At 67.8% G+C, this 54,492-nt stretch carries 64 protein-coding genes (1 of these 64 cut by a window edge); 26 read left to right on the top strand and 38 right to left on the bottom strand.

The features are described from left to right. The 10 genes in view from AU198_RS25505 to AU198_RS25460 are tightly spaced (at most 22 nt apart) and all read right to left on the bottom strand, a layout consistent with a single transcriptional unit that may run on beyond the window. On the bottom strand, window positions 1-317 hold the 5' end (the start) of the coding sequence (locus AU198_RS25505; RefSeq protein WP_064351370.1) for a mannan-binding family protein. 487 nt of this gene lie to the left of the window's left edge; the window shows 317 of its 804 coding nt (coding positions 1-317); it begins with the start codon at window positions 315-317; the stop codon falls past the left edge of the window. A 19-nt stretch (window positions 318-336) separates the two neighbouring features. Next, entirely contained in the window at window positions 337-1,014 is a 678-nt protein-coding gene (locus tag AU198_RS25500; protein ID WP_064351369.1) for an Rv1363c family protein, read from the bottom strand. A gap of 21 nt (window positions 1,015-1,035) precedes the next feature. Then, on the bottom strand, window positions 1,036-2,286 hold the full coding sequence (locus AU198_RS25495; RefSeq protein ID WP_064351368.1) for an MlaD family protein: 1,251 nt from the start codon (window positions 2,284-2,286) through the stop codon (window positions 1,036-1,038). After that, window positions 2,283-3,587 carry an MCE family protein gene (locus tag AU198_RS25490; protein WP_156431746.1) on the bottom strand — a complete coding sequence of 435 codons (1,305 nt, stop codon included), beginning with the start codon at window positions 3,585-3,587 and terminating at the stop codon, window positions 2,283-2,285. The genes AU198_RS25495 and AU198_RS25490 overlap by 4 nt, the downstream gene beginning before the upstream one ends. Further along, window positions 3,587-4,705 (bottom strand): MCE family protein, encoded by a 1,119-nt coding sequence (locus AU198_RS25485; RefSeq protein ID WP_064351366.1) that lies wholly within the window; start codon window positions 4,703-4,705, stop codon window positions 3,587-3,589. The genes AU198_RS25490 and AU198_RS25485 overlap by 1 nt, the downstream gene beginning before the upstream one ends. Before the next feature lie 22 nt (window positions 4,706-4,727). Then, window positions 4,728-5,774, bottom strand: coding sequence for an MCE family protein (locus AU198_RS25480; protein WP_064351365.1), 1,047 nt, complete (start codon window positions 5,772-5,774; stop codon window positions 4,728-4,730). Continuing rightward, entirely contained in the window at window positions 5,767-6,822 is a 1,056-nt protein-coding gene (locus AU198_RS25475; RefSeq protein WP_064351364.1) for an MCE family protein, read from the bottom strand. The genes AU198_RS25480 and AU198_RS25475 overlap by 8 nt, the downstream gene beginning before the upstream one ends. Further along, a complete protein-coding gene (locus tag AU198_RS25470) occupies window positions 6,819-8,330 on the bottom strand; it encodes an MlaD family protein (RefSeq protein ID WP_064351363.1) in 1,512 nt (503 codons plus the stop codon). Before AU198_RS25470 ends, AU198_RS25475 begins: the two co-directional genes overlap by 4 nt. Continuing rightward, complete coding sequence (locus AU198_RS25465) at window positions 8,331-9,185, bottom strand: MlaE family ABC transporter permease (RefSeq protein WP_064351362.1); 855 nt, start codon at window positions 9,183-9,185, stop codon at window positions 8,331-8,333. A 1-nt stretch (window position 9,186) separates the two neighbouring features. Then, a complete protein-coding gene (locus AU198_RS25460) occupies window positions 9,187-10,026 on the bottom strand; it encodes an MlaE family ABC transporter permease (protein WP_064351361.1) in 840 nt (279 codons plus the stop codon). A gap of 367 nt (window positions 10,027-10,393) precedes the next feature. Between AU198_RS25460 and fadD8 the strand changes: the two genes are divergently transcribed. Then, entirely contained in the window at window positions 10,394-11,992 is a 1,599-nt protein-coding gene (gene fadD8 / locus AU198_RS25455) for a fatty-acid--CoA ligase FadD8 (RefSeq protein WP_064351410.1), read from the top strand. A gap of 83 nt (window positions 11,993-12,075) precedes the next feature. Here the strand turns inward: fadD8 and AU198_RS25450 are convergent, their stop codons facing one another. Further along, complete coding sequence (locus AU198_RS25450) at window positions 12,076-12,672, bottom strand: nucleoside/nucleotide kinase family protein (RefSeq protein ID WP_064351360.1); 597 nt, start codon at window positions 12,670-12,672, stop codon at window positions 12,076-12,078. Then, window positions 12,656-12,865 carry a hypothetical protein gene (locus AU198_RS25445; protein ID WP_064351359.1) on the bottom strand — a complete coding sequence of 70 codons (210 nt, stop codon included), beginning with the start codon at window positions 12,863-12,865 and terminating at the stop codon, window positions 12,656-12,658. The genes AU198_RS25450 and AU198_RS25445 overlap by 17 nt, the downstream gene beginning before the upstream one ends. Before the next feature lie 127 nt (window positions 12,866-12,992). Here AU198_RS25445 and AU198_RS25440 point away from each other — a divergent pair, with 127 nt between their 5' ends. From AU198_RS25440 to AU198_RS25425, 4 genes are all read left to right on the top strand, one after another. After that, a complete protein-coding gene (locus tag AU198_RS25440) occupies window positions 12,993-14,195 on the top strand; it encodes an RNA polymerase sigma factor (RefSeq protein ID WP_064351409.1) in 1,203 nt (400 codons plus the stop codon). A 96-nt stretch (window positions 14,196-14,291) separates the two neighbouring features. Beyond that, window positions 14,292-14,747 (top strand): nitroreductase/quinone reductase family protein, encoded by a 456-nt coding sequence (locus tag AU198_RS25435; protein ID WP_064351358.1) that lies wholly within the window; start codon window positions 14,292-14,294, stop codon window positions 14,745-14,747. 10 nt (window positions 14,748-14,757) lie between these two features. Continuing rightward, a complete protein-coding gene (locus AU198_RS25430) occupies window positions 14,758-15,207 on the top strand; it encodes a nitroreductase family deazaflavin-dependent oxidoreductase (protein WP_064351357.1) in 450 nt (149 codons plus the stop codon). Beyond that, window positions 15,204-16,115, top strand: a complete 912-nt coding sequence (locus tag AU198_RS25425; protein ID WP_064351356.1) for a 1,4-dihydroxy-2-naphthoyl-CoA synthase — start codon at window positions 15,204-15,206, stop codon at window positions 16,113-16,115. The genes AU198_RS25430 and AU198_RS25425 overlap by 4 nt, the downstream gene beginning before the upstream one ends. Here AU198_RS25425 and AU198_RS25420 read toward each other — a convergent pair. Next, window positions 16,106-17,050, bottom strand: coding sequence for an oxygenase MpaB family protein (locus AU198_RS25420; RefSeq protein WP_064351408.1), 945 nt, complete (start codon window positions 17,048-17,050; stop codon window positions 16,106-16,108). The genes AU198_RS25425 and AU198_RS25420 overlap by 10 nt on opposite strands. Window positions 17,051-17,195: 145 nt before the next feature. Between AU198_RS25420 and AU198_RS25415 the strand changes: the two genes are divergently transcribed. The 4 genes from AU198_RS25415 (at window position 17,196) to AU198_RS25400 (ending at window position 20,656) form a co-directional block, all read left to right on the top strand. Beyond that, window positions 17,196-17,777, top strand: a complete 582-nt coding sequence (locus AU198_RS25415; protein WP_064351355.1) for a TetR/AcrR family transcriptional regulator — start codon at window positions 17,196-17,198, stop codon at window positions 17,775-17,777. 61 nt (window positions 17,778-17,838) lie between these two features. Beyond that, window positions 17,839-18,723, top strand: coding sequence for an SDR family oxidoreductase (locus AU198_RS25410; protein ID WP_064351354.1), 885 nt, complete (start codon window positions 17,839-17,841; stop codon window positions 18,721-18,723). After that, window positions 18,724-20,265, top strand: a complete 1,542-nt coding sequence (locus tag AU198_RS25405) for a long-chain-fatty-acid--CoA ligase (RefSeq protein ID WP_064351353.1) — start codon at window positions 18,724-18,726, stop codon at window positions 20,263-20,265. It abuts the gene before it with no gap. A 19-nt stretch (window positions 20,266-20,284) separates the two neighbouring features. Continuing rightward, entirely contained in the window at window positions 20,285-20,656 is a 372-nt protein-coding gene (locus AU198_RS25400) for a VOC family protein (RefSeq protein WP_064351352.1), read from the top strand. Window positions 20,657-20,666: 10 nt separating this feature from the next. On the opposite strand, the gene AU198_RS25395 is transcribed toward AU198_RS25400, so the two are convergent. Genes AU198_RS25395 through AU198_RS25385 form a run of 3 tightly spaced genes read right to left on the bottom strand, consistent with a single transcriptional unit; the run spans window position 20,667 to window position 22,543 of the window. Continuing rightward, the gene (locus AU198_RS25395; RefSeq protein WP_064351407.1) at window positions 20,667-20,969 is read right to left on the bottom strand and encodes a DUF3349 domain-containing protein; all 303 of its coding nucleotides are present in this window, start codon (window positions 20,967-20,969) and stop codon (window positions 20,667-20,669) included. Window positions 20,970-20,982: 13 nt separating this feature from the next. Beyond that, window positions 20,983-21,267, bottom strand: a complete 285-nt coding sequence (locus AU198_RS25390; protein ID WP_064351351.1) for a hypothetical protein — start codon at window positions 21,265-21,267, stop codon at window positions 20,983-20,985. A gap of 13 nt (window positions 21,268-21,280) precedes the next feature. Continuing rightward, window positions 21,281-22,543, bottom strand: a complete 1,263-nt coding sequence (locus AU198_RS25385; RefSeq protein WP_064351350.1) for an inorganic phosphate transporter — start codon at window positions 22,541-22,543, stop codon at window positions 21,281-21,283. Between the two features lie 223 nt (window positions 22,544-22,766). Between AU198_RS25385 and AU198_RS25380 the strand changes: the two genes are divergently transcribed. Both AU198_RS25380 and menE read left to right on the top strand, forming a co-directional pair. After that, window positions 22,767-23,069: a DUF3349 domain-containing protein gene (locus tag AU198_RS25380; protein ID WP_064351349.1), complete on the top strand. Its 303-nt coding sequence runs from the start codon at window positions 22,767-22,769 to the stop codon at window positions 23,067-23,069. Window positions 23,070-23,137: 68 nt separating this feature from the next. Beyond that, window positions 23,138-24,265 (top strand): o-succinylbenzoate--CoA ligase, encoded by a 1,128-nt coding sequence (gene menE / locus AU198_RS25375; protein ID WP_231744778.1) that lies wholly within the window; start codon window positions 23,138-23,140, stop codon window positions 24,263-24,265. On the opposite strand, the gene AU198_RS25370 is transcribed toward menE, so the two are convergent. Then, the gene (locus AU198_RS25370; RefSeq protein ID WP_064351348.1) at window positions 24,262-24,603 is read right to left on the bottom strand and encodes a DUF3140 domain-containing protein; all 342 of its coding nucleotides are present in this window, start codon (window positions 24,601-24,603) and stop codon (window positions 24,262-24,264) included. The genes menE and AU198_RS25370 overlap by 4 nt on opposite strands. 76 nt (window positions 24,604-24,679) lie before the next feature. Between AU198_RS25370 and AU198_RS25365 the strand changes: the two genes are divergently transcribed. Together AU198_RS25365 and AU198_RS25360 are read left to right on the top strand one after the other, a co-directional pair. Continuing rightward, window positions 24,680-25,294 carry a pyridoxamine 5'-phosphate oxidase family protein gene (locus AU198_RS25365; RefSeq protein ID WP_064351347.1) on the top strand — a complete coding sequence of 205 codons (615 nt, stop codon included), beginning with the start codon at window positions 24,680-24,682 and terminating at the stop codon, window positions 25,292-25,294. A gap of 66 nt (window positions 25,295-25,360) precedes the next feature. Then, complete coding sequence (locus AU198_RS25360) at window positions 25,361-26,716, top strand: hypothetical protein (protein WP_064351346.1); 1,356 nt, start codon at window positions 25,361-25,363, stop codon at window positions 26,714-26,716. A 41-nt stretch (window positions 26,717-26,757) separates the two neighbouring features. Here AU198_RS25360 and AU198_RS25355 read toward each other — a convergent pair whose 3' ends face one another. Further along, the gene (locus AU198_RS25355; protein ID WP_156431749.1) at window positions 26,758-27,399 is read right to left on the bottom strand and encodes a TIGR04282 family arsenosugar biosynthesis glycosyltransferase; all 642 of its coding nucleotides are present in this window, start codon (window positions 27,397-27,399) and stop codon (window positions 26,758-26,760) included. Between the two features lie 17 nt (window positions 27,400-27,416). Further along, the gene (locus AU198_RS25350; protein WP_064351345.1) at window positions 27,417-28,073 is read right to left on the bottom strand and encodes a glycosyltransferase family 2 protein; all 657 of its coding nucleotides are present in this window, start codon (window positions 28,071-28,073) and stop codon (window positions 27,417-27,419) included. Window positions 28,074-28,175: 102 nt separating this feature from the next. Between AU198_RS25350 and AU198_RS25345 the strand changes: the two genes are divergently transcribed. The 3 genes from AU198_RS25345 to AU198_RS25335 all read left to right on the top strand — a co-directional run bounded on the left by AU198_RS25345 (window position 28,176) and on the right by AU198_RS25335 (window position 30,483). Next, window positions 28,176-28,877 (top strand): response regulator transcription factor, encoded by a 702-nt coding sequence (locus tag AU198_RS25345; RefSeq protein ID WP_064351344.1) that lies wholly within the window; start codon window positions 28,176-28,178, stop codon window positions 28,875-28,877. After that, window positions 28,877-29,899: a sensor histidine kinase gene (locus AU198_RS25340; RefSeq protein WP_064351343.1), complete on the top strand. Its 1,023-nt coding sequence runs from the start codon at window positions 28,877-28,879 to the stop codon at window positions 29,897-29,899. Before AU198_RS25345 ends, AU198_RS25340 begins: the two co-directional genes overlap by 1 nt. 131 nt (window positions 29,900-30,030) lie before the next feature. Continuing rightward, window positions 30,031-30,483, top strand: a complete 453-nt coding sequence (locus tag AU198_RS25335; RefSeq protein WP_064351342.1) for a nitroreductase/quinone reductase family protein — start codon at window positions 30,031-30,033, stop codon at window positions 30,481-30,483. A gap of 4 nt (window positions 30,484-30,487) precedes the next feature. On the opposite strand, the gene AU198_RS25330 is transcribed toward AU198_RS25335, so the two are convergent. Genes AU198_RS25330 through AU198_RS25310 form a run of 5 tightly spaced genes read right to left on the bottom strand, consistent with a single transcriptional unit; the run spans window position 30,488 to window position 34,470 of the window. Then, window positions 30,488-31,615, bottom strand: a complete 1,128-nt coding sequence (locus AU198_RS25330; protein ID WP_064351341.1) for an NAD(P)H-dependent flavin oxidoreductase — start codon at window positions 31,613-31,615, stop codon at window positions 30,488-30,490. Between the two features lie 23 nt (window positions 31,616-31,638). Further along, window positions 31,639-32,439 carry an alpha/beta hydrolase gene (locus tag AU198_RS25325; protein ID WP_064351340.1) on the bottom strand — a complete coding sequence of 267 codons (801 nt, stop codon included), beginning with the start codon at window positions 32,437-32,439 and terminating at the stop codon, window positions 31,639-31,641. Beyond that, complete coding sequence (locus AU198_RS25320) at window positions 32,439-33,470, bottom strand: NAD-dependent epimerase/dehydratase family protein (protein ID WP_064351339.1); 1,032 nt, start codon at window positions 33,468-33,470, stop codon at window positions 32,439-32,441. The genes AU198_RS25325 and AU198_RS25320 overlap by 1 nt, the downstream gene beginning before the upstream one ends. Then, window positions 33,467-34,243: an S-methyl-5'-thioadenosine phosphorylase gene (locus AU198_RS25315; RefSeq protein WP_064351338.1), complete on the bottom strand. Its 777-nt coding sequence runs from the start codon at window positions 34,241-34,243 to the stop codon at window positions 33,467-33,469. The genes AU198_RS25320 and AU198_RS25315 overlap by 4 nt, the downstream gene beginning before the upstream one ends. 2 nt (window positions 34,244-34,245) lie before the next feature. After that, window positions 34,246-34,470: a hypothetical protein gene (locus AU198_RS25310; RefSeq protein WP_064351337.1), complete on the bottom strand. Its 225-nt coding sequence runs from the start codon at window positions 34,468-34,470 to the stop codon at window positions 34,246-34,248. Window positions 34,471-34,514: 44 nt separating this feature from the next. Here AU198_RS25310 and AU198_RS25305 point away from each other — a divergent pair, with 44 nt between their 5' ends. Continuing rightward, the gene (locus tag AU198_RS25305) at window positions 34,515-35,390 is read left to right on the top strand and encodes a 1,4-dihydroxy-2-naphthoate polyprenyltransferase (protein WP_064351336.1); all 876 of its coding nucleotides are present in this window, start codon (window positions 34,515-34,517) and stop codon (window positions 35,388-35,390) included. Between the two features lie 37 nt (window positions 35,391-35,427). On the opposite strand, the gene AU198_RS25300 is transcribed toward AU198_RS25305, so the two are convergent. Both AU198_RS25300 and AU198_RS25295 read right to left on the bottom strand, forming a co-directional pair. Continuing rightward, on the bottom strand, window positions 35,428-36,621 hold the full coding sequence (locus AU198_RS25300; RefSeq protein WP_231744776.1) for a DUF1214 domain-containing protein: 1,194 nt from the start codon (window positions 36,619-36,621) through the stop codon (window positions 35,428-35,430). Further along, complete coding sequence (locus AU198_RS25295) at window positions 36,618-37,193, bottom strand: TetR/AcrR family transcriptional regulator (protein WP_064351335.1); 576 nt, start codon at window positions 37,191-37,193, stop codon at window positions 36,618-36,620. Before AU198_RS25295 ends, AU198_RS25300 begins: the two co-directional genes overlap by 4 nt. Before the next feature lie 115 nt (window positions 37,194-37,308). Here AU198_RS25295 and AU198_RS25290 point away from each other — a divergent pair, with 115 nt between their 5' ends. The 7 genes from AU198_RS25290 (at window position 37,309) to AU198_RS25260 (ending at window position 43,518) form a co-directional block, all read left to right on the top strand. After that, entirely contained in the window at window positions 37,309-38,472 is a 1,164-nt protein-coding gene (locus tag AU198_RS25290) for a sulfotransferase family protein (protein WP_197416219.1), read from the top strand. A 97-nt stretch (window positions 38,473-38,569) separates the two neighbouring features. Further along, window positions 38,570-39,571: an AAA family ATPase gene (locus tag AU198_RS25285; RefSeq protein WP_064351333.1), complete on the top strand. Its 1,002-nt coding sequence runs from the start codon at window positions 38,570-38,572 to the stop codon at window positions 39,569-39,571. A 7-nt stretch (window positions 39,572-39,578) separates the two neighbouring features. Then, on the top strand, window positions 39,579-40,451 hold the full coding sequence (locus AU198_RS25280; protein WP_064351332.1) for a DUF58 domain-containing protein: 873 nt from the start codon (window positions 39,579-39,581) through the stop codon (window positions 40,449-40,451). Beyond that, complete coding sequence (locus tag AU198_RS25275; RefSeq protein ID WP_064351331.1) at window positions 40,441-40,914, top strand: hypothetical protein; 474 nt, start codon at window positions 40,441-40,443, stop codon at window positions 40,912-40,914. Before AU198_RS25280 ends, AU198_RS25275 begins: the two co-directional genes overlap by 11 nt. After that, on the top strand, window positions 40,905-41,909 hold the full coding sequence (locus AU198_RS25270) for a hypothetical protein (protein WP_064351330.1): 1,005 nt from the start codon (window positions 40,905-40,907) through the stop codon (window positions 41,907-41,909). Before AU198_RS25275 ends, AU198_RS25270 begins: the two co-directional genes overlap by 10 nt. After that, window positions 41,906-42,811, top strand: coding sequence for a vWA domain-containing protein (locus tag AU198_RS25265; protein WP_064351329.1), 906 nt, complete (start codon window positions 41,906-41,908; stop codon window positions 42,809-42,811). Before AU198_RS25270 ends, AU198_RS25265 begins: the two co-directional genes overlap by 4 nt. Then, window positions 42,811-43,518: a hypothetical protein gene (locus AU198_RS25260; protein ID WP_064351328.1), complete on the top strand. Its 708-nt coding sequence runs from the start codon at window positions 42,811-42,813 to the stop codon at window positions 43,516-43,518. Before AU198_RS25265 ends, AU198_RS25260 begins: the two co-directional genes overlap by 1 nt. Here AU198_RS25260 and AU198_RS25255 read toward each other — a convergent pair. Beyond that, window positions 43,515-43,859, bottom strand: coding sequence for an ester cyclase (locus AU198_RS25255; protein ID WP_064351327.1), 345 nt, complete (start codon window positions 43,857-43,859; stop codon window positions 43,515-43,517). The two genes, AU198_RS25260 and AU198_RS25255, sit on opposite strands and share 4 nt — an antisense overlap. Before the next feature lie 100 nt (window positions 43,860-43,959). Continuing rightward, window positions 43,960-44,271, bottom strand: coding sequence for a DUF4229 domain-containing protein (locus tag AU198_RS25250; protein WP_064351326.1), 312 nt, complete (start codon window positions 44,269-44,271; stop codon window positions 43,960-43,962). 52 nt (window positions 44,272-44,323) lie between these two features. Here AU198_RS25250 and AU198_RS26505 point away from each other — a divergent pair, with 52 nt between their 5' ends. Beyond that, window positions 44,324-44,485, top strand: coding sequence for a hypothetical protein (locus tag AU198_RS26505; protein ID WP_165595656.1), 162 nt, complete (start codon window positions 44,324-44,326; stop codon window positions 44,483-44,485). Between the two features lie 10 nt (window positions 44,486-44,495). On the opposite strand, the gene AU198_RS25245 is transcribed toward AU198_RS26505, so the two are convergent. From AU198_RS25245 to hemL, 7 genes are all read right to left on the bottom strand, one after another. Further along, on the bottom strand, window positions 44,496-45,641 hold the full coding sequence (locus tag AU198_RS25245; protein ID WP_082691198.1) for a MinD/ParA family ATP-binding protein: 1,146 nt from the start codon (window positions 45,639-45,641) through the stop codon (window positions 44,496-44,498). A 66-nt stretch (window positions 45,642-45,707) separates the two neighbouring features. Next, window positions 45,708-46,763, bottom strand: coding sequence for a c-type cytochrome biogenesis protein CcsB (gene ccsB, locus AU198_RS25240; protein WP_064351325.1), 1,056 nt, complete (start codon window positions 46,761-46,763; stop codon window positions 45,708-45,710). Continuing rightward, window positions 46,760-48,334, bottom strand: a complete 1,575-nt coding sequence (resB, locus tag AU198_RS25235; RefSeq protein WP_064351324.1) for a cytochrome c biogenesis protein ResB — start codon at window positions 48,332-48,334, stop codon at window positions 46,760-46,762. Before resB ends, ccsB begins: the two co-directional genes overlap by 4 nt. Further along, a complete protein-coding gene (locus AU198_RS25230) occupies window positions 48,331-49,182 on the bottom strand; it encodes a cytochrome c biogenesis CcdA family protein (RefSeq protein ID WP_064351323.1) in 852 nt (283 codons plus the stop codon). Before AU198_RS25230 ends, resB begins: the two co-directional genes overlap by 4 nt. After that, window positions 49,179-49,778, bottom strand: coding sequence for a TlpA disulfide reductase family protein (locus AU198_RS25225; RefSeq protein ID WP_064351402.1), 600 nt, complete (start codon window positions 49,776-49,778; stop codon window positions 49,179-49,181). The genes AU198_RS25230 and AU198_RS25225 overlap by 4 nt, the downstream gene beginning before the upstream one ends. A 44-nt stretch (window positions 49,779-49,822) precedes the next feature. Then, window positions 49,823-50,458 carry a histidine phosphatase family protein gene (locus AU198_RS25220; RefSeq protein ID WP_064351322.1) on the bottom strand — a complete coding sequence of 212 codons (636 nt, stop codon included), beginning with the start codon at window positions 50,456-50,458 and terminating at the stop codon, window positions 49,823-49,825. After that, window positions 50,455-51,771 carry a glutamate-1-semialdehyde 2,1-aminomutase gene (gene hemL, locus AU198_RS25215; RefSeq protein ID WP_064351321.1) on the bottom strand — a complete coding sequence of 439 codons (1,317 nt, stop codon included), beginning with the start codon at window positions 51,769-51,771 and terminating at the stop codon, window positions 50,455-50,457. Before hemL ends, AU198_RS25220 begins: the two co-directional genes overlap by 4 nt. A 94-nt stretch (window positions 51,772-51,865) precedes the next feature. On the opposite strand from hemL, the gene AU198_RS25210 reads away from it, so the two are divergent. Further along, the gene (locus AU198_RS25210) at window positions 51,866-52,246 is read left to right on the top strand and encodes a nitroreductase family deazaflavin-dependent oxidoreductase (RefSeq protein WP_064351320.1); all 381 of its coding nucleotides are present in this window, start codon (window positions 51,866-51,868) and stop codon (window positions 52,244-52,246) included. Here AU198_RS25210 and AU198_RS25205 read toward each other — a convergent pair. From AU198_RS25205 to AU198_RS25195, 3 genes are read right to left on the bottom strand one after another with little or no spacing between them, the layout of a single operon-like run. After that, window positions 52,243-53,601: a cytochrome P450 gene (locus AU198_RS25205; protein ID WP_064351401.1), complete on the bottom strand. Its 1,359-nt coding sequence runs from the start codon at window positions 53,599-53,601 to the stop codon at window positions 52,243-52,245. The genes AU198_RS25210 and AU198_RS25205 overlap by 4 nt on opposite strands. A gap of 49 nt (window positions 53,602-53,650) precedes the next feature. Continuing rightward, complete coding sequence (locus AU198_RS25200) at window positions 53,651-54,133, bottom strand: pyridoxamine 5'-phosphate oxidase family protein (RefSeq protein WP_064351319.1); 483 nt, start codon at window positions 54,131-54,133, stop codon at window positions 53,651-53,653. A gap of 35 nt (window positions 54,134-54,168) precedes the next feature. Beyond that, window positions 54,169-54,489, bottom strand: coding sequence for a hypothetical protein (locus AU198_RS25195; RefSeq protein WP_064351318.1), 321 nt, complete (start codon window positions 54,487-54,489; stop codon window positions 54,169-54,171). Window positions 54,490-54,492 lie beyond the last annotated feature (3 nt).

The following is a 54,492-nucleotide window of genomic DNA, read 5'->3' as shown; positions in this document are numbered from 1 at the left end:
CCGTGCTGGAAGATCTGGAAGTGCTGCTCGCCGAAACTGTCGTGGACCGTCATCTTCGCGGCGTCGCGCCAGTTGTTCATCAGGTTGGTCAGGTACTCCCGGATCGTCGGGTTGTCCACCAGATCGCCGGGCAACGCCATCTTGATGTTGCGCGTCGCTTTGCGCTCCGAAACCACCGACGTGCTGCAGAACTGCCCGTCCCAATGCCCGCCGAGCTCCGCGCAGAAGGAGGGCGCCGACGCGGACGCGGTGGGTGCGACGGCCACCACCGCGGTGATCATGGCCGCCGCGGCCAGTGCCGGGTTCAGCAGGCGCATCTCACGTCTCCCCACGTCCTCACGGCAATTCGACTTTGCTTGCCCGCCAACGCCCGTCGACGCTCTCCATCGTCATCTTGATGCGGCTGCGGTCGATGCGCGGATCGGGCACATTGGTGTTGGTGACGGACTGGTCGACGAACAGCAGCACGACCGCCTTGTCCTTGGTCGCCGACTGGACCGCCGATTCGAGCACCACCCCGTGAGCGGATGCCTTGTTGTCGATCAGCAACTGCCGCAGTTGGCTGCTGGACTGTGAGTACATGTCCTTGAACTCGCCGGTCGCCCCGTCGAGCACCGCATCGAAGTTCTCGTCGACCTTCGCCGAGTCGATGCTCGTCAAGACCTGTGCGTAGGTCACCGCTGCGGCCTGGGCCTGTTCGCCGGCCTGAGCGACCTGACGTTCCTGCCACAGTTGCCAGCCGAGGAACCCGGTTGCGCCGAGCAGCACCACGAACGCCAGGATCAGCGCCCCGCGCAGCACCGGGCGGCGCCAGTTGCGTGCGGCGCCTTCGCCGTTCGAGTCGTTGGAGGCGTCGTCACCGGACTCGGTTTTGGGAGTCTCGGCATCGGATTCGGCGGTGTCGGTTTCGGCGGTGTCGGACGTGGCGGTGTCGGACTCGGCCGCCGTGTCGGCTTGCGGCGCGTCGGGCTTGTCGGTCTCGCGGTCTCGGTCGGTACTCACGGGCATCGTCATCTCCTCACGGATAGGCGTCGGTCAGCGCGGCGGCTCGATCGGGAGCGTCGGGCCGCCGTAGGGCGTCGGAATCGTGTAGCGCCCCTTCGGGGTTGGGTCCATCTGTCGGCCGAGGTCGGCACCCGGGGGCGGCCCGGCGGTGTCGTCTCCGGCAGGTCGTGGTGCGTTCTTGGCTCCGCGCACCAGGACTCCGGGGTGGTCGTCGCGACAGTAGGTGTACATGAACGGTTCGGGATAGTCCGCGTTCGACGGCGGCAGCTTGGGGGTGCCGTAGTCGCATGTGTAGCGGGGATAGATCTCGGCGGTTCCCCACAATCCGCCGCTGTGCATCGCGGCGCCGAGCGCGTCGAGCACCGATGTGCGGTGCTTCGGGAACAGCGCGTTCAGCGCCGGCACCCGCAGGTAGAGCAACCGGGACGTGGTGCTCAGATTGCCAAGCAGCTGCACCATGGTGTCGGAGTTGTCGACGAACAGGTTGTCGACGTGCTTCAGGACGCCGGGTGTCTGGTCGGTGAGCCGGCGATAGCCGTCGCGCATCTTGTTGATCCCGACGAAGCTCTCGCTGAGATTGTCTGAGGCAGCATCGATTCCGGCGTTCTTGTCGGCGACGAGGGTGAACACCACCTGGCTGGTGCGCAACAGCGAACTCGTCTCGGGCAGGACCGAATCGAGGGTCGACAACAGGAAGGTGCCGCCATCGACGATGTCGGCCAGTTTCTGCGGACCGGCTTCGCTCAGACTCAGTTCTCGTCTGATGAGTTCGAGTTTCTCGGTGTCGGCCTGGGCCAGCGCCCCGTCGGCGTTGGCGAGCAGCTCGGCCAGGCTCACCGGAATCGCGGCCCGGCCCTGGCCGACCACTGCGCCGTCCGCAAGGAACGGGCCCGTCTGATCGTCGGGAACGAAGTCGATGTACTGCTCACCGGCCGGGGACAGCCCCGAGACCCGCACGGCAGACGATTTCGGGATCTGCTTCGTCGAGTTGACGGTCACCACCGCGTTGACGCCGCCGGGCGTGAGGTCGAGCCGTTCCACCCGGCCGATCCGCACTCCCCGCAGCGTCACATCCTGATTGGGCAACAACCCGGCCGACGCCGGCAGTTCGACGGTGAGCCGGTACGTCGACGCGAGCGGATTCACCTGTAACGCACCGAACAACAGATACGCGGTCGCCACCACGAGCGTCATGACCAACGCGATCGCCGACAGCCAGGCCCGGCGACGGTAACCGAACCGGACGAGGTCGACGATGCGGTCGGCGGCAGCGCCGATCATCGTGGGGCCTCGGCGGGCAGCGGGGCAGGCGACGGCGGCGACGGCGGCGGAGCGACCGGCGGCGCCTGGGGAGCGGCGGCCGGTCCAGGAGCGGCGGCCGGCGCAGGCCCATGCTGGGGCGCGACGATGATCTCACCGGGCTCCGTCGGGCTGGGGATCACCGGGACTTGCGGTACCCCGGGCCCCCTGCCAACGACCCGCTCCTGCAACCGAAACAGCGTGTACTGCAGCGTGCCGACCAGCTGATGCCAGTCGTGGCGCTTGGGTCCGTGCAGCCCCGGGTCGCCGGCGTATCCGATGTCGGGGATGGACCCCAGGACCAAACGGTCGACGCTGGCGTCCAGCGCGATCGAGCTACTGGTCAACGTCTTGAGGAACGGCGGCATCAACCGGTTGAGCGCGTAGAGCGTGGCGCCGGGAGCCAGCGCGACGTCGTTCCACGCGCGCGCAACGGTATTGGCATCCGCGATGACACTGCGACCGCTGGTGTCGGTGCCCGCGATCGACGGGAACTTGCGCATCTGGTTCGAGACATCGCCGAGCTGTTTGACGAGATCGGCGATCTCGGTGGTGTGGGCCGCCAACGTGTCGGTGGCCGGGCGGGCCTCGGCCATCACGTCGGCTATCACCTGGTTCTTGGCGGCAATCGAGTTGGCCAACCGCGAAGTCTCGGTCATCGCGGTCGAAATCTCGTCCGAGCGCGCGTTGAGCGTGCCGAGCGTGTCGTTGGTCTTGCGGATGAGGGCGCCGAACGCCTGGCCTTCGTCACCGGTCGCCTTGCCCAGACCGTTGATGATGTTGGTGAAGTTGCGCACCGCACCGCCGTTGACCAGGATCGCGGCCGAACCCAACACCGATTCGACCGTGGCCGCGGCCGTCGTCGACTCCAGGGGAATGGTGTCGCCGTCCTTGAGCAGCGGCGTGCCCGGTTCCACCGGGCTCGGCGGCTTGATCGCCACGAACACGTCCCCCAGCGGTGTCGCAGAACGCAATTCGGCCGTGCTGCCCCGCGGCAACTGCACACCGTCCATGATCCGCAACGTGGTGACCGCGGTGTAGTTGCGGGCCACCATCGACTCCATCTGGCCGACATCGGCGCCAGCCAGCTTGACCTTGGCGTTCGCCGGCAGGTTCAACGCGTTGGAGAACACGGCGGTCACCCGGTATCCACCGGAGCCCACACTGGGTGCCGGCAGCGGAAGACTCGACAGACCCTCGGTGGCGCAGCCGGAAACGGCCAGGCACCCGCTCATCGCCAGGGCCGCTGCCAGCCGCCGCCGGCGGTTCCGGACGGTGGCCATCACTTCTGCCCCATCGCCGCGAGCCCTTCGAGCATGTACGTCAACCCGAAATCCGGTCCGAAGTCCTGCAATGTTCCCGTGCTGCAACCCAACTGGCGCAGGCCCATCATGTTGCAGACCTCCTTGATCAGCTGGTTGTCGAACAGCACCTTGTCGGTGACGACCTTCACCCGCAGCGCGCCGTTCTTCTGGTCGGCGACGTTGTAGAGGTTGTCCAGGGTCATCGGCGCGAGGTCGAGAAACTCCATCAGATCGCGTTCGTGGTCGACCGCGGTGTTCAACACGATGTCGCCGTTGGCGACGAGATCCTTGATCGAATCCCGGTGCTTTTCCAACACTTCGCCGGTGTTGGTCAACACCTCGTTGATCTTCTTACCGGTGGTGCCACTGCCGAGGTCCTCGTCGGCCAGGATCTGGCTCAGGGCCCGCACGGACGAACCGAACTCCCGCATCATCGAGTCGTTGCGGGCCGCCGCCTCCGACAACGAACTCACGTTGCGCACGATGGTGGTGAGCTGATCCTTGGTCACAGTGCCGCGATCGGCGCTGAGCCGCAACGCATGCGACAGTTCACCCAGCGCGTCCTTCATCTGCTGGCCGTTGCCGTCGACGATCGCCGCGCTGGCGTCCACCACATCGGCGATCGGGCCGTCTCCCTTCCCGTCACCGCGCAGCGACAGCGCGAGCTTGTCGAGAACGTCGAGCACCCTGGCGAATTCGACCGGTGTCCGGGTGCGGTTCAAACCGATGGTGTCGTGGTTCTGCAAGGTGGGGCCGTCCCGGTAGGGCGGGGTCAACTCGATCTGGCGATCGGTGAGGATCGAGTTCGAGATGGTGGCGGCCTGGACGTCTGCGGGTACCTTGACATCCTTGTCGACGGTGAAATCGACCTCGACGTAGCCACCCTTGGCGGTGATCTTGGTGACCTTGCCCACCGGCATCCCGAGGACCGCGACCACATTGCCTTCGTATAGCCCTGCGGCGCTGTCGAACTGGGCGGTGACGGTGATGGTATCGAGCTGATCCGCTGCGAACTTGACCACCACGACGGCCGCGGCGAATGCTACGGCGAGGCCGACGGCGACGACCGCGATGATCTTGGACCTGGTGCTTTTCACACTCGCTCCTGGGATGGCTGGCTCATTTGCAGTCCTGGTAGTACTCGAGCATGCCGAACTGTTTGGCCCGGCCGCTGATTGCGCACATCCAGGAGTCGACCAGCAGGCCGCTGGAGGCGTTGAAGTCGATCGCGTTGCCGGTGCCGGTGATGTTGGTCATGTTGCGTAGCGCGACTGCCCCGGACTGCAGGATGCTGCGCACCATGCCGTCGTTTCGGCCGAGCAGAGTGGAAAGCTCCCGCAGGTTGTCGAGCAGCTCCTCGAGCTCGGGCCGATCGTCGATCACGATGCTGCTCAACGTCTCCACCAGGTTGGTCAGTCCGTCCATCATCGCGTGGAACGTGGCACGCCGCGCGACGAACTCACCGAGCAACGAGTTGCCCTGATCCATCAGGCTGCCGATGGTGGACTGCTGGCGACGCAGCGTGGAGCTGACCAGTTCCGTCGTCTTGAGTAGCTCGCCCAACTGGTCGCGGCGTTCGGCGATGATCGTCGACAGCGTGTGGGTGTTCTCCAACGCCTGCGGAACGACCGGGGGCAGGGTCTGCAGCTGGCGGCCCAAAATCGCCAGAGTTTCGGCGAACTGATCGGAGTCGACCTGCTCGTAGGTGGTGGTGACGTCGGCCAGCGCCTCCTGCAGGTCGTAGGGCACCTCGGTGTGCGTCAGATCGAAAGTGTCGTCGGGCAACGAACCTGGCCCGTCGGGATACAGCGCGAGGTAGCGCGATCCCAGGATCGTCGTGATCTTGATCGACGCGCGCGAGTCTTCACCGAGCACGACGTCGTTGCGGACTTTCAGACCGGCCTCGACATGGTCGCCCTTGAGTTCCATGCTCGACACCTCACCCACCGGGATGCCGGCCACGGTGATCGGATTGCCCGGTTGCAGTGCCGCGGCTTGCAGAAAACGTGCGGTGTAGTGGCGGTAGCCGAAGTCGGCGACCCGCACCAGCATCAGCACCCCGATGAGAACCGAAACCACCGCGACGGCAACGACTCCCAGCCAGATCTTGCTGTAGCTCTCCAGGGGGCGCCGTCTGCGCCGGGTGTTGAGTGTTCGATCAGCCATTGGCCATATTCCTGCACTTGGGGGTGTACCGGGCTTTGTTGCCGGGGGTGGCCGCGTCGACGACGATCGGGGTCACATCGTTGAGGCCGGGGAAGAACGCGGTGCCGTCGAGGTTGCACGCATAAGCGCTGGCGTAGGTGCCCTCGCCGGTGATGCGCGCGAATCCTTTGAGCATCAACGGCAGATTGGCGCCCACGAAGGCCAGTTGCGGTTCGATCTTGACCATGTGCTGCGCGAAACCCGGTTCGCGCTGAACGAGTTCGTTCAGCGAGGGGTAGACCTCGTCGGAGATCGTCGATAGCTGGCGCACCACTTTGGCGATCGAGCCCATCGAATCCACCAGTTGGGGCCGTCGCGCGTCGAAGGTCGAGACCACCGAGCGTGCTTGGCCGATGACGTGGTCGAGGTCGTCGTTGTGTCGGGCGAGGTTGGCAACGACGAGGTTCAGGTCGGTGATCACCCCGCCGAGTTCCTCGTCGCGGCCGGCGAACGCGTCGGTCAGCTGCGCGGTCTGGTCGATCAATGCGGTGATCGACCCCTCGTCGCCCTGCAGTGACTGGATCACACCCTTGGTGAGGTTGTCGGCATGCCGCGGGTCGAGCACGCTGAACAGCGGTTCGTACCCGTTGAGGAGCCTGCCCACGTCGAACGACGGATCGGTCTGTTCGACCGGGATGACACTGCCGGCGGGTAGCGGATCGGGCGATCCCAGGTTCCCCAGCGACAGGCCGAGGTACCGCTGCCCGACGATGTTCTGGTAAGTCACCGAGGCGACGGTGGTGCCGAGCAACTGCTGGTCGCGCTGCACGACGAACGACACCTTGGCGTGTTTGCCTTGCAGGTCAATGCTTTCCACCCGACCCACCCGGACGCCGGCCATCCGGACGTCGTCACCCTCGCGTAGGCCGAAGACATCGGTGAACACCGCGGCGTAGGGCACCGTCGAGCCGGCGACGTCCCGGCGCAGCGTGACGTAGACGAGCCAGGTCAACGTCAGCGCCACCACCATGAACAGTGACAGCCCGACGAGTGCGGCACGATATTTCATCGGGTCCCCCCGATCACGGCTTCGGCGGGCAGCGGTGGCGCCGGTGCGGGGGCGGCGGGTGGCGGTGCGGGTGCGGCCGGCGGCGGCGCGGGTGCCCGGGGCGAATCCCCCGGTTTGGGTGCAACCGGCGCCACAGGCGACTGGTTCGCCGGCGGTGGGGGTATCGGCACCAGCGCGTCGTTCGCCGTTCCCGGCACCGGCGGCGCGGGCGACATCCACGGTGGTAGTGGTGGATTCGGGTCGGCCAGGCTGGGATTGGGGTTCACCAGCGGCGGACCCACAGCGATCAGATTTCCGTTCTCGCCGAGCACCGTGCCCGGGGGAGGCGCCAGATCCTTGGGCGGCTGATAGTTCTGCGGCAGCAGCACATCGGGCAACTCCGGCCGGGTCACCACCAGGGGCGCGGTGTAACAGCTGGGGCCCTTCAGTTCCCCGTAGCGCGGGCAGTCGGCCCGGGTGTAGGTGTAGCTCGGTGTCAGGGAGAAGTTCATCCGCATGTTGCCGACATCGCGCTCGGGCCGCCAGACCTCGTTGAAGAACTTGTCGGACAAGCCATTCAGCTTGATGAAGGCCGGCAGCCAGTGATGTGAGGTGTCGGCCAGGATCCCCATCACCGGCGTCAGCTCCGAGGTGATCGTGACCAGCCGGTCGGTGTGGTTGTTCAGTGCAGTGTGGGTGGTTCCCATGGTGTGCATACCGCCACTGATCAGCGCGTCGAGTTGAGCGCGCTGCTGAACCAGGGTTTGCATCGGTTCGACAGCCATGTGCAGCGCGTCGATCAGTTCCGGCGCGGTGGCCTGCAGCCCCCGCGTCGCATCGACCAGCGCCGAGACCGTGGTCGGGCCCGGATCGGTGGCGACGATCGCGTTGAGCTGATCGAGCATCCGATTCAGTTGCGCGCCACTGGTGAGCAGTTCGGTGCGGCGATCCTCGGTGGCCTCGTTCACGGCCGCCAGGACGCCCACCGTCTTGTCCTCGCGACCGCGGCCGGTGGCGGCCAGGATGTCGCGCAACTTACTGATCGTGGTCTGAAACAGCACGGTGGGCAGCTCGGTGTCTTCCGGAATGTGCGCCCCCGCACTGATCGCCGGTCCGCGTTGCTTGCTTGGATCATTCGCCGGCCCGCCGGCGGGATCCACCAGTTGCACCGACGACACCGCGAACACGTTGCTGGGCACCACCCGCGCCGTGACGTTCGCCGGTATGGAGCGGGCGTAGTGGGGATCGAGATTGATGTGGACGTAGTTGGGATTTCCGTGCGCTGCCGGGGTGACACTGTCGACGGCTCCGACCAGGACGCCGTGATACTTCACGTCTGAGCGCTGCGGCAGTCCGTCACCGACGTTGACGAGATTCGCCACGACGCGCACGAACGGATCGAGGCGTCCCGTCGCCTTGACCAACAGGGTCACCGAAATCAGCGCCAGCACAACAGCAACGGCGATACCGGCGCCGATCAACTGGCGATCGGTGGGGCCCCGCCCGTCCAGATCAAAGGAATTCGCCACCTACCCCCCAAACCTCGCTCCGGAGTCGACGTTCCACAGCGCCATGGTGAGAAGCATGTTGACGATGATCACCACGGTGATGCTGGCCCGCATGGCATGTCCGGCGGCGACCCCGACGCCCTCGGGCCCGCCGCTGGCATAAAAGCCGTAGTAACACTGGATCGTCGTAGCGATCCAGACGAAGACGATCGCTTTGAGAAGCGAATACAGGATGTCCTCGCCCGACAGCATCAGCGTGAAGTAGTGCAGATACGAGCCGGTCGATCCCCCACTGATGACGTACACGACGACCTGTGTGGTCAGGTAGCTGACCGCCAGGCAGACGACGTAGAGCGGGATCACCGCGATCACCGAGGCCATCAAGCGGGTGGTGACGAGGTACGGGATGGGCCGGATCGCCAGTGAGTCAAGGGCGTCGATCTCTTCGGCGATGCGCATGGAGCCCAGCTGCGCGGTGAACCGGCAGCCGGCCTGGGTGGCGAACGCCAGCGACAACGCGATCGGGGCGAGTTCGCGGGTGTTGACCAGTGAGGAGATGATGCCCGTCGCGGGACCCAGGCCGAGCAGGTCCAAGAAGTTGTAGCCCTCGATGCCGACCAGCGCTCCGACGGTGACGCCTAGGACGATCGCCACTCCGGCGGTTCCGCCTCCGACCACCAAAGAACCGTTGCCCCAGGCGATGTCGGACAGCAGACGGACGAACTCGGAGCGATAGTGCCGAAGCGCCAACGGGATTGCGACGATCGCCCGGACGAAGAAGACCAGCATGTGACCGAGGCGCCCGATCGGCGGGCCGACCTTCCCGAAGAAGCGGACGAAGGGTGCCAGCAGCGGAGGTACGTAAGTCGAGGCCATGTCACAAACCGACCCTGGGGAACAGCATGATGTAGAGCTGGCTGATCGCGACGTTGACGACCATCAGAATCAGAATCGATTCGACGACGGCGGCGTTGACCGAGTTCGCGACGCCGGTGGGACCGCCCTGGGTGGACAGCCCCTTCTGACAGGACACCACGGCGACGATGGCACCGAAGATGACCGCCTTCACCATCGCCACGATCATGTCGCCGGTCGTGGTGAACGAGGCGAACGTCGCGACGAAACTGCCGGGCGCGCCGTTCTGGAAGTAGACGTTGAACAAGTAGCTGGCGAGGAATCCGACGAAGCACACCATTCCGGTGAGCGCCACGCCGATCATGATCGCCGCGGCGAACCGCGGAACGACCAGGCGCCGGATAACCGACACGCCCATGACTTCCATCGCGTCGGTCTCCTCGCGCATCTTGCGCGAGCCGAGGTCGGCGGTGATGGCCGAGCCGACGGCGGCCGCCATCAGAATCGCGGCGGTCAGGGAGGCCGCCTGACGGATCACCGCCAGGCCGCTGGCCGCTCCGGCAAGTGAGGTGGCCCCGACCTGACCGGCCAGGAGCGCGAACTGAATCGACAGAGTCACGCCGATGGGCAGTGCCACGAGGACCGTCGGCAACACCGCGGTGCCCGCCATGAACGCGGCCTGGCGAATGAACTCCCACCACTGGAAACGTCCGGTGAACAGGTCGATGAACATGTACTGCACAGTCCGCACGCCCAGCACGAACTGGTCCCCGGCCGTCGCGAGCGAAGCCAGGGGATGGCGTTTGATGTAGCCGCCGGCCCAGTTGCCGATGACCTCGACTCCGTCACCACGTGTCGTCATGCTGAATCGCCATTCACTTAATGCTCAGACCCCCTGTCGGCAGCATTCACTATGCGTTGATACTGCCGCAGCAAAATTCAGTATTTTCCACCCGTTTGCCGTGGCCGCACTTTTGCCACAGCACCGAGACCCGTCACCACACATCCGATGAGGATGGACATTAACTTATTCCGTATGCGGGTGGTCCGATACGGCACCCCTTCCAGTCGTCCGAGTTGTGGCGGCATCGGTCAGAAGAGGTACCCGAGCGGCGCGTAGCGGGTGGCCCGCGCGAAGGCGGACGCCTGCCGACCGGTTCGGACAGGTTCGCGCGTCGATTCGCAGGGACTTGGTGACTGGAATTGGAACACGTTCTAGTCTGATGGCCATGAGTGACCTGCTGCGCCATCCGATCCATTCCGGCCATCTCACCGTCGGGGCACTGAAGCGGAACAAGGACAAGCCGGTGCTGTTCCTCGGGGACACCACGCTCACCGGTGGGCAGCTCGCCGAGCGCATCAGCCAGTACATTCAGGCGTTCGAGGCGCTCGGCGCGGGCGCGGGAACGGCCACCGGCCTGCTGTCGCTGAACCGGCCGGAGGTGCTGATGATCATCGGCGCCGGACAGACCCAGGGTTACCGCCGCACGGCACTACACCCTCTCGGTTCGCTGGACGACCACGCCTATGTGTTGAACGACGCCGGTGTCACGTCGCTGATCATCGACCCGAACCCGATGTTCGTCGAGCGGGCGCAGGGACTTTTGGAGAAGGTGCCCGCGCTCAAGCAGGTGCTGACGATCGGCCCGGTGCCCCCTGAGCTGGAGGGTGTCGGCGTCGATCTGACCGCCGAGGCCGCGAAGTACTCGCCGCAGCCGCTGGTGGCAGCCGACCTGCCGCCCGATCACATCGGCGGTATGGCTTACACCGGCGGCACGACGGGCAAGCCCAAGGGCGTGATCGGCACCGTGCAGTCGATCACGACGATGACGACGATCCAGTTGGCCGAGTGGGAGTGGCCGGAGCGCCCGAAGTTTCTGATGTGCACCCCGCTGTCGCATGCGGGCGCGGCGTTCTTCGTGCCGACGATCATCAAGGGCGGCGAACTGGTTGTGCTGACGAAGTTCGACCCGGCCGAGGTGCTGCGGGTGATCGAGGAGCAGAAGATCACCGCGACGATGCTGGTGCCGTCGATGATCTACGCGCTGATGGACCACCCGGACTCGCACACCCGTGACCTGTCGTCGCTGGAGACGGTGTACTACGGCGCCTCGGCGATGAACCCGGTACGGCTGCGCGAGGCGATCGATCGGTTCGGCCCGATCTTCGCGCAGTATTACGGCCAGTCCGAGGCGCCGATGGTGATCACGTACCTGGCCAAGGGTGATCACGACGAGAAGCGGTTGACGTCGTGCGGGCGGCCGACGGTCTTCGCGCGGGTCGCGCTGCTCGACGGTGACGGTAACCCGGTGCCACAGGGCGAGGTCGGCGAGATCTGTGTGTCCGGCCCGCTGGTGTCCGGTGGCTACTGGAACAAGCCGGAGGCGACGGCTGAGACGTTCCGCGACGGCTGGATGCACACCGGCGATCTGGCCCGCGAGGACTCCGACGGCTTCTACTACATCGTCGACCGGACCAAGGACATGATCGTCACCGGCGGATTCAACGTGTTCCCCCGCGAGGTGGAAGACGTTGTGGCCGAACACCCGTCGGTTGCACAGGTGTGTGTGATCGGCACGCCCGACGAGAAGTGGGGCGAGGCGGTGACCGCGGTGGTCGTGTTGCGCCCCGACGCCGATCGCTCCGAGGCAGCCGTCGCGCAGATGACCTCCGAGATCCAGGCCGCGGTCAAGGAGCGCAAGGGTTCGGTGCAGTCGCCCAAGCAGGTGATCGTCGTCGACTCGGTGCCGGTGACCGCGCTGGGCAAGCCGGACAAGAAGGCCGTGCGCGCGCAGTTCTGGGAGGGCAGCGACCGCGCGGTCGGCTGAGTTCCTGTTGGCGCGAGCGACCGCGTTTGTACATGCGATAGCGGCGTGTCGACGGGCAGACACGGTCGCTCGCGGGGGGTTTGCTACGGGGTGACGACGAAATCCGCTCTCGCCCGGGCGGTTTCGATGCGCGCGACGTTCGGGTCGTCGACCGCGCGCACCCATGCCTCGGCCTGCTCGGGTGACTTACCGAACTCGACGTGCCGGCCGACGAGGCGACGACGGCGTACGTCGGGCGGGGCGTCGACGTACCAGACCTCGTCGAGCAGGGCACGAATAGTCGGCCATGGGGGCTCGTCATCGAGCAGGTAGTTGCCCTCCGTGACGATCAGTCGATGGTCGGGCAGGACGGGGATGCTGCCCGCGATCGGCTGTTCTAGATTGCGGTGAAACGCCGGCGCGTAGACGGTCTCGTCGCGCTGGGCCCTGATGCGTTGCAACAGAGCGAGATATCCATAGGCGTCGAACGTGTCGATCGCGCCTTTGCGGTCGATGCGGCCCAGCCGCCGCAGTTCGACGTCGGCGAGGTGAAAGCCGTCCATCGGCACATACACCGCGTCATCGGCCGCGATCGCCTCGGCCAGCGTCGACTTGCCCGCACCCGGCAGCCCCGTGACACCGAGAACGACGCGGGGCTGTCGGCGCCAAAGCGCGTCGAGCCGACTAGTCCAGGAGGGCATCGATTTCCGCGGCGAAACGAGCAAGTCGCTCCTCTTCGCTGGGAATGCCCCGCTGCTCGTCGGCGGCGCGCTGCCAGCCCAGCCGCCACATCCTCGCGATCGCCCGGTCCCCCAGTCCCGCGTACGGGTTGACGAGCGTGTGCGGGAATGCCTTGCGGCCTTCCCAATACGCTGTGACCAACCTGTGGGTCATACCTTCCAACTTTCCGTCGCGACCAGTTGGAAAGCGCTGCGACACGCCGCACGAAACGCGGTTTGCATCGGCTCGGCACAATGAAGGCGTGAGCGACGTGCAGGCGACCGTCGACGCGGTGTGGCGGATGGAGGCGGCGAAAATCGTCGCGACGCTGACGCGCTCGGTCGGCGATGTCGGGCTCGCCGAAGACCTGGCCGCCGACGCGCTCGTCGATGCATTGGAGCAGTGGCCCGTCACCGGCGTTCCGCGCAACGCCGGCGCATGGTTGACCACCGTTGCCAAACGCAAGGCCATCGACTTGTGGCGCCGCCAGGAGAATCTTGACAGCAAATACGCTGCGATGGCTCGCGAACTCCAAAGCCATGTCGAGGAATCGTGGGACCCCGACCGCATCGACGACGACGTGCTCCGGCTGATCTTCATCTCGGCACACCCGGTGCTGCCGCGGGAAGGCCGGATCGCGTTGACGTTGCGGGTCATCGGCGGGCTGACCACCGAGGAGATCGCCCGTGCCTTCCTTACGTCCACCCCGACCGTCGCCGCGCGGATCACCCGCGCCAAGAAGGCCCTCTCGGCCGCGAACGTGCCCTTCGAGGTGCCGGACCGCTCGGAGTATCCGGAGCGGCTCTCGGCGGTGCTGAGCGTGATCTACCTGATCTACAACGAAGGCTACTCGGCGTCGTTCGGACAGCGCTGGATCCGCGACGAGCTGTGCACCGAGGCGCTGCGCCTCGGCCGGGTGCTCGCCGCGCTGGTGCCCGATGAACCGGAAGTCCACGGCCTGGTGGCGTTGATGGAGCTGCAGTCGTCGCGTTTCGCCGCCCGCACCGACAGCGACGGCCGGCCGATCCTGCTCGAGGACCAGAACCGGGCGAAATGGGACCGGGCGCAGATCCAGCGTGGTGTGGCCGCGCTCGAACGCGCCGCGAACACGTTGCGGCGCAAGGGCACTGGATGGGGTCCGTATGCACTGCAGGCGGCGATCGCCGAGTGCCACGCCACCGCGCCGACCGCAGCCGACACCGACTGGGGCCGCATCGTCGCGCTGTACGACGGATTGGCGCGGGCGGCACCGTCACCGGTGGTCGAACTCAACCGGGCGGTGGCGGTGGCGATGGCCGACGGCCCCGAAGCGGGGCTGGCGATCGTCGACGCGTTGACGGGCCTGGAGGCTTCGTATCTGTTGCCGAGCGTGCGCGGCGAACTGCTGTCCCGAATGGGACGTGACCACGAGGCCGCGACGGAGTTCGAGCGCGCCGCCGCCATGACCGACAACGAGCGGGAACGAGAAATACTGCGCGACAAGGTAAGTCAGGTGCGCCGGTAGCATCGGCGCCATGAGTGAGATCAAGGCCGCCCTCGTCGGCCATTCGGGTGCGTTGTTCCGGCTACGTCGTCACGGTATGAGCGGTAGCCTCCCCGCATGGGCGATCGGATGGCACCCCCGCGGTGGCTCAAATTCGCCAACAAGCTGGTGATGGTGCTGTTGCGTCTCGGGTTGCCGATCTCGCGGCACGAATCCCCTGTGGTGTTGACCGTGCCCGGCCGCAGGACCGGTAAGCCACGGTCGACGCCGATCACGCCGATGTTCGTCGACGGCGCCCGCTACGTCATCAACGGCTACCCGGGCGCGGACTGGGTGAGCAACGCCCGCGTGGCCAATCAGGTCACGCTGCGGTATGGCCGGCGATCCGAGCGAGTGCGCCTCGTCGAGCTGACCCCGGACGAGGCGCGGCCGGTGCTGCGGCAGTTCCCGGCGCAAGTTCCCGTCGGCGTCGAGATGATGACGCGTGCCGGGGTGTTGGAGACCGGGACGCCCGAGGAACTCGAGGCCATGGCGGGCCGCCTGCCGGTGTTCCGCGTCGAGGTCATCACGTAGCGTTTGCGCCATGTCCGACATTCGCCTGCCCTGGTGGCTGAAGTACGTCAACAAGGTGATGATCGGCCTGCAGAAGCTGGGCATCCTGGGCGACAAGGGCCCGGTCGTGCTCGAGGCGCCCGGCCGCAAGACCGGTAAGCCGCGCAAGACCCCGGTCACCCCGATGGAGGTCGACGGGCAGCGCTACGTCGTCGGCGGAGTACCCGGCTCGGACTGGGCCGCCAACGTCAGGGCCGCCGGTGAGGTCACCCTGCACATCGGCCGCCGCAGCGAACGGGTGCGGATGGTGGAGATGCCGATCGACGAGGCACGACCGTTGCTGCGGGAGTTCCCGTCGAAGGTGCCCACCGGCGTGGACTTCATCAAGGGCGCGGGGCTGGTCACCGGACCCGACCCCGACGAGTTCGAAGCGCTCGCGGGCCGCTGCCCGGTTTTCCGCATCGATAAGGTAACCCCGTGAGTGACAACCCCTTTGACCCATCGCTGTGGCAAGCCGTCGACGGTTTCGAGCTGACCGACATCACCTACCACCGTCAGGTCGTCGACGGTGTCGCGCAGCCGACGGTGCGCGTTGCGTTCGACCGGCCCGAGGTGCGCAACGCGTTTCGGCCGCACACCGTCGACGAGCTGTACCGCGTCCTGGACCATGCGCGGATGTCATCGGACGTCGGTGTGGTGCTGCTGACCGGTAACGGCCCCTCGCCGAAGGACGGTGGATGGGCGTTCTGCTCCGGCGGGGATCAGCGGATCCGCGGCCGCAGCGGTTACCAGTACGCATCGGGCGAGACCGCCGAAACCGTCGACCCGGCGCGCGCCGGGCGCCTGCACATCCTCGAGGTGCAGCGGCTGATCCGGTTCATGCCCAAACCGGTCATCTGTCTGGTCAACGGGTGGGCGGCCGGCGGCGGACACAGCCTGCACGCGGTATGCGACCTGACGCTGGCCAGCCGCGAGCATGCCCGGTTCAAGCAGACCGACGCCGACGTCGGCAGCTTCGACGGCGGCTACGGCAGCGCCTATCTGGCCAAGCAGGTAGGCCAGAAGTTCGCCCGCGAGATCTTCTTCCTCGGCCGCGCGTACACCGCGGAGCAGATGCACGCGATGGGTGCGGTCAACGCGGTCGTCGACCACGCCGATTTGGAGAAGGTGGCACTGCAGTGGGCGTCGGAGATCAACGGCAAGTCGCCGCAGGCGATCCGGATGCTCAAGTACGCGTTCAACCTCACTGACGACGGCCTCGTGGGTCAGCAGTTGTTCGCCGGTGAGGCAACGCGATTGGCGTACATGACCGACGAGGCGGTCGAGGGCCGCGACGCGTTCCTGGAGAAGCGGGACCCCGACTGGAGCGCCTTCCCGCGCTACTTCTGAGCGACGGCGCTCGGCACCCGGTAGGCGAACGACTTCTTCTGCCGCTCGGCCATCTTCTCCAGGCACTGGTGGTGCTTACGGGCGTGGTAGGCCAGCGGGAAGTACGTCAGCCGGTCGGGAAGTACGCGGTAGGCGATGCGGATCGCCTTGTAGATGCGGTTGAGCTGACGCTCCTCTTCGGGGCTCCAACTCACGCCGAGCTTGGCGCGTAGGCGCGGGTCGAGCAGCCCGACGATCGACAGGTAGTTCAAGCGGAGTACCGGCCGCAGCATGGCCTTGATCAGCGGATAGAACAGCTTCGGCACCGACGGCGGCATCTCCATCGTGCCGGTGATCAGGTCGTCCATCAGCTTCCGGGCCTGCGGGGTGGCCTCGAGCTTGTCGATCATCGACTCGAAGTACTCGGTCATCTCCTGATCGGTCTCGGGATAGTCGCGCATCGGCACATGCAGCAGGCGCGCCAGCCGGCGGTTGTCGCGCAGCAGTTGCGTCTTCTCGGTGTCGGTGAAGTCGCGCCCGATCAACAGGCGAGCGCCGTGGACGTTGACGATGTAGCCGGTGCAGATGACCCATTGGTACGCCTCGGGATTCAGGGCGCTGATCTGTTTGCCGGTCTCCGCGCTCTTCATCGTCATCGGCCGGTGCATGGCCCTGACCCGGTTTCCCTCGGCGACGGCTTCGGTGCCGCCGTACGTCCACCGCAGCACCGAGTCGATGGACCGGATCGCGCGCCCGCCCGGATCGCCGTGGAATGCCGCCGAGTAGCGGCCGGTGACCTCGGCGATGACGGGATGCATCGCCTGCATCATGAACGCCGCGCCCTCGAAGATCAGGAATGTCCAACGCCCAGTGTGCTCGGCGGTCAGCGAATCCGGCGGGACCAGTTCGATCGGCTCGTCGTCGACGGACAGGTCTATGTCCGAAGTGGCGGTCATGGCGGTGTCCACCTCCATTCCAGGTAGTCAGGCGAGGTTAATATGACCGTCGGGTCGCATTCAAGTCGCGTAAGGGGCGCTCGTGAGCAGCGATAAACGCAGGTCAGCACGCCGTAAGACGCCGAAGCAGCAGCGCTCTCGTGAGATGGTCGCAAAAATCGTCGAGACCACGGCCGGTCTGCTCCTGACCACCGACCCCGCGCAGGTGACGACGAACCTGATCGCTGATCGCGCGGGGGTCAGTAAGGGATCGATCTATCAGTACTTCGCCGACAAGGACGAAATCCTCGAGGCCGCCATCGAACACCTCGCCGCCTCGCAGGCACCGGTCATCGAGGAACGGCTACGGGACGTGACGCTCGCCCAGCCCGCCGAGGCGATGGCGGCCTCCATCGACTTCCTCGTCGACGTGACGATCGCCAACCGCGGCCTGCTTCGGTACCTCGCCGAACGGCCGGACCATGTGCGCGCGTTCGAGAGCATCTCGGGCCTGAACGCCACGCTCGTGGCGATGTCGACGTTGCACATGAACCACTACCACGACCAGTACCGCAACGAGCTCAGCCCAAAGGCGTTGGCGTGGTTGTTCTTCAACATGACGGTGGCGACGACACTGCGTTACATCGAGTCCGAGGACCCGATCCGCCTCGACGAGTTGCGAGCCGGGCTGAAGTTCGCTTCGTCGGGCCTGCTGGCCGGCGGCCCGGGCCGCACGCGCGATTTGTGAGTGAATTCGATCGATGAGCGAACGTTTTCACTCACAAACGCCTCACCTAGACTCACCGCTCGTGAGCAAGAGCCCGTTGCGGCGGTTGGCCGATCAACTCGTCCTGACCACCATGCGCCCGCCGGTGGTCCCCGAGTTGCTGCAGTACCAGCGCGGCCGCGACATCGTCGACCTGCGCGGTAAGCGCATCCTGCTCACGGGCGCGTCATCGGGCATCGGCGAAGCGGCCGCGGAGAAGTTCGCCCGCCGCGGAGCCACCGTCGTGGTGGCCGCACGCCGCCAGGAGCTGCTGGACGCGCTGGTCGAGCGGATCGTCGATCAGGGCGGGGACGCCTGGGCGCACGCCTGTGACCTGTCAGACCTCGACGCGGTCGACGGCTTGGTCGAGCGGGTCACCACGGAGCTCGGGGGCGTCGACATCCTGATCAACAACGCCGGCCGGTCGATCCGCAGGCCGCTGGCCGAGTCGCTGGAACGCTGGCACGACGTCGAACGCACCATGGCGCTCAACTACTACGGACCGCTGCGACTGATCCGCGGCCTGGCGCCGGGCATGCGCGAGCGGCGCGACGGCCACATCATCAACGTGTCGACCTGGGGTGTGCTCAGCGAGTCGTCGCCGTTGTTCTCGGTGTACAACGCCTCGAAGGCGGCGCTGACCGCGGTGAGCCGCGTCATCGAAACCGAATGGAGCGCCGACGGAGTGCACTCCACCACGCTGTTCTATCCGCTGGTGCGCACACCGATGATCGCCCCCACCCGCGCCTACGACGGCCTGCCCGGGCTGTCCTCCGACGAGGCCGCCGACTGGATGATCACGGCCGCCAGAACCCGGCCCGTGCGGATCGCGCCGCGGATGGCCGTCAGCGCCCAGGTGCTCAACAGCTTCGCGCCCGCGGTCGTCGATGCCGTGATGAAACGGCAACGCGTACAACCGAACAAGTAGATGCCGCACCCTGACATCGCGACCGTCGCCGACATCGCACGCGTCTTCGGCGCCGAACGTCGCGACGCCGTCGCGTTGATCTCCGGCGAGCGCACCGCGACGTTCGGCGACCTCGACACCCGATCGAACCGGGCGGCCCAGGCGCTGCGCGCCGCCGGTGTCGGGTTCGGTGACCGGGTCGCGTTCGTCGAGAAGAACGGCATCGAGTTCTTCGAAGTCGCTTGTGCGCTCTCCAAACTCGGCGCGGTCGTGGTGCCGGTCAACTGGCGGCTGGCCCCACCGGAGATGTTGCACATCATCGACGACGCCGGCGCGAAAGTGGTGATCGTCGGCGCCGAATTCTTCAATCACATGGAGGCGATCGAGGACCGGTTGGATGCTCTCGTCGTCGCCGTCGGTGAGCATCCCCGTTGGCCGGATTTCGATCGCTGGATCAGCACCTATCCCGCCGAGGACCCCTGCGTCACAACGCAACCCGACGATATCGCGTTCTTGATGTACACCTCCGGCACCACCGGCTCACCCAAGGGTGTGATGCTGACCAACGACAACTACTTCTGCAAGGCCACCGGGATCGCCGACAAGTGGCGCTTCGACGCCGACAGCGTGAGCCTGGCCGTGATGCCGATGTTCCACATGGCGGGCTCGGGTTGGGCACTGGTGGGTCTGTGCGAAGGTGCGCGTACGGTCGTGCTTCGCGACGTCGACCCGTCGGCCATCCTCGATGCCGTTGCGCAGCACGGCATTACGAACATGCTGCTGGTTCCGGTGGTGATTCAGCGCCTGTTGGAGACCCCGGGGGTCGCGACGACGGACTTCTCGGCCCTGCGCGCCATCGTCTACGGCGCATCGCCGATCACCGACGACGTCCTGGTCCGGGCGCTCGAACGGTTCAACTGCGATCTGCTGCAGGTGTACGGGCAGACCGAAACCACCGGATCCATCACCCAACTGGACCGTCACGACCCCGAACTGCTGCGCTCCTGCGGTAAGCCGTTCGGTTGGGTCGAGGTGCGCATCGTCGACGACGGGGGCCGCGACGTCCCCACCGGCGCGGTCGGCGAGGTGTGGACACGCTCCCGCCAGAACATGCGCGGCTACTGGAACAACCCCGCGGCGACGGCGGCGACCGTCACCCCTGACGGCTGGCTGAAGACCGGCGACGCCGGTTACGTCGATGCCGAGGGTTATGTGTACCTGCACGACCGGGTCAAGGACATGATCGTCTCCGGCGGTGAGAACGTGTACCCGACGGAGGTCGAGAACGTTCTGATGACGCACCCGGACGTCGCCGATGTGGCGGTGATCGGTGTGCCGGACCCGACGTGGGGTGAGGCGGTGAAGGCTGTCGTGGTGCCCGCCCCGGGCTGCTCCCCCAGCGAAGTGCGGTTGATCGCGTACGCACGCGAGCGGCTGGCGGGCTTCAAGTTGCCCAAGTCGGTGTCGTTCGCCGAGGACCTGCCCCGCACTCCGAGCGGCAAGATCCTCAAGCGTGCGCTGCGCGAACCCTACTGGGACGGTGTCGGGCGGCGGATCGGCTGAGCGTGATAGACACGATGTCATGGAGATTCTGGCCAGCCGGATGCTCATTCGGCCGGCGGACTACCAGCGTTCGCTGACGTTCTACCGCGACGAGCTGGGGCTGGCGATCGCCCGCGACTACGGTGCGGGCACGGTTTTCTACGCCGGCCAGTCGTTGATCGAACTCGCCGGTCACGGTGGCCCGCGTGCGGGCGGCACGATGTGGCTTCAGGTGCGCGACGTGTACGCCACCGAGAAGGAGTTGTCGGGTCGGGGTGTGCCGATCGCGCGGGAGGCCCGCGAGGAACCGTGGGGTCTGCACGAGATGCATGTCAACGACCCCGACGGAGTACTGCTGATCTTCGTCCAGGTGCCCGAGACCCACCCGCTGCGCCGCGACACCCGGCGGTGATGCGCTGGACTCAGCGCGCCGGCGCCAGCGGCCAGCCGACGGAGGCCAGCCGCGACGCAACCTGGTGCATCTCTTCGGGATTCGGTTCCTGCGCGGTGACCCGGTGGATCGCCGCGCGGATGTCGTCTTCGGTGACGATGTCCGAGCTGGCGCCCTTGAGGACCGCCTGCGCGGCGCTGACCACTTCGTCCTCGGCGAGCGAGCGCTTCAGCAACGCGAGCAGCGGGAAGTAATCGGTGGGCGGCACGCCTTCCGGATACCCGCGGCGCAGCCAGTTGAGCACGCTGTCCAGCACGGTGCGGTTCTCGGTCATGGTGCGGCACATCTCATTTCTGCGGCATGAAGGGGAACAGGTCGATTCCCGTGTGGTGGATGATCGTGGCCCGGGTGATCCACAGCACCGCGGTGACGATCACCCATGCGACGAAGACGAACAAACCGATGCCGAGGTATTTGCGGGCCGGGTTGGGCGCGGTCACGGTGCCGTCGGCGGACTCGTCACCCACGCCGCTGGAGAAGGCCATCAATCCGGTGGCGAACAACGCGGGCAGTCCCGCGCCCAGGACCAGCCCGACCACCAATACCTTCAGCATGCTCTCGAGATAGGTCATCGGCGTTCCTCTGCTACACCGTCGCGGCCGGCTTGGCGGGTTCGGGCATGGCCTCTTCGATGGCGGCCCGCAGTTCAGCGGGAACCACGGAGTTGGTCGCGGCGTCCCACTCGGCGTTGACGTTGGTGTGGTCGACCTTCTGCTGCTGGGCGCGCCACCACATGTAGAACGACAGGCCGACCAACACCAGGAAGATGAACCCGTCACCGGCCAGGCCCGACCCGGTGAGCGCCTCGACGCCATGCGCCAGCCAGAACGACAGTGCGCCAACGAGTCCCGCGGCCGGCAGGGTGATCAACCAGGCCACGGCCATGCGGCCCGCGACCGCCCAGCGCACTTCGGCCGCCGGCTTGCCGACGCCGCTGCCCAGGATCGAACCGGTGGCGACGTGGGTGGTGGACAACGCCATGCCCGCGGCGCTCGAGCTGAGAATGATTGCAGCCGAGGATGCTTCGGCGGCGAAGCCCTGCGGTGACTGAATCTCGACCAGGCCTTTGCCCAGGGTGCGGATGACGCGCCAGCCGCCCAGGTACGTGCCGAGGCCGATCGCGACCGCACAGCTGAAGATGACCCAGAACGGCAGGCCGTTCTCCTTCACGTCGCCGGTCAGGTGCCCGGTGGTGATGAGCGCGAGCGCGATGACGCCCATCGTCTTCTGCGCGTCGTTGGTACCGTGCGACAGCGCGACCAGCGAGGCGGTCGCGACCTGGCCCCAGCGGAAGCCCTCCCGGCGGCGACGCTCGGCCACCTTGCGGGTGATCCGGTACACCAGCCAGGTGCCGCAGGCGGCCACCAGGCAGGCGATGACCGGCGCGGCGATCGCGGGAATGAGCACCTTCTGGCTGATGCCGCTCCAGTTGACTCCGGCGGTGCCCATCGCGGCCAGGCCGGCGCCGATCAGCCCGCCGAACAGCGCGTGCGAGGAACTCGACGGGATGCCGAACAACCACGTCAGCAGGTTCCACAGGATGCCGCCGATCAGCCCGGCGAAGATGATCGTCAAGCCGGTCGACGCGTCGATCGTGGGCAGCAGGGCGCCCGTCTGGCCGTCCTGCACGTTGAGCACCGAGGTGGTCACCGTGACTGCGACCTCGACCGACAGGAATGCGCCGACCAGGTTCAGAATGCCGGCCAGCAGGACCGCGGTCTTGGGCTTGAGTGCGCCGGTGGCGATCGACGTGGCCATCGCATTGCCGGTGTCGTGGAATCCGTTGGTGAAGTCGAAGGCCAGTGCGGTTGTGATCAACAGCACGAGGACGATCAACTCAGCGCTCACGGGGCTAATTCTGGGGCCATAGCGGTCGTTTCACCTAATCTTCAACGCTCTTCGACCGGCGTGTCATCTGGCATTTCGCCGTCTCGGGCCATGTGTTCACCCATTGTTCACCCGCCGGCGGTCGAGTGTTTGCCACCGGCGCCAAACTTCTCTTTGTTCCGTCGCGCACTAGCATCATCCAATCGACAGTGGGTAGACCCGATGCGACACGCGGGAGGGCACAGTGACGAAGTTTCTGGCCAAAATTGTCGCGTGGATCACGGCGGGTTACCCCGAGGGGGTGCCCGGGCCGGACCGGGTGCCGCTGTTCTCGCTGCTGCGGCGGCGCCTCACCGAGGACGAGGTGCGAACCGTCGCCATGGAGCTCAAGCGAAACGGCGATTTCGACGATGCCGATATCGGGGTCCTCATCACCCAGATCACCGATGCGCTGCCCACGTCCGAGGATGTGGAGCGGGTTCGCCAACGGTTGGCGGTCCGCGGCTGGCCCCTCGATGATCCACGCGACGCGGAGGGTGACCCATAGCCGTCCTGCGCCCGGTCGCGGTCGGGTCCGGCGCCGCGGCGTTGTCATTGCTGCCCGTCGTGCACGACATGCTGGCCGGTCGCGCCGCCGTGCTGCCGGTGCCCGCCGAGGATCACCGCGAATCGTCGTTTTTGACAACGGCTTTACGATGCGGGGCGGATATCGACGACGACGTGGCGGTGGTGGTGCCGACATCCGGCACGACCGGAATCCCCAAGGGCGCGATGCTGACCCCCGCCGCCTTGACCGCCAGCGCCGAGGCGACACACCACCGGCTCGGCGGACCGGGACGCTGGCTGCTGGCATTGGCCGCGCATCACATCGCGGGACTTCAGGTGCTGGTCCGCAGTGTCGTCGCGGGCACCACACCGGTGGCCTTGGCGCCCTCCTTCGACCCTTCCGAATTACCCTCTGCCATCAAAGCTTTGGGCTCCAGACGGCGGTACGCCTCGCTGGTGGCCGTACAACTCGACAAAGCGCTGCGCGACGAGCGGGCGGCCGACGCGTTGGCCGCGCTGGACGCCGTCCTGATCGGCGGCGGCCCGATGCCGGCGGGTCTGGCCGAACGTGCTGCCGCCGCGGGGATTTCGGTCGTGCGTACCTACGGTATGAGCGAGACCGCGGGCGGATGTGTGTACGACGGTGTGCCGTTGGATGGCGTGCGTGTCCGGATCCTCGACGGCGCGAAGCCGGCGACATCGGGCGGGGGAGCCGGGCAGCCGGCGACATCACACGCGGGCCGGATTGTGTTGGGCGGCCGGACACTTGCGAAGGGCTACCGCAACCCGGTGGACCCCGATCCCTTCGCCGATGCGGGCTGGTTCCGCACTGACGACGTGGGAGTCGTCGACGCCGAGGGCCGGTTGACGGTGCTCGGCCGGGTCGACGACGCGATCGGCAGCGGCGGGTTGACCATCATGCCCCAGATCGTGGAGGCGGTCCTGGCCACCCACGATGCGGTGGCCGAATGCGCGGTGTTCGGGGTGCCCGATGAGCGGCTGGGTCAGCGGGTGGTGGCGGCCGTCGTACTCGTGGCCGGTCGTGACTCCCCCACGGACGCCGAACTACGCGAGCACGTCGCCGCGACCCTGGATACCACCGCGGCACCGCGCGAGTTCCACGTCGTCGACGAATTGCCGCGGCGCGGCATCGGCAAGATCGACCGGCGCGCGCTGGCGGCCCGGTTCCAGAGCTAGGTCACGGGTTTGAGCGGGTCGTGGCCGATCGTCATGAGCCTGTGCCGCCAGTTCTCCTGGCCGGCCGTGGGCTCGAGATCGACGCCGCGTTCGGCGTGAACGCGGTCGACGACCTTGCGCATCACCCGCTCGTCCTCGTCGGTGAGGTCGACCGACCGCTTCTGCAGGATCTCGAGCACAGCGCGGCCGGTCTTGGTCCCCGACTGGTCGGGCATCTCTTCGGAGTCCTCGGCGGCCGAGCGGGTGCGTAGCCAGTCCAGCAGCTCGCGGGACGTCATGTTGACCACGCGGTGAAATTCGTCCCACAGCTCGGCATCGACCTCGACGTGGTGTGCCATTGCACTCACCTCCGCCCGTTCGGCTACCCGACGACCGGCGGGGTTAACCCATTGCGCGGTCGAGCATGATGGACCCATGCGTCGCGAAGTCAACACGGTCGACGAGTTGCGGGCCATCGTCGGGCCCCCGGACCACTACGTCGCCAACAAGGTCAGGGACCGCCTGTCACCGGTACAGCGTGACTGGCTCGCCCACTCGCCGCTGGGTTTCGTCGCGACGACGGATGCGCGCGGTCGGGTCGACGTGTCACCCAAGGGCGATCCGCCCGGCTTCGTGCACGTCATCGACGACACCGCGATCGCGATTCCCGAGCGGCCGGGCAACAAACGGGTCGACGGCTATCTCAACGTGCTGCAGAATCCGCATGTCGGCACGGTGTTCCTGATCCCCGGCCGCGGCGACACCCTGCGCATCAACGGCACCGCCAAGATCGTCGCGGACGCCGACTATTTCGACGCGCTTGCGGTCAAGGGCAAGCGCCCGATCCTCGCGTTGGAGGTTGCGGTCGAAGAGGTGTTCTTCCACTGCGCCAAGGCTTTTCTGCGTTCGGAAGCCTGGGACCCGTCGACGTGGAACCCGTCGGCGCTGCCGAGCGTCGCCCAGCTACTCAAGTCGATCCGACCCGACTGGAGTCAGGCCCAGCTCGACGAGTACTACAGCGACGAGAACACCCGCACCCGGCTGTACTGACCAGCGCGCGAAACCGCGTTCCGGCAGCAACCACCCCAAGGACGGCTCGGCGAATAGGGTGACGGAATGTCGACCAGTCGCAAGGAGATCGTGGCGGCGGCCGTCGGTGTGTTGCTGGTGGCCGCCGCGTTCGTGGTGCCGCACCTGAACCTGGTGATCGTCACGCCACTGATCAATGCGACACCCGCGCGCATCCGCCAGTTCGCCGACACCGCGCCGATCTTCGGATGGTGGAACGCACACATCGGGTGGGGGACGCTCCCGGCGGTCGTGATCGGCGGCGCGGTCGTGATGTGGGGGCCCATGATCGCGCAACGGCTGACGTGGCGTGCTCTGCCGTGGGCGGCATGGGCGACGGCGTGTGCATGGGCGTTCTCACTGGCCATGATCGACGGCTGGCAGCGCGGTTTCGCCGGCAGGCTGGCCGCCCGCCACGAGTATCTGCGTCAGGTTCCCACCGTCACCGACATACCCCACGCACTGCGGACCTTCTCCGACAGAATCCTTGACTACCAACCTGATTCGTGGATCACCCACGTATCGGGGCATCCTCCCGGTGCGCTGCTCACCTTCGTCTGGCTGGACCGCATCGGGCTCGGCGGTGGCGCGTGGGCCGGCCTGTTGTGCCTGCTGGTGGGATCCAGCGCGGCGGCCGCCATCGTCGTCGCGCTCCGTGCACTGGCAGGGGAAGCGACCGCGCGGCTGGCGGCCCCGTTCGTCGCCGTTGCGCCCACGGCGATCTGGATCGCGGTGTCGGCCGACGGCTACTTCGCGGGGGTCGCGGCGTGGGGTATCGCGCTGCTGGCGACGGCGATCGGAGGCACGGCGCGGTGGCCCGTCCTCGCCGCGGCCGGGGCCGGTCTGCTGCTGGGCTGGGGTCTGTTCCTCAACTACGGCCTGGTCCTGATGGCCTTACCGGCGCTGGCGGTGCTGATGTGCGCGTCCGACTGGCGGGCCGGGGCCCGTGCCGCGGTATCGGCCCTCGGGGTCGTCCTTGTCGTGGTGGCGGTGTTCGCGGCGTTGGGGTTCTGGTGGTTCGACGGCTATCACCTGGTGCAGGAACGCTATTGGCAGGGCATCGCCAACGATCGGCCGTTCCAGTACTGGGGTTGGGCGAACTTCGCTTCCGTCGTGTGCGCGATCGGCCTCGGCAGCGTGGCCGGTCTGGGCAGGCTGTTTGACATCGGGGCGATCCGGCGTCGGCCCGGCCTACCGATGATTCTTCTCGGCGCGCTGTTGGCGATCCTGTTCGCCGACCTGTCGATGTTGAGTAAGGCTGAGACCGAACGTATTTGGCTGCCGTTCACCGTCTGGCTGACCGCCGCCGGGGCGCTGCTACCGCCGCGGTCGCATCGCTGGTGGCTTGGCGCCAACGTGGTGGGTGCTCTGCTGCTCAATCACTTCATCCTGACGAACTGGTGACGGTCGCGGGTCACTGCGAGACCCTCGGTCTCGGCGATGCATCAGGCGAGCACGGCTTCAACCGCTCGGGCGAACCGGCTGTCCGGTGCGCAGCGCCGGCGCACCGCGTCGAGGTCGTCGACGGTGTCGAAGTCGGCGAGCTCGTCGACCGTCTCGACATCTATTCCCTTGCCGCGCAACGCGGCAAGGGTCAACGCGCCGGTGTCCGGTCGCGACATCGGCACGCTCCGCAGGCATTCGGCCATGGACGGGTGCGAAACGCCCAACACCCACCACCCACCGTCGGTCGCGGGACCGAGTACCGCGTCTGTTCCCATCAGCGCTTGGCCGCAGTCGGCGAGCAGGCCGGCGGTGACCTGCGGGGTGTCCATGCCGATCTGCAATACGGGGTCGCCGGTAAAAGCGTCGGCGTGCCCGTTGGCCAATCGCTCGGCGAAGTCGGCGCCGCGTTGAGGTATCACCGTGAATTCAGCCAGGCGGCCGGTGATTTCGTCGCACCGGATTGCCTGCTGAAGGTTGCCGGTCATCGCGACGACCCTTCCCGCGGTGGGCGCGGCGGCGACCGCGTCGAGGGTGTCGAGCAGCGCGGCGGCGGCCAGGTCGGCTGCGGCGGTGTCGCCGATCGTCGCGGCGAGCCGGGTCTTCGCCAAACCGGGCACCGGGGCCTTGGCCACCACCAACATCGTCACCGCCGGCACCGTCACGAGATCACCCGCCAGAAGTCGAAGGCCGCAACCGCGCTGCCGCGCACCGACCCGCTGACCTTGGACTTGCCGCCGGTGCGCGCGCGGTAGTCGACATCGCGCTCGACGACGCGCCACCCGGCGGACGCAGCGCGGACCAGCAGTTCGAGGGGATACCCAAAGCGGCGGTCGCTGACGCCGAGATCGAGCAGAGCGTCGCGGCGCGTGACCCGCATCGGGGCGATGTCGTGTACCGCCAGGCCGTGGCGCTGCCGCAGCCGCCAGCACACCGCCGCGGTACCGAGGCGGGCATGCCATGGCCACTTCAGCCCCGGCACCGGTCGGCGCCGCCCGATCGCCATGTCGGCCCCCCGGTGCAGTTCGTCGACCAGAGCGGGCAGGTCGCCAGGATCCAGTGAGCCGTCGGCGTCCAAGACCGCCACGACGGGCGTCGTGGCCGCCACCACCCCGGCGTGCACCGCGGCTCCGTAACCCGGGCGCTTCTCGGCGACCACCTGCGCTCCATGCTCCAGTGCCACCTGCGCGGTCGCATCGGTGCTGTTGTTGTCGACCACCAGCGGCCGGTATCCGTCCGGAATCGCCGCCAGCACGCCGGGCAGTGATTGCGCCTCGTTGAGACACGGAAGCACCACGGTCACCGGACAGGCGGGCATGGGTCGAGGCTAGCCAGCCGCCGGGGGCGCCCACCAGTGGATCAATGACGAATCCGTGACATCGGCGCAGGTAGTCGCCACACGGGGCTACCCTCGGGAACTGTGACGCGCGTATTGATTGCCGACGACGACAGCGTCGTGCGTGATGTCGTGCGTCGCTATCTCGAGCGCGACGGGCTCGACGTCGCGATCGCGCACGACGGAGCCGAGGCCCTGCGGTTGCTCGGCTCCCAACACATCGACGTCGCGGTGCTCGACGTGATGATGCCCGGTCCCGACGGGCTGACGCTGTGCCGCAACCTGCGTCGGCGCGGCGGCTACGCGGTGCCGGTGATCCTGCTGACCGCGCTCGGTGAGGAGGACGATCGGATCGCGGGCCTGGAGGCCGGCGCCGACGACTACCTGACCAAACCGTTCAGCCCTCGGGAACTGGCGCTGCGGGTGCGTTCGGTGCTGCGGCGCGCGCCCGCACCGACGGGTCGGCGGGCATTGGACATCACGGTCGGCGGGCTGACCGTGTCGACCGCCGCACGCACCGTGACCGTCGACGGAGCGCCGGTGTCGCTGACCAACCGCGAGTTCGACCTGCTGCTGTTCTTCCTCACTCACACCGACGTCGTGTTCAGCCGCGAGGAGCTACTGAAGCAGGTGTGGCACTGGGACTTCGGCGACTTGTCGACGGTGACCGTGCACGTCAAGCGGCTGCGGTCCAAGCTCGGTGAGCACCACCGGGTGCAGACGGTGTGGGGCCGCGGTTATCTGTGGAGCAGCGAGGCCCGCTCGCCGGAAGGCCAGAGCGCCTAGTGCCGTCCGACCTCTGGGAGATCATCGGGTTGGCGCTGGCATGCTCGGCTCCGGTGGTGCTCGCGGGCGCGCTCATCATTCGGCTGGCGCGGTCGTGGTCGCTGGCGGTGAGCATGGTGGCGCTGGTGCTCATCCCGGTTCTGGCGACGTTCACCGGGGTGCTCGGCGCGAGCGGTTTCATGATCACCGAAACCTTCGAGAAGACCGCGATCGTCCTGGTGATCGTCTCGGTGGTGACGATCCCCGCCGCGGTGATGCTGGCGCGCTATCAGGCCCGCCGCACGGTGTGGGAGCAGGAGATTCGCGAGTCGGAGCGGGCCGCCGAGCAGTCGCGTCGACGGCTGGTCGCGTTCGTCAGCCATGATCTGCGGACCCCGCTGGCCGGGATCCGGGCGGTCTCCGAGGCGATCGCCGACGGTGTGGTACCCGACGCCGAAGTTCGCGTACACGCGAAAACCATTGAGCAGGAATCGGTCCGGCTGTCTGAGATGGTCGACGACCTGTTCGAGATGTCGAAGATCAACGCGGGTGCGGTCCAGCCGGTGTTCGACAGGGTAGCGCTCGACGAGGTCGTCGACGACGTGTTGACTGCGCACCGGATCGCCGCCGCGCGTGCGGGTGTGGCGCTGACGGCCGAACTACCGGAGGCGCCGGTCCGGGTGCTGGGCAGCGACCGCGCGCTGGTGCGGGTGCTGTCCAATTTGGTGGCCAACGCGATCGCGCACACCCCGGAGGGTGGTCGGGTGTCGTTGTCGCTGGGATCGGACGAGAACGGTGCGTGGGCGCGCGTCGACGACACCGGTGTCGGGATCGACGAGGCCGACCTGCCGCGGGTGTTCGACGTCGCCTACCGCGGCTCGAACGACCGCGTGCCGCGCGCCGATTCGTCGCTGCCCAGCGGGTCGGGGCTGGGGCTCGCGATCGCCGCGGGGCTGGTGCAGGCCCATCGCGGGACGTTGTCGGCGCGCAACCTGGGCAACGGCGCACGCTTCGAGGTGCGGCTGCCGCTGGCGGCCGACTGACTTCTCGTCGCCGAACAGCATCCCTGGTCGTTGACTTTTCACGACCGTGAATTGTTGTTCGACGTTTCGGGGTTGTTTTTGAGTGATCACTCAATTATCGTCGTTTACCAGATCCCACGAGGAGGTTCCCGATGCCCACTACACGGAGCGCCGACAAGGCGGTGCGCAAATTCAAGTTCGAGCGGCAACTGGGTCGCGTCCTGATGAACCCGGTGGTCGCCGCGCTCGACCGCGTGGGTATCCGCTCGTCGTTGGTGGTCGAACTGGAGACGATCGGCCGCAAGAGCGGGGAACCGCGGCTCGTGCCGCTGGCGGGCCGCGCCGACGACACCGGTGTGTGGGTGATCTCCCAGCACGGCCGCCGCGCGGGCTGGGCTTACAACATCGCCGCGGACCCTCATGTGCGGGTGCGCGTCAACGGCGAATGGCGCACGGGCACCGCGACATTCGAACCCCATGACGACGTCCGCGCCCGCGCCCGTAGCTTCGGCGGCGCGGGCAGGCTCGGTCAGTCGGCGACGGCGTTGACCATGCGGGCAATGGAAAGCGACCCGATCTCGGTGCGGATCACGTTCGACGCCTAACGATTCAGTCGGGCAGCGAGTTGCTCAGGCGTTCGGTCGCGGCGACGTAATCCTCGATGAACTCGCGCACCACCTCGCGCGCGGGTTTGACCTTGTTCATCAGCCCGACCCCTTGCCCGACGAAGTACGTCGCCAACGCCTGCGCGCCGGGATGCCCCTGGGCGGCCAACACGTCGATGCGACGCACGACGGGTTCGGCGAGCATCGACTGCAGCGGAAGCGGCAGCGGCTTCTGGCCGCCCTCGTTCGGCAACCACGCCTGGGTCCAGTCCGAAACCAGTTGGCGCGCAGGCTTTCCGGTCCTGCCAGCCGATCGGACGGTGTCACGCGACGAGGCGGCCAGGAACTTCTCCTTGGTGTAGGGGGCGGTCTCGGCCTCCTCGGTCGTCAGCCAGACCGAACCCGTCCAGGCACCCGCCGCGCCCATCGCCACCGTCGCGGCCATCTGCCTGCCGGTGACGATCCCGCCCGCGGCGAGCACCGGGATGTCGCTGCCGATCGCCGCCAGTGCCTCCAACACCTCGGGCACCAGCACCAGCGTCGTCACCTCACCGCAGTGCCCACCGGCCTCGGTGCCCTGGGCCACGATCAGGTCGACTCCGGCCTGCGCCTGCTTGACCGCGTGCTCCTTGGCTCCGACCAGCGCGGCCACCGGCACGCCGTTCTCCTTACCCGCCTTGATCATGTAATCCGGCGGCACGCCCAACGCGTTGGCGATCAACCGGATCGGGTGGTTCATCGCCACATCCAGCAGGTCTTTGCCGGTGTTGCCCGACAGGGCGGCGTTGCCGAACCGCGGCGCCTCCTCGGCCTCGATATCGTGCGCGGCCAACAGCTCGGTGACGAAGCCGCGGTATTCGTCGGGGATCCGGCCCGCGAGGTCGCTCATCGTCAGGTCCTCGCCCTTGCCCTCGTAGCGGGCGGGAACGATGAGGTCGACGCCGTAGGGCTTACCCCCGACGTGGTCATCGATCCAGGCCAATTCCTGGTCGAGCTGCTCGGGTGTGTACGCCGTCCCGCCCAGCACGCCGAAGCCGCCCGCGTTGGACACCGCCGCCACCACGTCGCGGCAATGGCTGAACGCGAACAACGGGAAGTCGATGCCGAACTGTTCACAAATCGCTGGTTTCACCCGGCCAGTATGGCCAGGCCGGTTCACGCCCGGGACAGGAGTCGCCGGATCGCGTCGAGCATCTGCTTGCCGACCAGCAACTCGAGGTCGTTGTGCCCGGCGCCGGGCACCAGCTCGTAGCTCTTCGGCTCGTTCGCCGCGTCGTAGAGCCGCCGGCTCATCGGTTCGGGGACGACGTCGTCGCGGTCTCCGGCGATCACCAGTAGCGGCACGTGCACCGACGGGATCCGGTCCAGCGACGGATAGCGGTCCATCAGCAGCCACCGCACCGGCAGCCATGGATAGTGCACCGCCCCGACGTCGGGCAGCGAGGTGAACGGCGAACGCAGTATCAGCGCATGGGGCGGCCGCTCGACGGCCAGTCCGATAGCGACTGCGGCGCCTAGGGATTCGCCGAAGTAGACGATCTCCTGTTCCCGTGCGGCCAGCCACGATTGCGCGGCCCGCGCGTCGGCGGCCAGACCGTCCTCCGACGGGCGGCCCGGGTTGCCCCCGAAACCGCGGTAGTCGACCAGCAGCGCCGAGGAGCCCATCCGGTTGAGCGCCACGGCCAGCGGCGCGCGCATCGACCGGTCTCCGCCGTTGCCCGGCAGCACCAGCACGGCGGGCCCATCGCCGTCGACCGGGAAGTACCAGGCGTCCAAACGGATTCCGTCGTCGGTTTCGATCACCACGTCTTGCCCGTTGCGCGCCACCGTGGCGGCGGACGGCACGGGACCCGGCGACGGGAAGTACACCAAACGCCGCTGCGCAGACCACAGCAGACCCATCAGACCGGTCGCCACGAGCGTGACGATAACGACGACGCGGACGGCCCGGCGCATCAGGCCCGCAACGGCGCGAACGCGAACTCGCGCAACCCGTCGAGGGGGTCCACCGCCGCGGAGAACCCGAGCACCTCGGCGGCGCGCGCGGGGTCGGCGACGATGTGGCGGACGTCGCCGCTGCGGTACTGGCCGGTGACCACCGGCGGCGCGTCGCCGCGCGTCTCGCACAGCGCGGTGGCGACCTCCAAGATCGAGATCGGCCGGCCCGAGCACACGTTGAACGCCTCGAACCCGCCACGCTCGGATTCCACGGCCGCGACGTTGGCCGCCGCCACGTCATCGACGTGCACGAAGTCGCGCATCTGTCCACCATCCTCGAAAACACGTGGCACGTCGCCGGATTCGAGCTCGGAGCGGAAGATCGCGGCCACCCCCGAGTACGGGGTGTCGCGGGGCATGTAGGGGCCGTAGACGTTGTGGTAGCGCAGCGCGGTGACCGCGGCCCCGACGGCCTCCGTCCATGCGAGCGCATAATGCTCCTGCGCGGTCTTGCTGGCGGCGTACAAGCTTCGGGGCCGCAGCGGCGCGTCCTCAGCCACCAACCGCCACTGGACCAGCGCGCCACAGTCCGGGCACCGGTGCTCGAACACGCCGGCGTCGAGGTCGGCACGCGTGCGCGGGTGGGGGTCGACCGGTCCGTGCTCAGCGCAGTCGTAGCGGCCCTGCCCGTAGACCACCATCGACGACGCCAGCACCAGCCGCTGGCAGCCCGCCGCGAACATCTCGGCCAGCACCACCGCGGTCCCGTAGTCGTTGTGTGAGCCGTACGAGGGAGCGTCGGCGGCGTTGACACCCGCACCGACGACGGCGGCCTGATGGCACACCATGTCGACATCCTTCATCAGCGGCGCCAGTGCGGACGCGTCGCGGACGTCGACCACCTCGCAGTCAGCAGGCGGTTCGGCACCCGGGCCGTGGGCGGTGGGCAGCATCGCGTCGACGGCGATCACGTCGTGGCCCGCGTCGCGTAGCGCGTCGCGGACGCGGGCCCCGATGAATCCGGCCGCGCCGGTCAGCAGGACTCTCACGGGAGTTCGAACGGCAGTCGGACACCGTCGTGCGCCAGGCAGTGCGTACACGTCCGTTCGACCGTCGTCTGATCGATCGCCTCGTGGACGAGCTTTTTGAACGGCACCAGGTTGCGCTGAAACTCGGCGAACACGTCGACGGTGCGGACCGCCGTTCCGCGGTCGATGCCGGCATCCAGATCGGTCACCAACGCTATTGCGGCATAACACATCTCGAGCTCGCGGGCCAACACCGCCTCGGGGTAGCCGGTCATGTTGACCAGGGTGAAGCCCTGATTCGCGAACCACCGACTCTCGGCGCGGGTGGAGAACCGCGGCCCCTGGACCACCACCATGGTTCCGCCGTCGACGACACCGGGCAGGTTGGTGGCCGCCGCACGCAGACTCGGGCAGTACGGGTCGGCGAACGCGACGTGGATGCCGCCGGAGTCGAAGTAGGTGTCGGCGCGTCCGCGGGTGCGGTCGACGAGTTGATCGGGCACCACCATGGCCCCGGGTCCGAGGGCGGGCGTGAGGCTGCCGACCGCGCACGGCGCGAAGATGCGCCGCACCCCGAGGGCACGCAACGCCCACATGTTGGCCCGGTACGGCACGGTGTGCGGGGAGAACTCGTGGTCGACCCCGTGACGCGGCAGGAACGCCACCTCGTGCGCGCCGACGGTGCCGACGGTGAGCGGTGCTGCGGGCGCACCGTACGGGGTGTCGACGGTGACGCTGCGGGCGTCGGACCCGAAGAAGCTGTAGAAACCGCTTCCGCCGATGACTCCGAGCACGTCTAGGCGGGCGGTTGGTCGTCGGTCTCGTCGAGTCGCTGCGATGCGCGCCGCACAGTGTCGCGGATCTCGAACGCGTCGGTCGCGAAACCGCCGATCGCGTTGGCGACGTCCTTGACCGCGGTGGTGATGATCGATGCCACCTCGCCGACGGTCGATACGCCGGAGTCGAAGATCTCCTGCACGGCGTCCTTGCGGATCTCCGCCTTGCTGAGTCGGTCCTCCATGCGCACAGTCTGCCACGGTCTGAAGCCGTGCGAGACTGGCGCTCGTGGCGACATTCGCGCAGTGGGTCGAGGGTGCTCGGCCGCGCACGCTGCCGAACGCGATCGCACCGGTGATCGCGGGCACGGGTGCGGCGGCGTGGCTGCAGGCCGCGTGCTGGTGGAAAGCGCTGCTGGCACTGGCTGTCGCCGTGGCGATGATCGTCGGCGTCAACTACGCCAACGACTACTCCGACGGGATCCGCGGCACCGACGACGTGCGAGCGGGCCCGCTGCGGCTGGTCGGCTCGAAGGTCGCAAGCCCGCGAGCCGTGCTGACCGCCGCGGTGGTGAGCCTCGTGGTCGCCGCCGTCGCCGGCGTGGTGCTGGCGGCAGTGAGCGCGCCGTGGTTGATCGCGGTCGGAGCGGTGTGCATCGCCGGGGCGTGGCTGTACACCGGCGGGTCGAAGCCGTACGGGTACCTCGGCTTGGGCGAGGTCGCGGTGTTCGTATTCTTCGGGTTGGTCGCGGTGCTGGGCACGCAGTACACCCAGACGCTGCGGATCGACTGGGTGGGCGTGGCCGTCGCGGTGGCGATGGGCTGCATGTCGTCGGCGGTGCTGGTCGCCAACAATCTGCGCGACATCCCGACCGACAAGGAGTCGGGGAAGATCACGCTGGCGGTGCGGCTCGGCGATGCCCGCACCCGGCTGCTGTACCAGGCGCTGCTGGTCGTGGCGTTCGCGTTGACATTGGTGCTGATGCTCGCGACGCCGTGGGCGGCGGTCGGCCTGGTGGCGCTGCCGCTCGCGGTACGCGCGGCCGCGCCGGTGCGCCGAGGCCGCGGCGGCAAGGACCTGATTCCGGTGCTGCGCGATACGGGCTTGACGATGCTGGTGTGGGCCGTGGCGGTCGTGCTGGCGCTTGCGATTTCGGTGCTCTAACAGTCGATCAGCGACTGCTTGGACACCGAAATCGCTATTAGGTGACGGTGGTCGGGGCGTCGGCGACGTTCACCAACGTGACCTCCGGCTTGGCGGGCACCGCGTCGGCGAGGAACCACCGGAACGCCAGGTTGCCGCGCGGATAGTCCACGGTCGTAATCGAATTCGGGTGCGACGTCATACCGCGGGAGATGACCGCGGTGACGGACCCGTCGGAGTTGGGCACCGCGCTGTAGCCGTTGATCGACGTCTTGGCGTCGGTGACACCCGCCATGAACTGGTTCCATACGACGAGGTTCCAGAACCGGCAGGCGGGCGGCCGATGCGTGACGACCAGCGCCTCATCGTCCTCGAGAACGAAGCTGCCGTAGGCATAGCACGCGTCGCGCGCCGACCAGCCGAAGTTGGCGTCGGGCACCTGGTACGGGTCCGCGAATTGGTTTGCCACCTGCGAGATTTCGTGGCCCAACGTATGCGTGTCGTCGACACGCACACCGACCGCCAGCGGCACGATCGCGAACATCGTGCGCAGCCACGCCGCACTCGCGCGCAACGCCGCGGCGGTTTCGGCGTCGCCGTGCCGGATCGGGTCGGGCTCGTCGAGCGCCTCGATGCGCCACGACACCGGGCGTCCGGTCAACGGGTCGGCCTGGTAGTCGCGCGTCACGAGCACCACACCGCCGTCGGTGGGCCCGTAGTCGAAGGAGAAGTTGCCGTCGGGGTCGATGTCGAGGTCGTCGTCGCGCACCAGCGCCACGATCCGATCCGACCACGCCCCCGGCGACGGCTCGTTGTAGGCGGTCACCGAGAAGTAGACGCTGTCACCCTTGTTGCCGCTGATGCGGTAGCGGCGCTTCGGGTCGACCGGACACATGAAGTAGTAGGCGTCGGTGTTGTCCCCGCCCCAGCGCCGGTCGCGGCGGAACGGCGTGTTGAGCTCGACCCACACGGGTCGGCTCGGTTCGGCGAACAGGTACGTGTCGAACGCGACGCCGAGCGTGGTGGCCAGCATGCGGTAGCCGTCGGCGACGTGGCGGTCGTCGGTGACCGCGCGGTCGCCTTCGAGGAAGCTGCGGTCCAGACCGCCGAGGGTGTCGAGCAGTTCTCGCCAGGCACGTGTTGATTCGCGGCTCGCCGCGGAAGTCGATTCGCCGCTCGCCGCGGAAGTCGATTCGCGGCTCGCCGCGGAAGTTGATTCGCGGCTCGCCGCGGAAGTCGCTTCGTCCGTCATGCGCTGATTCCTCTCGTGATGAAAGTGGCGGTTCGGTCCACCCATGCGTCGTCGAGGCGATCTGCGCGGGTGATCAGACACAGGAACGTCATACCGGCCATGGCCTCCACGACGTCGGCGGCCGACACCTCCGGCCGGACCTCGCCGCGAGTCACCGCCGCGTCGAGCCGTTCAGTCAGGCCGCGCGAGAGTACGTGCGAGAAGCGCTCCAGCAGCGCGGCGTGCAGCGCGGGATCGGCGGCCATCTCCGCAACCAGTCCGGGCAACGCGGCACGTGCGGCTGGTGTGGTCAGCACGCCGACCGTTCGGTGGACCATCTCCCGGATGTCGCCGGCCAGTGATCCGGTGTCGGGCAGTTCGGTCGCCGCGCCGAGCGGAAACACCGCCTCGTGCACGAGGTGCGCCTTGCCCGGCCAACGGCGGTAGATGGCGGGCTTGCTCGTGCCCGCGCGCCGGGCGATCGCATCGACGGTGAGATCCGCGTAACCGGCGGACCCGAGCAGGTCGACCGTCGCGCTCAGCACTGCGTCGTCGATGCGCTTGTCGCGAGGTCGGCCAATTTCCGTCGTCATTACGAAACTCACAGTAACATAACTGCCTGTGACCGACATCTCACCAGCGCCGCCAGTCGTTCTCGACGACCTCGCCGAGCCGCGTTTCCCAGCGGCGATCCAGCCGATTCGCGACATGATGGCGGCGATGGCGCCCGAGTGCCCGCTCGATGCCGACGCCCTGCACGCCAAGGCCAGCGCGGAGACCGGGCTCGACGACTTCGGTCCCGATGATTACCGCGACCGACTCGGCGTGTATCTCGCTGCGCTGCAGGAGATTCCGGGACTCAGCGCCGCGGGAGTCGTGAACTTCCACGCCCAGCTGGCGCAATTGCTGAAGAACCGTCTGCTGCTGACCGATCTGCTGGCCAGGCATCCCGAGATCCACGAGATCGAACTGGCGCCGCCGGTCGTCATCGCCGGCCTGCCCCGCACGGGCACCACTCACCTGCACAACCTGCTGGCCGCGGGACCGACCTTCCGCACCCTGCCGTACTGGGAGAGCAACGAACCGTTCCCGCTGCCGGCGGAGGCCGGCATCGAACCGGACCCCCGGCGCACCCGGATGGATGCCGCGGTCGAGTTCATGAACGCGGTCATGCCGCATTTCGCGCTCATGCACGAGATGACGACCGACCACGTGCACGAGGAGATACAACTGCTGGCCAACGACTTCTCGTCGATGCTGTTCGAGACGTTGGCGCATGTACCGCGGTGGCGCGACTACTACCTGTCACATGACCAGACACCCCACTACGAGCACCTGGCCCTGCAGTTGAAGGCGCTGCAGTTCCTGCGTGGGGGCAGGCGGTGGCTGCTGAAATCGCCTCAGCACCTCGAGCAACTCCCGGTGCTCGACCGGGTCTTTCCCGGCGTGGTGGTGATCACGACCCACCGCGATCCGGTCCCGGTGGTGCTGTCGATGCTCGCGATGCTCACCTACTCCGCGCGCATGCACTGCGCACCGGTTCCGGTCGAGGACATCGCCGCATGCTGGATCGACCGTCTCGAGCTCATGCTGGCCGCGCTGATCCGCGATCGCGACGTCATTGGAGCCGAACGCTCGATCGACGTCAGGTTCGACGACTTCATGGCCGACGAAATGGGCACCGCCGCAGCGATTTACGCGCTCGCGGACGAGGCGATGACCGACGACGCCCGCGTCGCCATGGCCGAATACCTCGCGGGCCACCAGCGGGGCCGGCTCGGGCGAGTGGCGACGTCGCCGGAGATGTTCGGTCTCGACCCGAACGAGTTGGAGGCCCGCTTCGCACCGTACGTCGAACGCTTCCTGACGTAGCCTCTCGCATTCGCCGCGGCCGTTCGCCCCCGATCAGCGGTGTGTGAATACCCTGGCCCGGGTATCCGCATCCGGCAGCCGGAGACGAGAGGTATCCATGACCGCAGCACGAACTCAACTCGACCAGCGCGATCTCGCGGAGGCGCGGCGGGTCGTCGCCGCGGTCTCCGAAGCGTTCTCGGCCAAGGTCGTCGGCCAGGAGAACCTGCGCGAGTCGTTGCTGATCGGCCTGCTCGCGGGCGGGCACATCCTCATCGAGAGCGTGCCGGGGCTGGCCAAGACGACCGCCGCGCGCGTCATCGCCGAAGCCATCGACGGGGGTTTCCGACGTATCCAGTGCACGCCCGACCTGCTGCCCAGCGACATCATCGGCACCCAGATCTACGAGTCCGCGACCAACTCGTTCGTCACCCAGCTCGGGCCGGTGCACACCAACATCGTGCTGCTCGACGAGATCAACCGGTCCAGCGCCAAGACGCAGAGCGCGATGCTCGAGGCGATGGAGGAGCGTCAGACCACGATCGCGGGCACCGAGTATCCGATTCCCGAGCCGTTCCTGGTGATCGCCACCCAGAACCCCGTCGACCAGGAGGGCACCTATCCGCTGTCGGAGGCACAGACCGACCGGTTCATGCTCAAGGACGTCGTGCACTACCCCACCCCCGAACAGGAGGTGGAGATGATGGCCCGGATGGATGCGGGACTCTACGACAAAGACCACCGCAGCAGGCCGGTCGCCGGCCTCGGCGACATCCGCCGGCTCCGCGCCGTCGTGCGTCACGTCCATATGGACCGCGCGCTGATGCACTACGCCAGCCAACTGGTCACCGTCACCCGTGAACCCGACCGTTATCTGCCGCGCCAACTGGCCCGGTTGATCGAGTACGGCGCCAGCCCCCGCGCGACCATCGCCTTCTGCAATGCCGCCCGGGCGCTGGCCCTGTTGTCCGGCCGCGGACACGTCATCCCCGGCGACATCGCCAAGCTCGCCCACCGGGTGCTGCGGCACCGACTCATCCTCGGGTTCGAGGCCGCCAGCGCCAACGTCACGCCCGAGCTGATCATCGACGCTGTCCTGCAAGCGGTTCGAGTGCCGTAGGGCCGGTATGGGCAGACACCTCACCACGGCGAGGACGCACTTCGGCACCGACACCCGCGGCATGCTCGAAGGCGGCCGCTACGCGCTGTTGCACACCCGCAGCCTGGAATTCGACGACCTGCGGCCGTACGTACCCGGCGACGACGTCCGCGACATCGACTGGAAGGCCTCGGCACGCTCAGGTCATGTGCTGATCAAACGGTTCGTCTCCGAGAAGCACCACAAGCTCCTGCTCGTCGCCGACGCCGGTCGCAACATGGCGGCCCTGACCCCCAGTGGCGAAGTGAAACGCGATGTGGCGGTGAACATCTTGGGTGCGTTCGGGCTCATCACGCTCGGGCGGTCCGACCAGATCGGCATGGTGTTCGGCGACACCCGGGGCTGCGTCAACATCCGGCAGCGTCGCGGCGAGACCCACATCGAAAGCCTGCTGCACAGGCACTACGGTCACGCCTGCCAAGGTTCTGGCCGCAGTGACATCGTCTGCCAACTCGACTACGTCGCAACGCATTACCGCCACCCGATGCTGGTCGTGGTGGTGTCCGACGAGCCGGAGGTCGACGACCGGCTGACCGACGCTGTCACCCGACTGACCGCCCGCCACGACGTGTTGTGGGCGACGGTCTCCGACATGCCCGCCGTCGGCACCAACGGCGATGACCGGGCCGGATTCGACGTGTCGACCGGCCGGTTCGTCCTCGACACCGCCACACTGGGCCCGCGGGTGGTCGCGGCGTACCGCAAGGCAGAGCAGGCGCGGGCGCACCGACTCGACGAGTTCATGACCGCCCGCGCGGTCCCGCACACCAGGATCGGCGCCAGCAGTGAGATCCGTGCCCGGCTCGTCGCATTGACCGAGGTGTTCGCCCGTGCCGGATGACCTGTTGCGGTTCGTCGGCGGGCCGATGCCGTACTCGTCGGGGTGGTTGTGGCTCGGGGTGCTGATCGCGGTGCTAGTAATCACATGGTACGTCGGCGTTTTCGTGTGGACGCTGCCAGCGCAGCGGCTCCGGCGCCTTCCCGTGGCGCGTTCCCTGCATGCCCGGCTACTGCGCCGTCGGTTCGTGCACAGCGTGCAACGCATCACCGCCCGACACCGCGACGGTGAACTCACCGACGCCGAGGCCGGCGCGGCGATGAGCCGGACCCTGCGCAGTTTCCTGCACCAGGCGACCGGGACACGGGCGCAGTACATGCAGCTCGACGACATCGCATCCGGGGAGCTGGCGCCTGCCGCGCCGACGCTCGCCGCGCTCGACGACGCGCAGTTCAACGCGGCCTCACCGGTGCGGGTCGGCGAGGTAGGCGCGACAACCGAGGAGCTGATCCGCTCGTGGCCCTGACCTGGTGGCCGATCGCAGTCATCGGATTCGCCTGTCTGGCAGGCGCTGTGGCGCTCGCGGTGCTCGTGCCGACGAAGCAGCTGCGGCGGCAGTTGCGGCCGTTGGCCAACACCGCCCGCCTGACCCGGCTGCCGGAGTACGCGCGGGTGGCGAGGGCGCGAACGGTGTCGATGGTCGTCACGATCGCGCTGCTCGTGCTGTTGTTCGGTGCTGCCGTGCTGGCCAGCGCCCGCCCCAGCGGATTGTGGTGGTCGCTACAGACCTCCGAGGTGCCCGAGGACGTCATGCTGTGCGTCGCCGAACCGGTCGATGATCCGAACACCGGCGCTTTCCTGTCGTATTTCGCGCAGCGCACGGGGACGTTCAGCACACAGCGGATCGGATTGACCTCGGCCAACCGCCGGGTGATTCCGCTGACCCGCGATCATCAGTTCGCGGTCGAAAAGCTCGGGGAGGCAGCCGGTCTGGCCGGCCTGCCCGACGATGACGCGCTCTCGCCCGCCCAGCGTTCGGCCAAACGGAACAGCCTCGCCTCGTTCGCCGCGCCCGTGACGTATGTCGACTACGCGACGAGCGTCGCCGACGTCCTCGCGCTGTGCGTCGCGGGTTTCCCCCCCGACGAGCCGCCCGGTGAGCGGCGCCGTTCGATCATCTATCTGGGGCCGGGCGAATTACGCGCCCCGAATGAGACCCGTCCCTCGCTCTACACCGACCAGCAGGTCGCCGAGTTGGCCCAGGAGCGCGGAATCCAGGTCAACGCGTTGGTGTCGTCCCCGGGCCCCGTGCGTTCCGTCGTGTCGGCCACGAGCGGGCGATACGCGCCCGTCGGGCCCGATCTGGAGGCTCAGTTGGACGGGATCCGCGCGCATCCGCCGGACGCCGACCGTGCCGCCACCCTCGCAGGTTTCCGCGGCGACACCCCGACCGTCCCGTTGGCGATCGCGGTCGCGGTCTCGGCGCTGCTGTGTCTGTCTCTGGCGGTGCTGCGGCGATGACCTTCTCCCCCGTCGTACCGCCGGTCCTGTTGATCGCCGTCGCCCTCGCCGCGGTGGTGCTGCGGCTCATCACCATGCGCCAGTTGGCGCGCACCGGCCAGCGGTGGACGACCGTGTGGCGGTGGTCGGCGCTGACGCTTGCGGTGATGCTGATGCTGATCGCCGCGGCCCGGCCCGCCCTCGGCGGTGACGCCGGGGAGTCGGCCACGACGAGCTCGGACGGCGAGGCGACACCCAACGTGTTCTTGATCGTCGACCGCTCCACCGACTCGGCGATCGCCGACATCCGCGACGACGTCGCCGCGCTCATCGACCACTACCCGCAGGCGCGCTTCGCCCTCATCACGTTCGCCGCGCGCTCCTCGGTGGAATGGCCGCTGTCCGAAGACAACTGGAGCCTCAAGCCGGTGGTCGCGGCCGTCACCGCCTCCCCCGACACCGCCGCGGGCGAGGTGAACGCGGCAGCCGCCGCGAACGTCCTGCGTTACCAGTTGATCGCCGCGGGCCAGCGCAACCCGGGCGCACAGAACCTGGTGTTCTACTTCGGCTCCGGCGCACCCGGGTCCCAGGCCCCGCAGGGCGAGTTCGATCCGGTGCCCGGTTCGGTGGACGGCGGCGCGGTGTTCGGTTACGGCGCGACCCGCGACGATTCGCGTCTGCAGGCCGTCGCCGATCAACTCGGCGTGCCGTTCGTCCCTCGCGATACCGCGCGCGCGGTCACCGATGACGCCCCCGATGTGGACGGTGTCTCGTCGGCGCAGGCCAGCGCCACCGCCGTTGATCGCACCGACCTGTACTGGGTCTTCGCCATGGTGGCCGCGGTGCTGTTGCTGTTCGAGATCTACCTCACGCTGCGCGAGTTCCGGACCAGCCGCTCGGCCCGGCGGGACGAGGTGATCTGATGCGTCCCTCTCGGTTGCGGCTGCGCCGCCGGTTACTGCTGTTCTCGGCCCCCGTCGTCATCGTGGCGCTGGTGATCGCGCTGAAGCTCATCTCCGCTGTGGTGGCCGGTCACTCGGCGGTGTCGAACTTCGCCGCGCGCGACGCCGATGCACTGCGCGGCGACGTCGCGGTGATGGGCCTGCTCAACATCGTCGAACCCGCGAAGGCGCCGTTCGCGGCCGGCACGCTCGCGGTGCTCGACGACCGTCTCGCCGACGCCGACGCTCACTTCTCCGAAGCGCTCGGTCGCACCGCGCAGCATCGGTCGTGTCCCGTGCTGATCAACCTGGAACTCGTCCGCGAGCGCCAAGGCGACATCGACGCGTGGGAGAACCGGCCCGACGCGGCGCGCGACCGATACCTCAGCGCACTCGACCTCGTCGAAAACGCGCCCGACGGCTGTTTTGAAGGAAACACCGATCCCGACCCCGAGCGGCGGGCCGTACGCCACGACGCGGCACCGCGGCTGCAGGCCAAGCTGGCCGGACTGACCGCTCCGCCCCCGCCGCCGCCACCGCTGACGCCGCCCCCACCACCGCAGGCGCCGGCCCCCGCGCCCGCGGTGCCCGATGCCGACACGCCCCGCGACGCGTTGCGGCTGGATCCCGGCTCCGGCGATCCCCTTGACAAGCTCCAGCAGGTGCTACGGGATGCGGCTGGGGGTTAGCCGGTGCTGGTTCCGGTCCAGTACTCGGCGAAGCGGCCGTTTTCGATGCGCAGGATGTCGTTACCGGTGAACCGCTTCGGTCCGTCCTGGGCCGCGCCCGTACCGATCCACCTGGCCGCCAGCATGTCACCGTCGACGAACGGCTCCACTTCGATCACGAACTTCAGATCGCTGAGCATCTGATGGGTCTCTCCGACAACCGCCTGCAGTTCGGCAGGCCCACGAACCTCCCGGCCCGGCCAATGCCCCGAGAATCCGTCGGTGACCAGCTCGGCCGCAACGGGATCTCCCGCCCACAATTCGTCTAGCCATCGCTTGTATAGCTCTTTAGGCGAAATCATGTTGGTGTCTTACCCGGCCGGAGGCGTGAAGCGCAATCTACCGACGAGTACGACGGCGGGTCGGCGCATCAGCCCACCGTGTCGACCCGCACCGATGTGGTCATCCGCGGGCCGGTGGGTCTTCGCCCCGCAGCCTGGCCTGTAGCTGCTCCCGGTCGCGGCGCCTTCGTTCGTCGAAGGCCGCGATGCTCTCGGTGGCGCGGCGCCGGAGCGGGGCGAACAGCCAGATGCCCAGTGGCAGTGCGATCACCAACGCGAAGAGCAACGCGACGATGAGCGGGAATTCGCGCAGGCCGAGCAGATGTCCGGCACCGAGAATCGCCGCGGCGACCGCCGCGACGAGCAGAAGCCGTGCCAGCACATAGGCCAGCACGTCGACCACGAGGCGAGTTCCCTGGCGACCGTCGGACACGAACCGAGCCTACCGATGACGCGTATATTCGAACCAAGGAGGTTTTGTTCTCGTGGCGTATCTGCTCCTGATTCTCGTGTTGTGCACGCTGGCGTATGTCGGCTGGCGACTGACGCGAGTGTCTTCGAGCCGTCCGCGCACCCGGGTGATCGGGCCGGACGACGATCCAGAATTCCTGCGTCGGCTCGGCCAGGAAGACAACCCGAGACCGTGACCGCGCGGTTCTAGCGTCGCGCGCCGGGGAATCCGGCCGCGACCTCGGCAGCAAGTTCGAGCAACGCCGCCCTGGTTTCCGGCTTGAGCCGGTCGAGGCTGATCTCGGCCCCTTCCTCGAGGTGTGGATCGAAGGGCACTTCGAGCACCGCCCGGCACCGCCGGCTGAAGTGGTCGACCACCTTCTTCATGTCCACCTTCCCCGACCGCGGGCGCACCGCGTTGATCACCGCGATCGAGTTGCGCACCATGTCCTGATGCCCGTGGGCGTCCAGCCAGTCCAACGTCGCCGACGCGCTGCGCGCGCCGTCAACCGAACCGGAACTGATCACCACCAGAGTGTCGGCTTTGGACAGCACCGCCGCCATGGCCGAGTGCATCAGCCCCGTGCCGCAGTCGGTGAGCACCAGGCTGTAGAAGCGCTCGAGCACCTCGAGGGTGCGGCTGTAGTCGTCGGAGCTGAACGCCTCCGACACCGCGGGGTCGCTTTCGGAGGCGAGCACCTCCAGCCGGCTCGGGCCCTGTGAGGTGTAGGCGCGGACGTCGCTGTAGGCCTTGACGCCTTGAGCGTCGCGCAGCAGATGCCGCACCGTGGCCGGCGTCTCCAGCGGCACCTTCTCGCTCAGCGTGCCGCGGTCGGGATTCGCGTCGACGGCGATGACGCGGTCGCCGCGAAGTGAAGCCAGCGTCGCGCCCAGCGTCGCGGTGATCGTCGTCTTGCCGACCCCACCCTTGAGCGACAACACCGCGATGCGGTGGCACCCGCGCAACGGGCGCTGAATTTCGGCGGTGAGCGCCTGGCGGCGCCGCACCTTCGGTCCGTCACCGAGGTTGACCAATCGAAACGACGCGTAATACAGCCACTTGCGCCAGCCCTCGGAAGGCGCGCGTTCGGGTTCGCCGAGCAGCGCGACGGTCGAGAGATCGAGATACGGCGCCGGGTCGGGATCGGCGATGTCCGATGGTGGGGACAGCACCGGAAGGCCGCGGGGCGGTGTGGACGCCGTCCATTCCGGCGGCGGATCGGCCGCGGGATCACTGAACCGGCTCTGTGCTCGGAATCCCCCTGGCGCATAGGCGTTTTCGGGAACTATCGCGGGAGAAGCCGCGTCCTTACCGACACCATCCTGGGCGCGTTGCACCGGTTGTTCAGACACGCCGACGGTCCCCCAAGGCTTCGCAGGATTTCGCCGCCGATCTTAGCCAAGCACAAGAACTGCGACTCAGCCGACTCCGGCGTAGGAGTGCAGGCCGACGGTGACCAGGTTGATGAAGAAGAGGTTGAACACCATCGCAACGAAGCCGGCGACGTTGATCCACGCGGCCTTCTTGTCGCGCCACCCGGCGGTGGAGCGAGCATGCAGATACGCGGCGTACAGGACCCACGCGATGAACGACACGGTCTCCTTGGGGTCCCAGCCCCAGTAGCGGCCCCATGCCTCTTCGGCCCAGATCGCGCCGAAGATGACGCCGAACCCGAACACCGGAAAGGCGAAGATAGTGGTGCGGTAGGCGATTCGGTCCAAGGTCTGCGGATCGGGAAGCCTGTCCAGGGCGCGGGTGAGAATGCCGTCGCCCGAGCGGCGTTCGGGGTCGGCGAAGCGCGACATCTTCAGCAGGAACAGGATGCTGGCGACACCGGCGACCAGGAACACCCCCGACCCGAGGCTGACCACCGAGACGTGGATGGGCAGCCAGTACGACTGCAAGGCGGGCATCACCGGCGCGGCGTTGGTGTAAAGCCAGCGGCCTGAAACCGTCAGAAGGATCAGCACCGGAAGAAGCACGAACACCCACAGCGTCCGGTACTGGCGTCGGCGCAACACCACCGCCGCCGCAACCAGCCCGCAGAAGCAGGTCAGGTTGATGAACTCGTACATGTTGCCCCACGGCACCCGCGAGGTGGCCGCTCCGCGCAACACGATGCTGGCGAGCAACAAGCCGATGCCGAGGTAGGTCAGCGCAAGACCCGCTCCGCCTATGCGTTCGTCGACCGGACGGCGCCGGGCTTCGGTTACGACGCCCGGTGCGGCGCTGTCCGCGCGGACCCCGCCGGCCGCCGCGGCTCCCCGCTCCGATGTCGCCGCCGCCGCGGCTCCCCGCGCCGATGTCGCCGCCGCCGCGGCTCCGACGAGCTCCCGGGCGTCGACCTTGCGGCTGCGGCTGTAAGCCAACTCGATCGCGAGCAACAGCAGCGCACCCACCAGAACCAGCACCGATGAGGTGAACGCCCAATCCGAGTACCGGGCCAAACCGATGTCGATCTGCTCGGGATTCATGTGACCTTCTCTCCTGCGGCGTGCGCCGGCCTCGCGTCGGGAAAGAGGCGCTGCGTCAACCGCTCGAACTCGTCGCCCCACCCGGAGTTGTCGGTGCGCGCCAGCCCGCCCAGCTCGACGGTTACGGTACCCGGACCCGCGGGGCTGATCCGAATCCAGATCCTGCGCCGGCGCACCACCAGCGACACCAGCAGGCCCGCCATCATGGTCATCGCGAACACCAGCACCCATACCTGCGCCGGGTCGTGGGAGACCTGCACGTTGATGAACGGCACGGCGCCGTCGAACCGCACCAGGGTGCCGTCGTCGAGGCGCGTCGATTCGCCGGCGCCGAGGTTGACCCGTGCCTTCTTGGTCAGCCGGCCCTGCTCGATCAGCCGCGGGTCCAGCGTGAACAGGGACTGCGGCCGCCCGCTGTCCAGGCCGGTGTCGCCGCGGTAGATGTCGATCGCGACGGCGGGGTCGTTGAGCGCCGGGAAGCTCGAGGACAGCAGCGTGCCGTGCAATTGTTCGGTCGGGGCGAACAGGCCCTGGATCGCGAGCTGGTTCTTGCGACGGTCATCGGAGTCCGGATAGGTGCCCGCGGGCGGGTCGAACCGCATCGCACCCGACGACAGGAACGTGATCTGGTCGTCGGGTCGCCACTGCAAGGTCTGCGTGCGGGTCTGCCCGTCGGGGAAGGTCACCGTGAAGGTGGGGGCGTATCCGTGGCCCTGCAGGTACACCCGGTCACCGCCGACCCGCAGCGGATGGTTGACCTTCAGCTGGTAGGGCCGCCAGGTGCCCGACTCCAGATCGGTGCCCGCCTGGTATTCGATGTCGGCGGCGAACGACGTCGCCTGTCCCGTCGACAGATAGTCGGCTTGGAAGTCGTTGACCCTCAGGCAGATCGGATACAGCGAGGTGCCGTCGACGGTGTTTCCGGCACGGAACGAGTCGAACGCCGCCGGCGAGGCTGAACAGAAGCCCGGACCGCCGTCGGCGATGACGATGACGTTGCCTTCGTAGCCGAACATCTTGCCTGCCGCCACCGCCACGAGCAGGCCGAGCAGCGAGAAGTGGAACACGATGTTGCCGAACTCGCGCAGATAGCCCTTCTCCGCCGAGATCTCGACGGCTCCGTTGTCCGAGCGGGTGAGGGTGCGCCATCCGCGCAACCGCTCGTTCACCGTCGTCGCCACCTCATCCGCCCCGCCGGACACCTCGGCGGCGTGGTGTTTGGGCAGCCGGCCCAGGTTGCGCGGGGCGGGCACGGGGTTGGCCCGCATGCTTCGGAAGTGTTCGATCAGGCGTGGGGTCAGGCAGCCCACCAGCGAGACGAACAGCAGCACATAGATCGCGGTGAACCAGAAGCTGGAGAACACGTCGAACGCCTGCAACCGGTCCAGCCAGGGCCCGATCGTGGGGTGTTCTGCGATGTACTGGTCGACCTTCGACTCGTTAAGGCTGCGCTGCGGCAGCAGTGCGCCCGGAATCGCCGCGAGCGCCAGCAGGAACAGCAACACCAGCGCGGTGCCCATCGACGTCAGGGTCCGCCAGGTGTTACGAACCAGCGCAAACACTTTCGTCATATCGGCAGCGTCACGTCGCTGACAAAGGCGTCCCGCATCCAGGACACGAAGTCTCCCCACAGCCCCGTCACCAGCGCCACGCCCACCAGGATCAGCAGCACGCCGCCGAAGATCTGGATCGCGCGGGTGTGCCTGCGCAACCACGCCAGACCCTGCACCGCGCGCGCAGATCCGAATGCCAACAGCACGAACGGGATTCCCAGGCCGAGGCAGTAGGCGATGACGAGCGCGACGCCCCGGGCGACGTTGGCGCCGTCGGTGGCCGAAGCGACCGCGATCACGCCGGTCAGGGTGGGACCGAGGCACGGTGTCCAGCCCAGGGCGAAGACCGCGCCGAGCAGCGGGGCGCCGCCGAGCGTGGAGATCTGCCGCGGCGTGAACCGCGCCTCCCGCTGTAACGCGGGGATGAACCCGACGAACGCCAGCCCCATCACGATCGTGACCACGCCGCCGATGCGTTGCAGCAGAAGCTGGTTGGTGATCAACGACGTCGTCATCCCGAGTACGGCGACGGTGCCGAGCACGAACACCACCGTGAACCCGGCAACGAACAATGCCGCTGCGCCGGCGACGCGAAGCCGGGTGGCTTTCGCCGAGACCGACGTTTTGGCGGGTTCTTCCCGAGTTTTTCCGCCAGAGCGTCGGTCTCGGCGAACCAGTACGGCGGCTTCTCCGGGGGCAGCGGCATCCTGCACGCCGACGACCGCGGCCAAATACGACAGGTAACCGGGCACCAGCGGCACCACGCACGGCGACGCGAACGACACCAGCCCGGCGAGCGCGCTGACCAGGAGGGCCAGCAGAACCGGACCGCCGGCGATCAGCTGGTCCACCTGGTCGAAACTCATGTGCCGGCCTTCTCGGGGTCCGCCCCATCGCTTTCGCGCGCAAGGCGTTCCACCACCGGCTGGAGGTCCTCGGCCAGCAGTTCACGCAGGAAGACCGCGGCGACGCGGTGCTCGCGATCCAGGACCACCGTCGAGGGGATCACCGTCGTCGGATAACGGCCCCCGAACGCGATCATGGTCCGCATCGGCGGATCGTAGATCGACGGGAACGTGATACCGCGGTCGATGATGAAGTCCCGCGCCGCAACTCGGTTGTTGTCGCGGACGTCGATGCCGAGGAATTGCACACCGACGTCTTTGGTGGCGTCGTAAACCTGTTGGAGCTCGGTGATCTCGGTTCGGCACGGACCACACCACTGGCCCCACACGTTGAGCACCACCACCTTGCCGGCGAAGTCGTCGAGGGAGATGGTCTTGTCCGGGTCGATCAGATCGGGACCGCGCAGCGGACCCGGGCGGCCGCGATCCCGCGGGGGGTCGTAGAAGATGTCGGTCTGACCGCCGGGGGCGACGAATTCGAATGTGCCGCCCTGCGCGACGGCGTCGTCGCCGGTGGAGCAGCCGGCCAGCGCGATACATCCCGCGCAGGCCGCGATGAGCGCCCGCGCGAAGAGCCAACGGCCGCGCCCCACCCACCGACTCACTGTCCGGCCAACTCCGCGTAACCCCAGCCGACGTAGGTCTCCCCGTGGAAGTAGAACGACGTCACCGACGCCAGGTTGCACAGCCGCCGGGTCGGGAAGTGGTGCAGCGGTTGGCCGGTCATCGACCGGCGCAGAGTCTCCACGGGGAGTTGATGGCTGACGCACACCGCCTCGTGGCCGGCCGCCTTGGCCCTGGCCCGATGCACGGCGGCGGTCATCCGCTCGGCGATCTCGCGGTACGGCTCCCCCCACGACGGTGTGCGCGGGTTGCGCAGGTGCCACCAGTTGCGGGGATCGCGCAGCGCACCGTCACCCGGTGAGACCCGTTGTCCCTGAAAGATATTCAGCGATTCGATGAGCTCGTCGTCGGTGTCGACGGACAGCCCCAGACCCGCCGCGATCGGGGCCGCGGTCTCCTGCGCCCGCTCCAGCGGCGAGGCGACCACGTAGACGATGTCGCGCGTCGCCAGCCAGTCCGCGACGGTCTGGGCCTGCGCTCGACCCCGCTCGGAGAGGTGGTAGTCGGGAAGGCGGCCGTAGAGGATCTTGTCGGGATTGTGCACTTCACCGTGGCGCATCACATGCACCACTGTCTTCACGGCCTCGCCGTCTTCCGACGCGTTCTCGGTCATGCCGGTTTGACCGCCTCCGCGGCGGCGCGGGCCGCGCCGGGTAGCGCGGCCGCGATACGGTCGAATGCCTCGTCATCCAAAGCCGTTGAGACGAACCATGTCTCGAAGGCGCTCGGCGGCGGGTAGACACCGGCGTCCAGCAACGCATGGAAGAAGGCCGGGAACCGCCACGTCTCCGACGCCCGCGCCGAGGCGAAGTCGGTGACCTGCTGTTCGGTGAAGAACACGCTGAACATGTTGCCGGCCCGCGAGACGGTGTGCGCCACACCGACTTCGGTCAACGCCTGCTCGAGCAGTGCGGTGAGGCGGTCGGCGTTGGCGTCGAGTGTGGCGTACGCGGCGTCGTCGGCCGCGCGCAGTGTCGCCAGACCGGCTGCCATCGCGACAGGGTTCCCGGACAACGTGCCGGCCTGGTACACCGGCCCCAGCGGGGCCAGCCGCTCCATCACCTCGGTGCGGCCGCCGAACGCCGCCGCGGGCAGCCCGCCACTCATCACCTTGCCGAAGGTGAAAAGGTCGGCATCGACGGGATCGAGGCCGTACCAACCGGATCGGCTGACCCGGAATCCGGTCATCACCTCGTCGACGATCAGCAGGGCGCCGTGGTCGGCCGTGATGCGGCGCAGCGCGGCGTTGAAACCGTCGAGCGGCGGAACCGTGCCCATGTTGCCGGGGCTGGCCTCGGTGATCACGCAGGCGATCTCGTCGCCGAACCGGGCGAAGACCTCGTCGAGGGCGGCGACGTTGTTGTAGGGCAGCACGATCGTGTCGGCTGCGGCCGCACCCGTCACACCCGGCGAGGACGGAAGCCCGAGCGTGGCGACGCCGGAACCGGCGTCGGCGAGTAGCGCGTCGCTGTGGCCGTGGTAGCAGCCGGAGAACTTCACGATCTTGGCCCGGCCGGTGTAGCCGCGCGCCAGCCGGATCGCGCTCATCGTGGACTCGGTGCCGGAGTTCACCAGCCGCAGCCGCTCGACCGGCGCGACCCGGCCGATGATCTCGGCGGCCAGCTCCGATTCCGAGGGGGTGGGCGCGCCGAAGGACAGGCCGTCGGTCACCACTTTCTGGACCGCGGCCACGACGTCGGGGTGCGCGTGGCCCAGGATCATCGGCCCCCACGAGCAGACCAGATCGACGTAGCGGTTGCCGTCGGCGTCGGTCAGCCAGTAGCCGTTCGCCGAGGTGATGAACCGGGGTGTGCCGCCGACCGAGGTGAACGCCCGTACGGGTGAGTTCACCCCGCCCGGGATGACGGCCGACGCCTCGGCGAACAACCGCGCCGACACCTCGGTGGTGATCTGGTCAGCACGCATGGCCACCAGTGTCCCAGCCCGGCGCAAACCGTCAACTACAGGGTGTAGTGGTCACGCGGTTGAGCCGCGTTGGGCTTCCGAGTTGGATGAGACCATGCAGCTTCCGCAATGGCTCGCGCGGTTCAACCGTCGCGTCACCAATCCGATCCAGCGGCTGTGGGCGGGGTGGGCTCCGTCGATGGGCATCCTCGAGCACACCGGGCGAAGGTCGGGCAAGCCGTACCGGACTCCGCTGACGGTGTTCCCGACCCATGACGGCGTGGCCATTCTGCTCACCTACGGCCCGGACCGGGACTGGCTGAAGAACATCACCGCGGCGGGCGGTGGGCGGATGAGAAGGTATGGCCGGACGTTCGGCGTCCGTGACCCCCGGGTGGTCACGAAAGCCGAGGCGGCGCCGTCGGTCACCGGGTGGATGCGGCCCCTGTTCGGGCTGCTGCCGTTCGAGCAGGCCGTCCTGCTGACGCGGGGCTAAGTCCGCGGGCGCAGACGGGCCCGGATGGGCCCTTTGGCGATGGTGGTGAACGGCACGTCACACTCGAACGCGCCGTCCAGCGATTCGATCCGCGCGGCCCGCACGATCGTGGCCAACGCCAGCGTCGTCTCCAGCCGTGCGAAGTGTTCGCCGATGCAGGGGCGACCACCGGCGAGGAACGGCAGGAACTGCCAGCGCTCGCGGTTCGCGGTGTTCTCCGGGCTGAACCGCTCGGGATCGAAGACCATCGGGTCGGGCCAGAGCGCCGGATCGTGGTGCAGGCCGTAGAGCCCGAGCGCCACGAGGGTGCCCGCCTCGACGCGATAGCCGTCGACCGCGATGTCGCGGGTGACCAGCCGGGCCACCCCGGCCGCCGGTGGGCACAGCCGGATCGCCTCGTGCAGCACCTGCACGGTGTATGTCAGCCGGGGCACGTCGTCGGGGGTCAGTTCCCGGTCACCGATGGCGGCGGCTTCCGCGGCGACGCGGTCCTGGATGTCGGGATGACGCCCCAGCGCCCACAGCGAGTAGGTGAGCGCGGTCGAGGTGGTGTCATGGCCGGCGAGCATGAAGATCAGCAGGTCGTTCGAGATGTCGTCGTCGGATAGCGGCAACCCGGTCTCGGGATCCCTGGCCGCCATCAGCGCCCGCACGAGCGGGGCGTCGCGCGTCGGGTCGTCGCGACATGCGCGGACCATCTCGTCGGTGATCTCCCGCATCTCGGCGACGGCGCGGCGCGCGCGGCCGCGGGCGGGTGTGGGCAGCCAGCGCGGTGCCCGCACGGGCCGCAGCGCGCGGTCGGCGGTGTAGGAGGACGCGACGTGCATGCAGCGGGCGATCGTGTCGGCGCGCTCGTTGAGGTCGACGCCGAGGACGGAATGGCCCAGCGATTGCATCGCGACGCGGCGGCATTCGACGTCGAGGTCGAGTTCGCCGCCGTCGGGCCAGCGGTCGACGAAGGCTTGGGCGGCCGCCGACATGTAGCCGCCGAAATTGCGGACGTTCTGCTTGGTGAACACCGGCTGCAACGCTCGTTTGCGCGGCCGCCACAGCTCGTTGGGCAGCACGAACAGGCTGTCACCCGCCATGTTGCGGACTTCGTCGTGGTAGATGCATCGCTCGGAGGAGCCGTCGGGGCGCCCGAGTATGTCGCGCATACCTGCGGGCGACATGACGGCGACGATCGGTTGATACAGCCACTTCGGCGCGACCTGGATGCGCGTGATCGGGCCGCCGGCGTCACGAATGACGTCCTGGCCGGTGTCTAGCCTGCGGAGGAGTTTGACCAACCGCCAGATCGGCAGCGGATTCTTCGGCACCAGCGGCAACGCCGAGACGTCGAGCGTGGTGGTCATGTGCAGATCATCACCCAGGTCGTGTCGGGTCCGCACCGGTACGCGATCTTCACGCGGACCAGGTGAGCGGCGCGCCTTCACCTTTCGTCATCACCGTTCCGGGCATGACCCGGATGCGGTACGGCGCCAACCGCAGTGCGGCGAACTGGTCTGAGGTCGGCCCGTCCTGCCACATCGGAATGATCCGCGGGTCGTAGCCCACCGGTGCGGGGGCGGTGGCGAACTTGTCCCACACCGTCGCCCTGGTTTCGTCATCGACGTACCACTCGACCAGACACTCCGCGCTGCACGTGTCATGGTTGGTGGTCCAGTAGCTCACCGACACCTCCGGGTGCACCGCGAGGTGGTTCTTCTTCACCGGAGAAGGCACGGTGGCGATCCATCCGAAGAGATCGGTCCCGTCCCACTCCCAGAACGGATGCAGGATGCGGGTGCGCGGCCGGCCGTTCGCGTCGACGGTGGCGACAGAGGCCCACACGATCGAATGGGCCATCTCGACGAACGGCGGTGCGATCTGTTCCAGAGTGGTCACGGTTGCCTAGCGTAGGCACGCGCCCGCTCGGCCAGTCAGCTGCTGTTGCCCTCGGATGCCTCGTTGCCCGCAGATTCTTTGGTGAACTTCGGGTTGCCGTCATCGTCGAGCCAGTCGTTGACCGCGGTACCCGCAACCGCGCCGCCGGTGCCCGGCATTTTGGTGGTCGGCCTCTCTTCCTCGTAGGCCTTGTGCATTTCTTTGGCTTTTTCCCGATGTTCGTCGGTGACTTCGGGTTTCTCGGTGGGCGGCGGCGTTTCCTGTTCGCTGGTGACCTGATGGTGTTCGTCGGTCTCCGGTTCGGCCTTCCGCTGCTCCTCGATGAACCCTGGGTCCTGCCCTTGTTCGCTGGTCATGGA

This window comes from Mycobacterium sp. GA-1199, assembly GCF_001500045.1.
In the GTDB taxonomy this organism is placed as follows: Bacteria; Actinomycetota; Actinomycetes; order Mycobacteriales; family Mycobacteriaceae; genus Mycobacterium.
The sequence above is the reverse complement of the archived record's forward strand: the minus strand, read 5'-3'. Positions and strand labels throughout refer to the sequence as shown.

Bases quoted from the DNA above. Each gene is read 5' to 3' on its own strand.
- AU198_RS25500 (WP_064351369.1), bottom strand. From the start codon at position 1,014: ATGACGATGCCCGTGAGTACCGACCGAGACCGCGAGACCGACAAGCCC.
- AU198_RS25495 (WP_064351368.1), bottom strand. From the start codon at position 2,286: ATGATCGGCGCTGCCGCCGACCGCATCGTCGACCTCGTCCGGTTCGGT.
- AU198_RS25490 (WP_156431746.1), bottom strand. From the start codon at position 3,587: ATGGCCACCGTCCGGAACCGCCGGCGGCGGCTGGCAGCGGCCCTGGCG.
- AU198_RS25480 (WP_064351365.1), bottom strand. From the start codon at position 5,774: ATGGCTGATCGAACACTCAACACCCGGCGCAGACGGCGCCCCCTGGAG.
- AU198_RS25475 (WP_064351364.1), bottom strand. From the start codon at position 6,822: ATGAAATATCGTGCCGCACTCGTCGGGCTGTCACTGTTCATGGTGGTG.
- AU198_RS25465 (WP_064351362.1), bottom strand. From the start codon at position 9,185: ATGGCCTCGACTTACGTACCTCCGCTGCTGGCACCCTTCGTCCGCTTC.
- AU198_RS25460 (WP_064351361.1), bottom strand. From the start codon at position 10,026: ATGACGACACGTGGTGACGGAGTCGAGGTCATCGGCAACTGGGCCGGC.
- fadD8 (WP_064351410.1), top strand. From the start codon at position 10,394: ATGAGTGACCTGCTGCGCCATCCGATCCATTCCGGCCATCTCACCGTC.
- AU198_RS25450 (WP_064351360.1), bottom strand. From the start codon at position 12,672: ATGCCCTCCTGGACTAGTCGGCTCGACGCGCTTTGGCGCCGACAGCCC.
- AU198_RS25445 (WP_064351359.1), bottom strand. From the start codon at position 12,865: ATGACCCACAGGTTGGTCACAGCGTATTGGGAAGGCCGCAAGGCATTC.
- AU198_RS25440 (WP_064351409.1), top strand. From the start codon at position 12,993: ATGGAGGCGGCGAAAATCGTCGCGACGCTGACGCGCTCGGTCGGCGAT.
- AU198_RS25435 (WP_064351358.1), top strand. From the start codon at position 14,292: ATGGGCGATCGGATGGCACCCCCGCGGTGGCTCAAATTCGCCAACAAG.
- AU198_RS25430 (WP_064351357.1), top strand. From the start codon at position 14,758: ATGTCCGACATTCGCCTGCCCTGGTGGCTGAAGTACGTCAACAAGGTG.
- AU198_RS25420 (WP_064351408.1), bottom strand. From the start codon at position 17,050: ATGACCGCCACTTCGGACATAGACCTGTCCGTCGACGACGAGCCGATC.
- AU198_RS25415 (WP_064351355.1), top strand. From the start codon at position 17,196: ATGGTCGCAAAAATCGTCGAGACCACGGCCGGTCTGCTCCTGACCACC.
- AU198_RS25405 (WP_064351353.1), top strand. From the start codon at position 18,724: ATGCCGCACCCTGACATCGCGACCGTCGCCGACATCGCACGCGTCTTC.
- AU198_RS25400 (WP_064351352.1), top strand. From the start codon at position 20,285: ATGGAGATTCTGGCCAGCCGGATGCTCATTCGGCCGGCGGACTACCAG.
- AU198_RS25395 (WP_064351407.1), bottom strand. From the start codon at position 20,969: ATGACCGAGAACCGCACCGTGCTGGACAGCGTGCTCAACTGGCTGCGC.
- AU198_RS25390 (WP_064351351.1), bottom strand. From the start codon at position 21,267: ATGACCTATCTCGAGAGCATGCTGAAGGTATTGGTGGTCGGGCTGGTC.
- menE (WP_231744778.1), top strand. From the start codon at position 23,138: ATGCTGGCCGGTCGCGCCGCCGTGCTGCCGGTGCCCGCCGAGGATCAC.
- AU198_RS25370 (WP_064351348.1), bottom strand. From the start codon at position 24,603: ATGGCACACCACGTCGAGGTCGATGCCGAGCTGTGGGACGAATTTCAC.
- AU198_RS25365 (WP_064351347.1), top strand. From the start codon at position 24,680: ATGCGTCGCGAAGTCAACACGGTCGACGAGTTGCGGGCCATCGTCGGG.
- AU198_RS25360 (WP_064351346.1), top strand. From the start codon at position 25,361: ATGTCGACCAGTCGCAAGGAGATCGTGGCGGCGGCCGTCGGTGTGTTG.
- AU198_RS25355 (WP_156431749.1), bottom strand. From the start codon at position 27,399: ATGTTGGTGGTGGCCAAGGCCCCGGTGCCCGGTTTGGCGAAGACCCGG.
- AU198_RS25350 (WP_064351345.1), bottom strand. From the start codon at position 28,073: ATGCCCGCCTGTCCGGTGACCGTGGTGCTTCCGTGTCTCAACGAGGCG.
- AU198_RS25335 (WP_064351342.1), top strand. From the start codon at position 30,031: ATGCCCACTACACGGAGCGCCGACAAGGCGGTGCGCAAATTCAAGTTC.
- AU198_RS25325 (WP_064351340.1), bottom strand. From the start codon at position 32,439: ATGCGCCGGGCCGTCCGCGTCGTCGTTATCGTCACGCTCGTGGCGACC.
- AU198_RS25310 (WP_064351337.1), bottom strand. From the start codon at position 34,470: ATGGAGGACCGACTCAGCAAGGCGGAGATCCGCAAGGACGCCGTGCAG.
- AU198_RS25300 (WP_231744776.1), bottom strand. From the start codon at position 36,621: ATGACGGACGAAGCGACTTCCGCGGCGAGCCGCGAATCAACTTCCGCG.
- AU198_RS25295 (WP_064351335.1), bottom strand. From the start codon at position 37,193: ATGACGACGGAAATTGGCCGACCTCGCGACAAGCGCATCGACGACGCA.
- AU198_RS25290 (WP_197416219.1), top strand. From the start codon at position 37,309: ATGATGGCGGCGATGGCGCCCGAGTGCCCGCTCGATGCCGACGCCCTG.
- AU198_RS25285 (WP_064351333.1), top strand. From the start codon at position 38,570: ATGACCGCAGCACGAACTCAACTCGACCAGCGCGATCTCGCGGAGGCG.
- AU198_RS25280 (WP_064351332.1), top strand. From the start codon at position 39,579: ATGGGCAGACACCTCACCACGGCGAGGACGCACTTCGGCACCGACACC.
- AU198_RS25265 (WP_064351329.1), top strand. From the start codon at position 41,906: ATGACCTTCTCCCCCGTCGTACCGCCGGTCCTGTTGATCGCCGTCGCC.
- AU198_RS25260 (WP_064351328.1), top strand. From the start codon at position 42,811: ATGCGTCCCTCTCGGTTGCGGCTGCGCCGCCGGTTACTGCTGTTCTCG.
- AU198_RS25255 (WP_064351327.1), bottom strand. From the start codon at position 43,859: ATGATTTCGCCTAAAGAGCTATACAAGCGATGGCTAGACGAATTGTGG.
- ccsB (WP_064351325.1), bottom strand. From the start codon at position 46,763: ATGAATCCCGAGCAGATCGACATCGGTTTGGCCCGGTACTCGGATTGG.
- resB (WP_064351324.1), bottom strand. From the start codon at position 48,334: ATGACGAAAGTGTTTGCGCTGGTTCGTAACACCTGGCGGACCCTGACG.
- AU198_RS25230 (WP_064351323.1), bottom strand. From the start codon at position 49,182: ATGAGTTTCGACCAGGTGGACCAGCTGATCGCCGGCGGTCCGGTTCTG.
- AU198_RS25220 (WP_064351322.1), bottom strand. From the start codon at position 50,458: ATGACCGAGAACGCGTCGGAAGACGGCGAGGCCGTGAAGACAGTGGTG.
- hemL (WP_064351321.1), bottom strand. From the start codon at position 51,771: ATGCGTGCTGACCAGATCACCACCGAGGTGTCGGCGCGGTTGTTCGCC.
- AU198_RS25210 (WP_064351320.1), top strand. From the start codon at position 51,866: ATGCAGCTTCCGCAATGGCTCGCGCGGTTCAACCGTCGCGTCACCAAT.
- AU198_RS25205 (WP_064351401.1), bottom strand. From the start codon at position 53,601: ATGACCACCACGCTCGACGTCTCGGCGTTGCCGCTGGTGCCGAAGAAT.
- AU198_RS25195 (WP_064351318.1), bottom strand. From the start codon at position 54,489: ATGACCAGCGAACAAGGGCAGGACCCAGGGTTCATCGAGGAGCAGCGG.